Source organism: Microbacterium testaceum (assembly GCF_020781835.1).
GTDB classification, from domain to species: domain Bacteria; phylum Actinomycetota; class Actinomycetes; order Actinomycetales; family Microbacteriaceae; genus Microbacterium; species Microbacterium testaceum_H.
On record NZ_JAJGNJ010000002.1, the window covers coordinates 56,669 to 114,339 of the forward strand.

Consider the following 57,671-nt stretch of genomic DNA (forward strand, 5'->3'; position numbering starts at 1 on the left):
GCGCCGCGGCGACCCTGTTCGACGGGTTCCGGCGGGTCGCGCGGATGCCGGACGTCGGGCTCGACCGCGCGCTCGAGGCGGCGGCAGCGACTCCCGCGCGTCTCACCCCGGCGGCGCGGCCGGGGTTGGCCTCCCTGTCGCCCGGATCCCCGGCAGATCTCCTCCTGGTGGAACCCGCCGAGCTCACCATTCAGCAGGTCATCGTCGGCGGCGAGCGCGCGTAGCTCCCGCATCTCCGATCCCGCGACGCGTCGGTGACGGAGGTGCGTCCAGTGTAGGTCGGGTGGGGCCGGCGCGGGAGGTTCCGCTTCACCGGGCGCGATCGGTGCACCGGGGCGGTCATCGATCGCCCCGGTGCACAAAAAGCGCCCCGCTATGGCGCGACCTCCCACGAGACGACGTGGGCGTGCTCCAGAGGGACCGGATCCGGCGCCAGAACATGCGGGATGCCGTGGAACCACGCTCCGCTCACCCCGCGACGCGCGCATTGCTCGAGCCAGGCACGGTTCTGGGGTGTCGTGGTCAGGGCGGCTCGGTGAGACGCTCGGTCGAACGGGGTGACCTCTCGCGGGTCGATGGGATCGCCCGTGGCGGTCAGCGTGCGGTCCAGCACGACGCTGCCCTCGGGGAGATCCGCAGCGGGGATGGCCCAGAACTCCATGGGCGGTCGCCGGCGTCCCCGGATCTCGGCCCACGCCTGCCAGATCGCGTGCGGGTGCACGGGAGAGAGGAAGACGACCTCCGTCCACCGCCGACCCATCCCCGGGATGACCGTGTCGCGCAATCGCCGCCTCTCGGGGGTGTCGTCGTATTTCTCGAGCGCGGCCCGATGAGCATCGCCGTCCACCGCCGCCAGTGCACTCACGGGCAGCAGCGACGAGGTACCGGGTGCCAGCGGCACGCAGGCGTGGAAGACGGCATCCATCCCCTCACTCTGCCCGCGCGAAACCCTCTCGATCAGCAGAAATCGCCGTCAACCCCCGCACGCGAAGCGGGAGCGTGGACGCACGGTGCACGGAACGAGAGAAAGGGATGCCATGAAGGCAGTGCAGTACCGCGAGATCGGTAAAGGACCCGAGGTCGTCGACATCGAAGACCCGCACCCGGGCCCCGGGCAGGTGCGCCTCAGGGTGACGGCGGCGGGACTCTGCCACTCGGACTGGTTCGTGATGGACCTGCCGGAGGAGCAGTACACGTACGGTCTTCCGCTGACCCTGGGCCACGAGGGCGCCGGTGTGGTGGATGAGCTCGGTGAGGGCGTCGAGGGCGTCGAGATCGGTGCCGCTTACGCCATCTACGGCCCGTGGGGCTGTGGCCGCTGCCACGCGTGCGCGAAGGGCGCCGAGAACTACTGCCCGCACGCCGCTGAGTTGGGCATCACCCCGCCCGGACTCGGCAGCCCCGGCGCGATGGCCGAGTACGTCATCGTCGACGATCCGCGGCACCTCGTTCCGCTCGGGGACCTCGACCCCGTCGAGACCGTGTCGCTGACCGACGCCGGCTTGACGCCGTACCACGCGATCGTCTCGGCGAAGGAGAAGCTGTATCCCGGTGCCACCGCCGTCGTGATCGGCGTCGGCGGGCTCGGGCACGTCGGCGTGCAGATCCTCCGGGCCATCTCGGAAGTCACCGTCATCGCGGTCGACCTCGGCGAGGACAAGCTCGCCCTCGCCCGCGAGGTCGGCGCGCACCACACGGTGACCTCCGACGAGCACGCCGCCGAGCGCATCCGCGAGCTGACCGGCGGCCTCGGCGCGGCGGCGGTGTTCGACTTCGTCGGCGTGCAGCCCACGATCGACCTGGCGCGAAAGGTCGCGGCGATCGACAGCTTCATCCACATCGTCGGTATCGGCGGCGGCATCCTCCCCACCGGCTTCTTCTCGACGCCGATGGGCGCCGCGGTGCGTGCGCCGTACTGGGGCACGCGCAGCGAGCTCATCGAGGTGCTCGACCTCGCCCGCACCGGCGCCGTCGGAGTGCACGTCGAGCGCTACGGCTTCGAGTCCGCGGTCGAGGCGTACCAGCGCCTCCACCACGGCGAGGTGCGCGGGCGCGCGGTCGTCGTCCCGTAAGCACGGCGCCGCGGCCGGGCGTTCGGAGCGTGATCGGTGCAGTGGGGCGCGCAATCACCGCCCCACTGCACGTTTCGCGCCCCTGACCGACCAGGGAGGCATACGCACCGCGCACTACCGCGCATCGCGTGGTACTGTCCCTCACAGACAAGCGAAAGGGGGCGCGCGTGGATACGACGCAGCTACTGAAGGGAGTGCTGGATGCCGCTGTGCTCGCGGTCGTCCAGCACGATGACGGGTACGGGTACGACATCGTGCGGCGACTCCGCGATGCGGGGCTCGGTGAGGTGGGGGATGCCTCGGTGTACGGGACGCTGCGACGGCTGTACTCCGCCGGGGCGCTGTCGAGCTACGTCGTCCCCTCGGACGGCGGACCGCACCGCAAGTACTACGCGATCAACGCCCAGGGCCGCGAGCTGCTCGATGCGCAGCGCGCGAGCTGGGCACACTTCTCCACGGCCATGACGAACCTGCTCGACGACACCGCCCGCCCCACGGTCCTGCGCACGATCGGAGACGCCCGATGATCACCACGCCCGTTCGCGACGACATCCAGGCCTTCGCCGCCGCCGTCCGCGCGCACCTCGACGACCTCCCGACCGACGACGTCGACGATCTGCTCGACGGCCTCGAGGCTGATCTGTCCGACCAGGCGGCCGAGGCCGGCGATGACTTCACCCTCCCGGATGCCACGACGTACGCCGCCGAACTGCGCGCCGCCGCGGGACTCCCGGACCGCAGCGACAGCGCACCCGTCGACAAGCGCCCCACGATCCGTAAGCGCCTCGCGGACTTCCGGGCGTCGGCCGACACCCAGATCCGACGGAACCCGGGCGCCGCCTGGCTGCTCGACCTGTTGGCATCCCTTCGTCCGATCTGGTGGGTCCTCCGCGCGGTGGTGCTGTACCTCATGATCGGGCCGTTCTTCTGGTCGGGCTACCGCTCGATGTCGGGCATGGTCGCTCACCTGATCGGGGCGCTCCAATTCCCCGGAATCGTGCTCCTGGCAGCCCTGCTGGTGCTGAGCGTGCAATGGGGTCGCGGACGATGGGCGCCCAATGCGGTCGTGCGCGGCATCCGCACCGCGGTGACTGTCGTCACCGTTCTGGCGACGCCCTTCACGCTCGCGGCGATCGGCGGCGATCTACGGTCCCTGGTGTGGGATGTGCCGAGTGACGGCATGGCCGCGCCGTACACGTCGGGGCTCTCCCTCGACGGCCAACGCGTCCGCAACATCTACGCGTTCGACGCCGACGGCAACCCGATCCCGACGGTGCAGCTGTTCGACCAGAACGGCACTGCGCTCACGACCGTGGGCAACGCGAACGGCGAGGCTCCCTTCGACAGCTACTTCTACGGCGGAGGCGGTCCTGTGCCCGTTCCCTACACGGCCCCCGGTGCCGCCGATGCGTGGAACATCTACCCGCTGCGCGAGATCCCGGCGGGAGTGATGAGCTGGGACCCGGCGGAGGACGTCGAGCGGGCCACGGAGCCGACGTTCCCCTTCCTCCGCGTCCAGCCGGTCCCGACGGGCGTGGCCCCCACCACCGGAGCAGAGGCCGACGTCACACCGCAGCCGACGCCGACCCCGGCAGCGCCGACGCCATGAGCGACCAGCCCAGGATCGTGAGCATCGACCTCACGCACCTCGTGGTCGCGGCCCTGGAGCAGGAAGGCGACGAGGACGACGAGGCATCCGGAACTTCGGGGCGTGATTCGGCGGATTGGGGGGCCGGATCACGCCCCGTTGTGCGTGTGGTTGGGCATGGGGCGCGATCCGTGCAGCGGGGCGGACAGTGACCGCCCCGCTGCACGATCCACGCCCCAAACCCGTCACGGCCCGAAACGTGCGGACCAACCTCAGGCCCGCGCGGCCCACCACTCGCGGAGGCGCTTCTCGGCCTCGGCCTCGCCGAGCACGCCCTCGTCGAGGCGCAGGTCGAGCAGGAAGCGATAGGCCTCGCCGACCTCGCGACCGGGCTTGAGTCCCAGGATCTCCTGGATGCGGTTGCCGTCGATCTCGGGGCGGATCGCGTCGATCTCCTCCTGCTCGCGCAGCGCGACGATGCGGGCCTCGATGTCGTCGTAGGCGGATGCCAGGCGCTGAGCCTTCCGCTTGTTGCGCGTGGTCACGTCGGCCCGCGTGAGGATGTGGAGGCGTTCGAGCTCGTCGCCGGCGTCGCGGACGTACCGGCGGACGGCGGCATCCGTCCACGCCCCCTCGGCGTAACCGAAGAACCGCAGGTGCAGCTCGACCAGGCGCGACACGACCGTCGTCGTCGCGGCGTCGAACCGCAGCGCCTGCAGGCGCTTGCGCGCCATGCGCGCACCCTTGATGTCGTGGTGGTGGAAGGTCACGCCCCCGCCCGGCTCCAGACGACGCGTGGCCGGCTTGCCGATGTCGTGCAGCAGCGCGGCCAAGCGCAGCGGCACGTCGGGACCGGCACCGGGATGCCGCTGCTTCTCGAGCGCGATCGCCTGACGCAGCACGGTGAGCGAATGCTCGTAGACGTCCTTGTGGTGGTGGTGCTCGTCGACCTCGAGCCGCAGCGCCGGGATCTCGGGCAGGAACTCCTCCATCAGGCCCGTCTCGACGAGGACCCGGATGCCACGCACCGGGTCGTCGGTCTGGAGCAGCCGCACGAGCTCGGCCTGCACGCGTTCGGGGCTCACGATCCCGAGGGTGCCGCGCAGCTCGGTGATGGCATCCAGGGTCTCGGGGTCGACGGCGAAGTCGAGCTGCGACGAGAACCGGGCGGCGCGCAGCATGCGCAGCGGGTCGTCGCCGAAGCTGACCGCGGGGTCGATGGGGGTGCGCAAGCGTTGGGCCAGCAGGTCTTCGACTCCGCCGGTGGGGTCGACGAGCGTGCGCGCGGGAACGCGCAGGGCCATCGCGTTGACGGTGAAGTCGCGGCGACTGAGGTCGGCCTCGAGCGTTTCGCCGAACTCCACGGTCGGCTTGCGGGTCACTCCGTCGTAGCTGTCGGCGCGGTACGTCGTGATCTCGACCTGCTCGCCCCGCACCTTGGCGCCGATGGTGCCGAAGGCACGGCCGACGTCCCACTGCACCGACGACACGGGCTTCACGAGCGCAAGGATCTCGTCGGGGCGCGCGTCGGTCGTGAAGTCGAAGTCGTGGGTCGTGCGTCCGAGCAGCGCGTCGCGCACCGGACCGCCGACCAGCGCGAGGTCCCGACCGGCGTCGGCGAACACGCGTGCCAGGGTCGCCACCACGGGATGCTCGGCGAGCTCACCCAGGCGCGCGACACCGTCGGCCATGTTCAGCATGCCTTCGAGCCTAACCGGGACGTTCGCCGCCGCCGGGCCGCGCTGCGCTCGTGCCCCGCCCCGCACCGCCCCGCGCCGCCCCGCACGCCCCGAGCCGCCGCGCCCCGGCCGCCGCGCCCGGGCCGACGGCACACGGGGGACGGCGCGCCTCAGGCGTCGGCGAACGTCAGGAAGCCGGTGACGATGAGCTCGCGCACCCGCGGCAGGACGTCGGCGCGGAGCTCGGCGGCATCCACCTCCAGGAGTTGCGCGATCGCGTCGACGAGCGCGCCCACCGGCAGGTCGCCGTCGCACGCCCCGACGAGGGCGGCGAGCGCCGAGTCGACCTCGATCGTGCGGGCGAATCCGCCGCCCTGGCGCAGCTCGATCACCGACGGCGACTCCTCGCCCGGACGGTGATGACGCGCCTCGGTCACGTCGGGTGCGAAACGGAGGACGGCGGATGCCAGTCCCTCGTCGTCGAGCAGGGCGGCCCGGTCGTGGTTCTCGAGGCACGCCGCGAGGTGCGGCCCGAACACCGACTCGCCGCCGCCCGCGACGCGTTCGTAGCGCGCGAGGGTCGGGGCCCCGGCGAGCGGGCGCCGCAGCAGGACGTACCCGAAGCCGACGCCCGTGACCCCGCGGGCCGCGAAATCGTCGAGCCACGCGTCGATGAGCCGCGCGTACGCGGGCGTCCCCGGGACCGTCCCCCCGTCGCGCACCCACAGTTCCGCGTAGGCGAGCGGATCGAGCACCTCGCGCTCGATCACCCAGGCGTCCAGCGACGGTCCGACCCATTCGCGCACCCGATCGAGGCCCGACTCGCCGTCGCGGTATTCCCAGTTGCCGAGGGACTGCACGACGCCGCCCGGCGCGAGGTGCGCGGCGACGCCCGTGATCACCGAGGCGACGAGCGCGTCGCCCTCCAGCCCGCCGTCACGGTACTCGTACGCGGGGACGCCGGCGACACGCGGCGTGATGACGAACGGGGGATTGGATGCCACCCGGTCGAACACCTGGTCCGCGACGGGCTCGAACAGCGAGCCGAGCCTCGTCTCGATGCCGTCGACGTCGTTGAGGAGCGCGTTCAGCCGTGTGAAGCGCAGCGCACGCTCGGAGATGTCGGTCGCGACGACCCGGGGGACCAGCCGTCGCAGTCGAAGGGCCTGGATGCCGCAGCCCGTGCCCAGATCGAGCGCCGTTCCGCCGCGCCAGGTGAGCTGGAGCCGCGCGAGGGTCTGCGAGGCCCCGCCGACACCCAGCACATGGTCCTCGGGGAGCGGGCCGCCCAACGCCGCCTCGTCGAGGTCGCTCGCGATCCACCACTCGACCTCGCCGTCGGCATCGGCGAAGGGCTGGGGTCGCACGAGCACCGCGGGCACGACACGGTCTCCGTCGACGGAGAGGAGCCCGAGGGCCGCTGCACCGTCGAGGCTCAGAGCAGGCATCGCCGCCTCCGCGTCCTCACGGGAGACCTCGAGGCCCAGACCCCACAGCCGTCCCAGGACGGCGAGGGCGTCGCGGCGGTCGCCGAGGGCTCGCTCCGCCGGTCCGCGCAGACCTCGGGCGACGGCGTCGTCGGCCTGGGCCCCCCAGGCGTCGCGCAACGCGGCGCCGGCATATCCCGCGGAGCGCAGGTCGTCGGCGAGGGCACGGCACAGGGTCGGGTCGGGTTCGGGGAGCACCGGTCCATTCAACCGTCTGCGCGAGGCTATCGGGGGGCTCCGAGGTGGGCGGGCCTAGACTCGTCGCGGTGCGAGGCCGCCTCGCCCGCCGACGCTCGTATGACCGTGACCTCCCTGCCCTCGGGCTCACCCGTGCCACGGCGCTCTCTCACGCGCCGGTTGCTGGCGACCCTCGCCGCGGCCGCCCTCGCGATCGGACTCGCCGCCCCCGCCGCGGCCACCGCCGCGACACAGACGCCGGCTCCCTCCGCCGAGGCCACGACGCCGACCCTGGCCGCCTCCCCCGCCGGCAACGGCATCCTGCGCCCGGGCGACGCCCTCGCGGTCCTGGCCACCCTCGCCAACCCCGGCGAGGTGACCATCCCGTCGAGCTCGGCGACACTGTCGATCGGCACCGCCCCCTTGGCCGACGACGCCGCCCTCACGCGGTGGCTCGGCGGCGACGCGACGGGCGTCACGCTGCAGCAGATCGCCACGGGCACCCTGGATGCCGTAGCCCCGGCCGCGCAGACCTCGGTGTCGTTCACGGTGGCGGGCACCGACCCCGCCCTCGCCGGTCGCGGCGCCGGGGTGTACCCGGTGCTGGCCCAGACGAGCGGGGGAGCGTCGGTCCAGGCGCCCACCGTCGTCGTCATCCCCGCCGACGGCGCGGCCACGCCTCTCGCCGTCGTCGTGCCGATCACCGCGGCGCCCCGCACCCGAGGCCTGCTGACCGCGAGCGAGCTCGCCGACCTCACGGCGGTGGACGGTCCGCTCTCGGCGCAGCTCGACGCCGTCGACGGCTCCCTCGCGACCCTCGCCGTCGATCCGGCGATCCCCGCGGCCATCCGCGTGCTCGGCTCGTCGGCACCGCCCACCGCCGTCGCCTGGCTGCAGCGACTGCTCGCCCTCCCCAACGACCGGTTCGCCCTCCAGTTCGGCGACGCCGACCTCTCCGCGCAGATCCATGCGGGGCTGCCGGCTCCGCTGGCGCCGACGTCGCTGCAGTCGTACATGGCGGCCGCCGACTTCCTGCAGGCGGAGTCGTCGGTGACGACACCGAGCCCCGCCGCGTCGCCGGACCCCGGTCAGCCGGCGTTCCCCGACCTCGCTGCCCTGCTCGACATCGGGGACGCCGACCAGGCCGTCTTCTGGCCCGCGACGGGCTCCGTCGACTCTTCCGTCGTGACGGCCCTGGGGGCGCTGGGCACCGACACCGCCGCCGCGCGCGTCCTCGTCGCCTCGAGCAACCTCACGGGCGATCCCCCGACGGCGAACGCGACGGTCGGCGGGGTCGCGACCCCCGTGTACGACGCGCAGGTGTCCGCCGCCCTCACCACCGCCGCGGGCGAGAACGACACCGCCCGCCGGGGAGCGGCCCTGGCCGCCGCGTCGGGCCACCTGGCTTTCGCCCGCACGGGAGCGGCCGACCGACCCGTGCTCGCCGTCCTGGACCGCGGGACGGACCGGTCGCGCGTGAGCCTGCGCGCCACCCTGGGCGCGGTGGCATCCGCCCCCGGATACATCCCGTCGACGTTGGCGGGGATCGCCGGCGCCGCCCGCGCGGAGGTCGCTCTCGGAGAAGGGTCCTCCAACGCCGCTCGAGCCGCTGAGCTCAGTGGCCTCCTCTCCGACGAGGCCACGATCGACCGTTTCGCGACGATCCTCGATCAGCCCGAACTGCTCACGGGGCGTGAACGCGCCGAGGTGCTCCAGGTGTTGAGCGTCGCCTGGACGGGGGATGCCGCCCGCCAGGCCGTCGCCGATCACCGCGCCGCCACGCAGACCACGCTCGACTCCGTCGGCATCCTCTCATCCGATTTCCGTCTCGTCAGCTCGAGCGCGCCCCTACGTCCCTGGGTGCGCAACGATCTGCCCTGGCCCGTCTCCGTCGTACTGCGATCCCAGCCCGACGACGCCCGCCTTCGCGTTCAGGCGAGCACCCCGATCGACGCCCAGGCTGCCGCGAACACGCGCGTCGAGGTTCCGGTCGAGGCCCGCATCGCCAACGGCGAGGTCGACGTCGCGATGCAGCTGTACAGCCCCACCGGCGAGCCCATCGGCGCACGGCAGAGTGTGCAGGTCGAGGTGCGCGCCGAGTGGGAGAGCATCGGCCTGATCATCATCATCGTGCTCGTCGTGATCTTCCTCGGCATCGGCGTGCTGCGGACGATCGGCCGCCGCCGGCGGGCTCGCGCGGCCGAGGCACAGCCGGAACTGGGGGCTTCGGCATCCGGGTCATCGGCATCCGGGGCTTCGGCATCCGGGGCTTCGGCCGCCGAGGCGAACGCGCCCCAGGATCCCGCCCTTCCCGAACCCGAGCAGGAGAACCCCGCGTGAGCAGCATCGGCAGGGCGAGCGTCCTGATCGGAGCGGGGACGATCGTCTCCCGCGTGAGCGGTCTCGTGCGCACGATCGTGCTGGTCGCGGCGATCGGGTCGATCAGCGGTGCGGGTGACGCGTTCGCGGTCGCCAACCAGCTGCCGAACAACATCTACGCCATCATCTCCACGGGCCTGCTGACCGCGGTGGTCGTCCCGCAGATCGTGAAGGCGGCCGCGCACGCCGACGGCGGTCAGGCCTTCATCTCGAAGCTGTTCACGCTCGGGACCGTGGGACTGCTCGCGGCGACCGCGCTGGCGATGATCGCCGCACCGTTGCTCGTGCAGGTGTACGCCAGCAGGTTCAGCCCCGACCAGCTCGCCCTGTCGACGGCGTTCGCGTACTGGTGCCTGCCGCAGGTGTTCTTCTACGGCCTCTACGCGCTTCTCGGCGAGATCCTCAACGCCCGCCGCGTCTTCGGCCCGTACACGTGGGCACCGATCGTCAACAACATCGTCTCGATCCTCGGCTTCGGCGCATTCATCCTGGTGTTCGGGGGTCCCCAGACCCGGGTGGATGCCTGGACCCCGGGCATGATCGCCGTGCTCGGCGGCACCGCCACCCTGGGCATCGTCGTGCAGACCCTGGTGCTGCTGTTCTTCTGGCGCCGCGCCGGTCTCGCCCTGCGGCCGGACTTCCAGTGGAAGGGCGTGGGACTGCGCCACATCGGACGCCTCGCGGGGTGGACGTTCCTGATGGTGGTCGCGGGGCAGCTCGCCGGCATCGTGCAGTCGAACGTGCTCTCAGGCGCCTCCGGCGACGACCCCGCGATCTTCGCCTCTCAGAACGCCTGGCTGCTGTTCATGCTGCCCTACTCGATCATCGTGCTCTCGATCGGAACGCCCTACTTCACGCAGCTCAGCGAACACGCCGCCGCCGGCCGTGACGACGAGGTGCGCGCCGACATCTCGCGCAGCATTCGTACCCTCGGGTTCTTCGTCGTCGCGGCCACCGCGGCCCTCGCCGTCGCCGCTGTGCCCGCCAGCCGCATCTTCACCAACGGTCCCGAGCAGGCGGCGGCCGCAGCGCCCGTACTGCTGTGCTTCCTGGTCTGCCTCGTCCCGCTCGCCGTCCTCTTCGTCGTGCAGCGAACGTTCTACGCCTACAACGACACGCGCACGCCCTTCTTCTTCACCCTCCTGCAGTGCGCACTCGTCGCCGGGGGCGCCTTGGCCGCCGGCGCGATCCTCGATCGTGGCGAGCTGGCGGCGGGCGTCGCCCTCACGCAGTCGATCGCGAGCATCGTCCAGGTCGTCGTGGCCACGGCCCTCCTCCACCGAAGGCTGTCCGGCATCGGCACCGGCGCCTGGCTCCTCGCCCTGCTGAAGTTCACCCTCGCCGCCCTCCCGGCAGCGGCGGCCGGTGTCGGCGTCCTGCTGCTCCTCGGCGGACCCCGGGGCTGGACCACCAGCAGCGCCCTGGCCGGAGCCGCCGGAGCCGCCGTGATCGGCTCCGTGGTGCTCGTGGTGTATCTCGGCATCCTGGCGCTCCTGCGCACTCCCGAACTCGCCCCGGCGCTGGCCCTCGGTCGGCGCTTCCTGCCCCGACGCTAGCCCCGGTCCCGAGGAATACCTCGGGGCTAGCATGGGTTTCATCCGACGGAATCAACGAAGGGAACGCGCTACCGTGCGTCACGTCATCATCATCGGATCGGGCCCGGCCGGCTACACGGCCGCGATCTACGCCGCCCGAGCCAACCTCGAACCCCTCGTCGTGGCGAGTTCCGTCGAAGCCGGTGGCGACCTCATGACCACGACAGACGTCGAGAACTTCCCCGGCTTCCCCGATGGCATCCTCGGACCCGACCTCATGGCCAAGATGCAGGCGCAGGCCGAGCGCTTCGGTGCCGAGGTCCTCTACGACGACGTCGTCTCGCTCGAGCTCGACGGCCCCGTCAAGAAGGTCACCCTCGGCAGCGGCAAGGTGCACGAGGCCGCGTCGATCATCTACGCGACCGGCTCCGCCTACCGCAAGCTCGGTCTCGAGGGCGAGGAGCGCCTCTCCGGCCGCGGAGTCTCGTGGTGCGCCACGTGCGACGGGTTCTTCTTCCGCGAGCGCACCATCGCGGTCGTCGGCGGCGGCGACTCGGCGATGGAGGAGGCGAACTTCCTCACCAAGTTCGCGTCGAAGGTCTACATCATCCACCGCAAGGACACGCTGCGCGCCTCGAAGATCATGCAGGAGCGCGCTTTCGCGAACCCCAAGATCGAGTTCGTCTGGAACAGCGAGGTCGCCGAGATCCTCGGCGAGGAGGCGGTCAACGGTGTGCGTCTGCGCTCCACCGTCGACGGGACCGAGCGCGACCTGGCCATCGACGGCCTGTTCGTCGCGATCGGCAACGACCCGCGCACGCACCTCGTGCACGACAAGCTGCAGCTCACCGAGCAGGGGACCATCTGGGTCGACGGTCGTTCGTCGCGCACGTCGGTCGAAGGCGTCTTCGCCGCCGGCGACGTGATCGACCCGACGTACCGCCAGGCCATCACGGCAGCCGGCAGCGGCACCGTGGCCGCTCTCGACGTGGAGCACTTCCTCGCCGCGCGCGGTGAAGCGGGCGAGCCCGCCGTCGCCGAGAGCCCCATCGAAGGCCTCCCCGACGCCGCTGTCGTTTGAGGAATAAACCCGCGCTCACCGGGGTTTCCCTCGGTAACGCTTCCATCTAAGGAGATATGCACATGACCGCCAAGGCGACGACCAGCGCGACCTTCGAGCAGGACGTCCTGCAGGCCGAGGGCCCCGTTCTCGTGGACTTCTGGGCCGAGTGGTGCGGACCGTGTCGTATGGTCAGCCCGGTTCTCGACGAGATCCAGTCCGAGAACGCCGACAAGATCACCATCCTGAAGCTCAACGTCGACGAGAACCCCGATCTCGCGATGAAGTACCAGATCACCTCCATCCCCGCGATGAAGGTCTTCCAGGGCGGTGAGGTCAAGACGACCATCATCGGCGCGAAGCCCAAGTACGCCCTCGAGCAGGACCTTCAGGCCTTCATCGGCTGACCCCCGCTCGCACTGAAAGCCCCCGGCATCCCTGAGATGTCGGGGGCTTTCTTCGTTCCAGGATGCCGACAGCCCGGCGTCACCAAGGAAGACAGGGTCACAGGTGGAGCGGTGTGGACCAGAGGCGGCATCCGGCGAAGGCGTGCCAGCAGTACGCGCGGTCCAGTAGCGGCTCAGGGAACGTCGAGACGGACGGAGGCATCCCAGCGTCGGTACGGCTCGTCTTCACCCAGGATGCGCCACACCGCCCGCGTCAGCGGGGGATAGTCCAGGGCGATCTGACGCAGCACCCGGTAGTTGCGGGAGCGATTCGAGCGTACGCCACCGTTCTCGGCGATGTTCTCGGCCCGCAACGTCAGGACGACGAGCTCGTCGACGCTGGGCAGGTCTTCCATGAACTCCCACGGGTCTTCACCCCCGCGCAGACGCTCGTGAATGAGGACAGCGAGCTCGTCCGAGGCTTCGGCTCGCAGCAGCTCGAGGCTGGCGCGGCGGCGAGGGCTCTGGTCTTTCGCGGTCACCCATCAAGCCTACGTCGACCCCCTGACAGAGGGCCCGCCGAGCCGCCTCTCCCAGCGTATGCCGAGAGGGGAATGCTCTACGGCTCAGCCCGTGTAGCCGTCCTCACCGAGGACAGCGAGGATCCGGTTGAGATCCTGGATCGTGGCGAAATCTATGCTGATCTGGCCTTTTCTCGCCGTGAGGGAGACTCGGACCTTCGTGTCGAACCGGTCGCCGAGGCGTTCGGCGATGTCATCCAGACCAGAGCGGCGCGATCCCGCCTTCGGCTTCTGACGAACAGGTGCCACACCGGGCATCTTCGCGGCAGCCTCCGCAGCACGCACCGACAGGTCTTCATTCACGATCTTGTCGGCGAGCTTCTGCATCTCGCGGGGGTCGTCGAGCGACAGGATCGCCCGAGCGTGGCCGGCACTGAGGACGCCTGCGGCGACGCGCTGCTGCACGAGGACGGGCAGCCTCAACAGTCGGATCGTGTTACTGATCTGCGGGCGCGAGCGACCGATACGCGTCGCGAGCTCCTCCTGCGTGATGCCGAAGTCCTCGAGGAGCTGCTGGTAAGCGGATGCCTCTTCGAGCGGGTTCAGTTGCGAGCGGTGCAGGTTCTCGAGCAGCGCATCGCGGAGAAGGTATTCATCCTCGGTCTCGCGGACCACCGCGGGAATCGACGTCAGTCCCGCCTCACGCGATGCCCGCGTGCGGCGCTCTCCCATGATGAGTTCGTACGTTCCGTCGCCCTTGTCGCGAACGACCACCGGCTGCAGCACGCCGAACTCGCGGACCGAGTGCACCAGCTCGGCGAGGTCTTCCGGGTCGAAGTGCGTTCGGGGCTGACGTGGATTCGGAACGATCGACTGCGGGTCGATGTGCACGAGACGCGCGCCGGGAACGCTGACGAGCTCGGCATCCGAGGTGGCGCCGTCGTCCGTCTCTTCCGCCTTCGACGTCTTCTGAGACTTTTCGGGTGCTGCTGCTCCGGGGAAGAACACGTCGACCGGGCGAGACTCCGACGATTCCGCCGTGGGGATGAGGGCACCGATACCGCGGCCCAGTCCGGTTCTCTTGGCCATCAGTCTTCCTTCGTGGTGGTGTCGCGTCCGACGATCTCGACCGCAGCTTCGCGGTAGGCGATCGCGCCCGCTGAGTGGCCATCGTACGCGATGACGGTCTGACCGAAACTCGGCGCTTCCGACACTCGGACAGAGCGAGGGATCACCGTGCGAAGAACCTCGTCGGCGAAATGCTCTCGTACTTCATCCGCGACTTGCTGAGCGAGACGCGTCCGTCCGTCGTACATCGTCAGCAGGATCGTCGACACGTGGAGCGCCGGGTTCAGGTGCTTCTGGATCATCTGCACACTTCCGAGCAGTTGGCTCAGTCCCTCGAGGGCGTAGTACTCGCACTGAATGGGGATGAGAACTTCGTCGGCCGCAGTGAAGGCGTTGATCGTCAGGAGACCGAGAGACGGAGGGCAGTCGATGATGACGAAGTCGAGGTGGTGAGCGTCGTCCGCGAGGTAGTCGCGGAGAGCGCCCCGCAAGCGGTGCTCGCGCGCGACCTGCGAAACGAGCTCGATCTCTGCACCAGCGAGATGGATGGTGCTCGGCGCGCAGAGCAGATTCGGAGACTCCGGACTCGTCTGAATGATGTCAGCGAGAGGGAACTCATCGATCAGCACGTCGTAGATGCTCGCGGTGTCCGCGTTATGCGGTACACCGAGAGCGGTCGACGCGTTGCCCTGCGGGTCGAGATCGATCACGAGTACTTTCGCGCCGAGCGCCGCGAGGGCGGCAGAGATGTTGACCGCGGTGGTTGTCTTGCCGACTCCGCCCTTCTGGTTCGACACCGTGAAGACGCGGGTGCGACCCGACAAGCTCACTTCGACAGCCTCCAGCGCTCGACGCCGAGCCGACAGGTCAGCGAGCTCACGTGCGATAGGGGAGTCCTCGAAGGAGGTGGAGCCGGACGACTCACCGGACTGTTTCACGTGAAACGCGCTCCTTCATCTCCGGGGACAACGTTCCCAGTCTACGCGTCGCGGTACTGCCTTCGCGGGGGAGTTCGGGCGTGGCTGAAGACGTCCGGCCCGACTCAAGTTTGCGGCACTCTCGCGTCGGGCCGTGAGCCGTCGGCCGACCTGCGGTGCGGCTGCGCCACAGAGGGCAGGATCGCCAGGGCGGTGGGGAGATTGCGTGGGGCGCCCGATGGCGGCGTGGATCTGGCACGTTGCGTGGCCCGTTGTGGAGACACTGCGGGGCCGCTGTCGCGGACAGGTGTGATCGTTTCGGATGCGATGCACGGGCTCTAGCGAGGCGTTCTCGCCCGAGTGCACGGGTTGTGCCGGGGCGTGTTTCACGTGAAACATTTGGTCGTGGGGGTCGGCAGCGCAGCTGCATGGTGGTCACGCGGTCCTCGCGCGGCGGGGTGGGCACGGCCCACCCGATCAGCGGAGCAACGAGGGCGTCGCTCATGGCGGCAGAGCAACGGCCGTCGACGCAGAAGACAGCGAGGATGCGCCTGTTACAGAGGACGCGGTGACGACTTCGCGCGACCTCAAAGCCTGGACGCGATCACGTCGGATTCGTCCGCACTTCCGTCGCCCACAGGCAGACGCCGCGTGGCTGCTGTGCGGTGCATCGGCGGGCGACATGGGTAGACCGCGTCCGCCATTGCCGACGAACGCGCGTTGCTCATCAGGCGCTCTGAACCACCGGCGACAACGACCGACCGCAGCACCTCCACTGCCCCGTGCGTCGAAGGCCCACCGTGCAGCGCCGTGCGAAACACCGCCGCCCGGTGCGCGCCCCCCATCGTGCGTTCTTGACCGATGCCGCGATCGATTGATCGTTGCCCGCGCCGCAGGCTCCGTCATTCGGCCGCCAGAGCAGGCCGTGCGCGCGACACGGCCACTCGGCACACGCTCCCGCCCTGCGCCGTCGCTGAGCGCTGACATCGACTGATCGCTCTAGCCGCACGGAATCCGTCCTCGGACCGCGCAGAGGACCGCACGCGCGACACTCCCGCACATCGCCCGTTCCGATCACGCCCTCCCGATCACGCCCTCCCGGTCACGCCCTCGCGATCACCGTCGACGTCGGCCGATCGCTGCACGGCTGCTGCGGAGGTGGTCGCCATGCGGCCATCGCAGACTGCGCGGCGGGAGTGCTGCAGACCGCCGGTTCCGAGCCGTCACGGTGTGGGTCCGAGCGCGCACGGTGCGGGGTCCGCCCCAGCACGGCCTGGGTCCGAGCGGGCACGACGTGGGTCCGACCGAGCACGGGGTTGGCGCCGTGGCCGCAATGAGCGGCAAGCATGGCGGGAACGTGATCGCGCACCTGAGACCCAACGGGCCCCCAGGGAACGGGGGACTCGTCCACGCCGCCCGCGTTCAGCGGGCATTACCAGACTGGCCGATCAAGCTCGCCTGCCGCGTTTTGGGGGTCGTCCACAGATGGTGGCGGTGCCTGGCGGATCGTTCCAGCTGGACGGAGGAACTGCCGTGATTGACAGCCGCAGCCGCAGCCGCGCAGCTGCACGCTCGCGAGCGAGTCACATGGGGTGGAAGCGGCGTGCGGACCGCGCCGTACAGCCTGACGCCTTCTCTGGGCGTTTCACGTGAAACATCGCCATAGCCTCCGTCGCGAGAGTCCGCCCGCCGACTGCACAGCGAGACCGGTCGACTCGAGCAGGGATCACCTTCTGTGCGCGTCACCCTGCTCTAAGGGCACGCCTCAGCGGGCCGCTCCTGGGGTGATCACCCTGGTCGCCGCCTTCGAGGCATCCGGTCACAGTGTGCGCCCGCAGCATCGATGCAGCGTCTTGTTATCGCACACCCCGCCCAAGAGAGCGAGGGGCGCGACACGCTGCTCGCGCCTGGCGCGAATGCACCGATGAAATCGGTGACAACGCCGGGAGACGCCGCACCTCCTCGCGACGGACACCCGGATGGGAGCACTGGCCATCACTCGCACCCGGCGGTATGCATCGTTTCCGCCGCCTCACCCCCATCACTGCGCCCTGGCGACCTCAAATGGTGGCCGTCGTACAGACACGCCGGCCGCGGGCACCGACGAGCATGATCATCCACTTTCCCCGTACGACCCTCTAGGTACCCCGCCAGCCCACACGTGGGGGAGTGGTCGCGAATGGGGCCTACACACTGTGCCGCTCTGACCACGCGCACATGCGCTCTCGGGTCCACACCCCGGGCGAGCGCTACAGCCGGGGCCGCGAACTCACGAACATCTTTGTCGCACGGCACACCCAAACCAGGAACTCAAAAGCGTCATCTTCCAACACCGCCGGCGGCCTCAGCCTCTCCCTGGTCGGCATTCCCAGCGCCCTCGACGTCTACCGACCCTTGCATCGATAACCTTCGTCGAGTGTCGGAACTGGTCGGCCGCCGTTGCCGCGACTCCGCGGAGTGCAGCAATGACGTCGAACCCCCGGCACACCCCTCCTCGAGAGGTTGCGATGTTCTGACGTCGCCAAGGCCCCCCGGGCCGCTCACCGCGAGGGGCGAATAGGCACTCTGGCGGCAGCAGCCATCCGGCACGCCCGCGTCCGGACACCGCATCAGATGAACATCGCCCCACCACGCCCGCATGCAACTGCCTCCCTAGTGCAAGACATGTTTCACGTGAAACGGACACAGGGGGAGGGGCCAGCACTGACGCGGCGATCGAAATGCCATGGCCCAAAGCCGTGGGTCCGGGCGTGCCGCTGAACTCCACCACGCGCGTACGTCGGGCCGCGCGCCCCGGAACGCCCCCCAACGCCATGTACACCGCAAATGCTCGCCCGTCGCTTCTCCGCAGGGCGTGAGGCGGCATCCGCGCGCAGCGTTATCGATCATGTGTCCTGGAGCCCGAAGAAGGCCCCTGCCCACGGACGGCCCGGTCGGACTTTGGTACCGCTCGACGTCACCGGAACCAACAGCTGCGAGACCCTTGCCGCGATCGCCAGACCTCAACTTCTCGGTCCTCGTCGTCCGCTGCTCCGCCGCGATGGGGTCCCAACGTCACACACCGCCGCCGGCGATGTGCCTTTCCGGACCCCTCTGCGGCCACCGTACACTCCCGACGGCGTCCGTACCGCGTGCACCACACACCCGACGCCGCCGCGCCGCGCGCTCGCGGGGGATCGTCGTAGGCCGGCGGGCGCCCGCGTCAGAGGACGGTGGAACCGACGCAGTTCGATCACCTGCAGCGCAAAGTCGCCCCTCTCGCCTTCCTCACCGCTCGGCGCCGCCCGTGCGGATTCACCACGTTTCACGTGAAACAGGGCCAGGGGAGCGCGCCGACTGAATGTCGGAGCCTCACGGCACACTGAGGTCCATGACTCCCTGCTGCGGCGACGCGTTCCCCTCTGCACCCGCACGCCCGGCCGATATCGACGATGACTTCTCTGGTGGCATCCTGAACGATGTATGGGTGCCGCACTACCTGCCGCACTGGACCACACCCGACCGCTCACGAGCGCGGACGAGGTTCACCCCCGCCGGTCTCGACCTCTTGATCGAGAAGGGTCAACCCGACTGGCGCGAGGAGGACGCCCCGCTTCGGGTGTCCAATCTGCAGACCGCGACATTCTCCGGACCCGTGGGGTCGCGCCGAGGCATCCACCGCCACCGTCCCGACGGGCTGCGCGTGCGTACCGTGACACCCTCCCGCTTAGCGTTCGCTCCGACCGCCGGACGGGTGGAGGTCACGCTCCGCGCGAGTAGGGATCCCGATTGCATGACCGCGATATGGCTGGTCGGAACCGAACACGAGGATCCGCGCGACGCGGGGGAGATCTGCGTCGCCGAGATCGATGCGGATGCCATCGGCCCGCGCACACGCGTGCGGTGCGGGATCAAGGCTCATCACGACGACAGACTGACCAACGACATGGTCACAGCCTCGGTCGATCACGACGCCGGGACCTTTCTCACCTGGGCTGTGGAGTGGGCCGAGGGAGTCGTCACCATCGGATGCGAAGGTCGGGTCGTCGCCCGCTTCTCACAAGCCCCGTCGTACCCGATGATGCTGCTCATCGACATCTTCGAGTTGTCCGCCGACCGCGGCACGTACCCGAAAGCCACGACGGTCCGCCATGTACGCGCCTGGGATCTGAATCCCATTCAATGAGAATTGATCTATTTCGCGACGGTGGCAGTCAGAACCCGCGTCGGTTCGTCGATCACGCCGTCACCAACGACATGGACCTGGACATCCGTGACGCCGAAGCGACGAATCTGCTTCTCAGCCGCGTCGACTTCGGCGGCGACGTTCGCCCCCTTCAGGTAAGCGAGCCGGCCGCCCACACGGGCGAGCGGTGCCGTCCAGGGGATCAGTGTGCGCAGCGCGCTGACCGCACGTGCGGTCACGACGTCAAAGACGCGACCTTTCGACCACTCCTCGGCGCGCAAGCGCTCCACGGTGACGTTGTCGAGCCTCAGGGCGTCGACCTGCTCAGTGAGCCAGACGGTCCGCCGCTCCATCGGCTCGATGAGCGTGAACTCGACGTCCGGCCGCGCGATCGCCAGCACGAGCCCTGGGAGCCCGGCACCGGAGCCGACGTCCGCCACCCGCCCGGTGAAGAACGGAGCCGCGACGGCGCTGTTGAGAATGTGCCGTGTCCACAGGCGCGGAACCTCGAGCGGACCGATCAGCCCACGCTGCTCGCCGTGTTCGGCCAGTGCCGCGGTGAAGCGGCGCGCGAGGTCGATTCGTTCGCCGAACACCGTCGCCGCGGCATCCGGTTCCGCTTCGAGTTCGCTCTCCATGTCGAACGGCTCAGCCGCGGCGCAGCACGGTGTGGCGGTCGGCACCCTCACCGAACGACTCGGAGGCGTACCCACGGTCGGCGGCGATGTCGTGCACGAGCTTCCGCTCATAGCTCGACATGGCCGGCAGCGACGCCTGCGAAGCCCCTTCGTCGAGACGCTGGATGGCGCGGTCGACGAGCGTCTCCAGCTGACGCTGACGCGCGTCACGCGACCCGCCGATGTCGAGGATCAACCGCGAGAAACGACCGGTCGAGTTCTGCACCGCCAGTCGCGTGAGCTCCTGCAGCGCCTGAACGGTGTCGGGGTGCGAGAGTGTCGACAGCGCAGCGGCATCGTCGGCCTCCACCGAAACGTAGGCACGGCCGGCACGCACATCCAGGGCGAGGTCGCCATCGATGTCGGCGATGTCGAGGAGCCCCTCGAGGAAGTCGGCGGCGATGTCGCCTTCCTGCTCGAGCTGCTCGTCAGTGGCGGCGGTGTGGTCGGGCGCGATCTGCTCGGACGTCGTCATCATGGTCTCCGGGTATTCAGGAGGGGGATTCCGTGCCGGGTTTCGCGGGCGTCCGCGGCGCGGCTCCCGAACCCTTCGCGGACTGCTGCTGCTTCTTGGCGCGCTGCTTGCCGACGGGCTGCTGGCGCTTGGGCTGAGCGGCGCGGGCGCGCTCGGCCTCTTCGAACAGGCGACGCTGCTCGGCCTCGTACTTCTCGATCGGAACGACCTTGCCACTGGAATCGATCGCCTTGCCCTTGCGAGCCAGACGCTCCTCGCGGGCCTTGGCGGCGTCCGAGCCGGGGGTCGGCATCTCACGGATGACGACGAACTGCTGCACCATCGTCCACAGGTTGCTGACGAACCAGTAGATGACGACACCGAGCGGGAAGAAGACACCCGAGAAGATGAAGGCCAGCGGCAGGATGTACAGCATGATCTTCTGCATCTGGTACGCCTGACCGGTCTTGGCCTCGGGCGACAGGTTCTTCGAGATGATCTGCAGCTGAGTGAAGAACTGCGACGCGATCATCAGCACGACCAGGGTCAGCAGGATCGCAACGGTGACCTGACCATCGGGCTGGCCCCACGCGGTCACGAGGTTCACATGCATGGATGCCACGTCGAACAGACGGGCATCGTAGAACTCGCGCGTGAGTTCGGGGGTGAGCAGACCCACGCCGCCCTGCCCGCTGTTGGCGTGCTTGGACACGTCGTTCAGCACGCTGAAGAGCGCGAAGAAGATCGGCATCTGCACAAGGAGGGGCAGGCAGCTGGAGACGGGTGTGGTGCCGTGCTTCTTGTACAGCGCCATCGTCTCGCGGCTCATGGCCTCGCGCGAGAGCTGGTCCTTCTTACCCCGGTACTTCTCCTGCACCTTGCGGAGTTCGGGGGCGATCTCCATCATCTTGCGCTGGCTCTTGATCTGGCGCACGAAGAGCGGGATGAGGGCGGCACGAACGACCAGGACGAGGCCGATGATCGACAGCACCCAGGTCAGGCCGGCGGCGGGGGCCATACCGAAGGCCGTGAAGAGCGCGTGCCAGCCGACCAGCACGAGCTCGACGGCCCATTTCAAGGGCCAGAGGACGATTCCAATTAGATCCGGCACGGATCAGTCCTTTCGGGAGGGCACGACGAAGCCGTGCGGAGTGAGTTCGTGGCGGAAGGAGCGGTGCGGACGGACATCGTCGATGCCTCCCTGGGCCCAGGGGTGGCAGCGGGCGAGGCGGGCCGCGGTCAGCGCGGCACCTTTGACGAGTCCGTGCTGCTGCACGGCGCCCACCGAATAGGCGGAGCAGGACGGGTAGTACTTGCAGACGTCGCCGTAGACGTGCGAGATCGTGGCGCGGTACGCGTGCAGGAGGGCGAGACCGGCGTTCCGGGGGAGGAGGGGAATGGATGCCACGATCGTGTCCCACTCGAGGTGACCGGCACCGGTGGAAGACGTGGGCAGGGTGGAGGCGCTCACGCGGCGGCCTTGCGTTGCAGGCACCGAACGACGTCGGCGCGCAGATCGGCGTAGTCGATCGTCGCGGCTGAGGGAAGCGCCCGGATCACGACCGAGGCGCCCCCGCGAACGAACGGGAGCGCCTCGGCGCACACCGCCTTCAAGCGGCGGCGAACAGTGTTGCGTGTGACGGCCGATCCGACCTGGCGGCTCACGATGAAACCGAAGCGAGCGGGACCTTCGTCCGGCACGCCGCCGACATAGGTGACGGTGTGCGCCCCGGCACACCGAGAACCCCGACGGACGGTGGCTTTGTAGTCCGATCCGCGGGTGAGTCGGTTCGGCTTCGCGAGCACTAGGTGGGTCAGGCCGAGAGCTCGGTGCGGCCCTTGGCGCGACGCGCCGACAGGATCGCGCGGCCCGCGCGGGTGCGCATGCGGGCACGGAAGCCGTGCTTCTTGGCACGACGGCGGTTGTTGGGCTGGAAGGTGCGCTTGCTCATGGGTCACTCCGGAGGTGATGTCACCCGATGCTCTTCTGCCGGGGACGTGGTCGGGACTGCCGTGTAGGCATAAGTCAACCGACTAAGGCTACGTCGCGCGCGACGTTAACTCAAACCGGGAGGCCGACCGCTCATTATCCCCAAGCGTCGTCCACACCCATGGCAAAGACACGCGAGCGCGTTCTACAGTTGATTTTGCTCCGTGCGGACCGCGAACTAGCGTGGCCCCGGAAGTTATCCACAGGTTCGGCGCGATGTACGTCGACAGTAGCGCGCCGAGATCCCGGAGGGGATATGTCATTGCACCAAGTACCGGATGTCCCCGTCTGGTCCGCCGTGCTCGACCACCTCCTCACCGACGATCGGGTGACCCCGCAGTTGCACGGCTTCCTCAACCTCGCTGTTCCGCAGGGCGTCATGGGAGGGACCCTCTACCTCGACGTCCCCAACGACCTGACCGCCGCGCAGATGAACAAGCGCATGCGCGCACCCATCCTCGAAGCGCTCACCCAGGTGCAGGGCGTCGATCCCGAGGTCAGCAACTTCCGCGTGGTGGTGAACCCCGACCTCGGCGAATCGCACCGGTCCGCGCCGGTTGCCGAGGACCGATCGGCATCGGCGGCTTCGGCTCCCGCGAGCACGCACTCACCGATGCCCGAGCAGGCCCCCGACCCGATCGTCCCGGCATCCCGGAACGACACCCGACTGAATCCGAAGTACACGTTCGACAACTTCGTGATCGGCCAATCCAACCGCTTCGCGCACGCGGCGGCGGTCGCCGTGGCCGAGGCGCCGGCCAAGGCCTACAACCCGTTGTTCATCTACGGCGACTCGGGGCTCGGGAAGACGCACCTCCTCCACGCGATCGGCGACTACGCCGCGAGCATGTACGCCGGCATCCGCGTCCGGTACGTCTCCAGCGAGGAGTTCACGAACGACTTCATCAACTCCATCGCGAACAACCGAGGCTCGGCATTCCAGGCCCGGTATCGCGACGTCGACATCCTCCTGATCGACGACATCCAGTTCCTGCAGGGACGCGCCGAGACGCAGGAAGCCTTCTTCCACACCTTCAACACGCTGCACGATCACGACAAGCAGGTCGTGATCACCAGCGATCTGCCGCCCAAGCAGCTCACCGGTTTCGAAGACCGCATGCGCAGCCGCTTCGAGTGGGGCCTCATCACCGATGTGCAGGCGCCCGACCTCGAGACGCGTATCGCGATCCTCCGGAAGAAGGCGCAGAGCGAACGACTCCTCATCCCGGACGACGTGCTCGAGTACATCGCGACCGTGGTCTCGTCGAACATCCGCGAACTCGAGGGCGCGCTCATCCGCGTATCGGCCTTCGCGAGCCTGAACCGCTCGACCCTCGACATGTCGCTCGCCCAGACCGTTCTGCGCGACATCATCGACCAGGACGACGCCAACGTCGTCTCCCCGACCGACATCATCACGGCGACCGCACAGTACTTCAAGCTGTCGGTCGATGACCTGTACGGCTCCAGCAGGTCACAGGCTGTCGCCACCGCGCGACAGATCGCGATGTACCTGTGCCGCGAGCGTACGAGCCTGTCGCTGCCGAAGATCGGGCAGCTGTTCGGCAACAGGGACCACACCACCGTGATGTACGCCTACAAGAAGATCAGCGACCTCATGAAGGAGCGTCGGTCGATCTACAACCAGGTCTCCGAGATCACCACGCAGCTCGGCCGCATGCGCTGAGCGACCGTCTGAGCCGAGGGGTTCGTCCGCATCTGCGGGCGAACCCCTTCGTCGTTTCCGGGCCGTCACGGCGCCGAGACAGGCTCTCGCGGCGATGTTTCAGCCGGTTCTACACAGTGTGGAAAACCTGTGGATAACTCGAAATCTCTGCGGAAGAACTGTGAACGACACGCACCGGCCTGTGGAGGACGAGGAGCGGAGTGGTGCGGGCGATCGTGTTAACTGCCCAGGCTCTCCGCAACGCGTCCACAGGTGACAAGCGTGTAGTTCCCTGCTGTTAACACGGGTCGGAGGAGTTATCCACACTCTCCACAGCTGTTAACAAGATGAAGAATCCACTTATGAGTTAACAGAGATCCGATGACCTTGCGGTGCGAACGCGGCGCGACATGTGCCGACACGGTCGGGCACTAGCATGGGTAAGCCATACCGCCGTCAAGGGAGCGCCCGTGAAGTTTCACGTCAATCGCGATGTCTTCAGCGAAGCCGTTTCGTTCGTGGTCAAGCTCCTGCCGCAGCGCAACCCGCAGCCGATCCTGGCCGGTGTGCTGATCGAAGCGGGCGAGTCGGGCCTCACCCTGGCCGCGTTCGACTACGAAGCGTCCGCACGCACGACCATCGAGGCCACCGTCGACGAGCCGGGGACGATCCTCGTCCACGGCCGCCTGCTGTCCGACATCGCCAGCCGACTCCCCAACGCCCCGATCCAGATCGCGGTCGACGATGACGGCGGCATCCTCCTCACCTGCGGGTCCGCGCGGTTCACGCTGGCATCCATGCCGGTGCAGGAGTACCCGGCGATTCCCGAGGTCACCGGCGAGTCGGGCCTCGTGCCGGCCGACGACTTCGCCACCGCCATCGCGCAGGTCGCCTTCGCCGCCTCGCGCGACGACGTCACGCCGGTGCTGACGGGTGTGCAGCTCGAGGTCACAGGGACCCAGCTGAGCCTCGTGGCGACCGACCGCTACCGCGTCGCGCTGCGCGAGATCCCGTGGGACGGCGGGGCCGCGGCATCCGACGAACCCACCTCCGCTCTCGTGCCGGCCCGGACCCTGCAGGAGGTCGGCAAGACCTTCGCCCACGGCGGCGACATCTCCATCGCGTTCTCCGGCTCGGGTGACCGGGAGATCATCGCGTTCACGGCGGGCAACAAGACCGTGACCTCGCTGCTGATCAAGGGAAACTTCCCGCCCGTGCGCCGTCTGTTCCCAGCGCAGACCGAGCACCACAGCGTCGTGAACACCGCCGAACTCGCCGAGGCCGTCCGCCGCGTCGCTCTCGTGCTCGACCGGTCGGCCCCGCTGCGATTCACCTTCGGTCCCGACGGTGTGTCCATGGACGCCTCGGGGACCGAACAGGCCCGCGCCACAGAATCGGTCGATGCGACGCTCGTCGGCGACGAGGTGACCCTGGGTCTGAACCCCCAGTATCTGCTCGAGTCGCTCGGGGCCGTCCGCAGCGAATTCACGCGCATCACGTTCACGTCGAGCGACAACGCGAACAAACTGAGCCCCGTGCTCATCACCCCGCAGACCTCGGTCGACAAGGGCGGCGAGGGCTCGTTCAAGTACCTGCTGCAGCCCAACCTGCTGCTGCGCTGAGCGGGCACCCACCCGGCGGATGTCGGAACCGGCGGGTAGTCTGACCCGGTGATCGTGGAGCAGCTCGGACTGACGGACTTCCGCAATTACGCGGCCGCCGACGTCTCGCTCTCCGCGGGGGCCAACCTTTTCGTCGGGCGGAACGGCCAGGGCAAGACCAATCTCGTCGAGGCCGTGGCCTACCTCGCCACGCTCGGGTCGCACCGCGTCTCGAGCGACGCCCCGATGGTGCGCGACGGGGCGGATGCCGCGATCGTCCGCGCCCGTCTCGCCCACGGCGACCGCAGCGTCCTGCTCGAGCTGCAGCTGAACCGGCAGGGATCCAACAAGGCGCGCGTCAATGGCGTCAACGTCCGCACCGCCGAGCTGCCGCGGTACGCGCAGGTCGTGCTGTTCGCGCCCGAAGACCTGCAGATCGTCCGCGGCGATCCGTCGGCGCGGCGACGCTTCGCCGATCAGCTCATCCTTCAGCGCTCCCCGCGCCTGGCAGGGGTGCTCGCCGACTACGACCGCGTCCTGCGTCAGCGCACGGCCCTGCTGAAGTCGGCTCGCGCGCGAGGCGTGCGCGGCGATGCGCTCGGCACCCTCGATGTGTGGGACGACAAGCTCGTCGCGCTCGGCACCGAGGTCATCGAGGCGCGTCTGGCGTTGGCATCCGATCTGTCCGCTCCGGTCTCCGCGGCATACACCGCGATCGCGGGCGCCGACCACGATCCGCGCCTGCGGTGGGCGCTGTCGGTGGTCGGCGGCGACCCTGAGGAGGGCGACGCGGCAGCCGAATCGGGAACGACGGACTCGCTCGCCGAGCAGTTCCGCGCGGCGCTCGCGGCTCGACGATCGATGGAGCTCGAACGCGGACTGACGCTGGTGGGTCCGCACCGTGACGACCTCGTCCTCGAGGTCCGCGGGCTGCCGGTCAAGGGGTACGCCTCGCACGGCGAGTCCTGGTCGGTCGCCCTCGCGTTGCGGCTGGCATCCGCCGAGCTCCTCCGCGCCGAGTCGCGGCTGGGTGACCCTGTGCTGATCCTCGACGACGTGTTCGCCGAGCTCGACGCCGGTCGCCGCACGCGACTGGCCGAGCTTGCCGCCGGGTACGAGCAGGTCATCGTGACATCGGCCGTAGAAGAAGATGTCCCCGACGGGCTACGCGCCCATGTCGTCCGGGTCGAGGCGGGTCGCATCAAGGATCCCGATGAGTGACGAGCCCGAACTCCCCGAGACGATCGCCACCTACCTGCGGCTGCGCGGGCTCGAGGCGTCGCCGTACCGCAAGCGGAAGCGCCGGCGCCGCACCGATGACGGGGAGAACGCCCCGTTCACTCCCGGCCGCGACCCGCGGGGGCTCGGTGACGTCCTGTCCGCACTGACGCATTCCGCGGGATGGGAGCCGCAGCTCGCGCGCGAAGACCTCGTCCGCACGTGGCACGACGTCGCCGGCGCCGACACCGCCGCGCACACCCGTCCGGTGGCTCTGGATGCCGGGATGCTCACGGTCCAGGCCGACTCCACGGCGTGGGCCAAACAACTGCAGCTGATGCGCGCCCACATCCTCTCGGAGATCATCCGACGCTTCCCCGAGGCAGGGGTCGAGTCCATCCGCTTCATCGGGCCGGACGTCCCCTCCTGGAAATGGGGGACGAGAGCCGTTCCAGGCCGCGGCCCGCGCGATACCTACGGCTAGGCCATGGTCGGGGTCGGAACGCTCCGATTTATCCCCTCCTAGGGGCGTACACACCGCTTTACGATGCCCCGCGCGGTAAGATGGAGGTTCCGACGAATCGATCTGGAGCTCGCGAAGTCATGACGTCCGAAAACCCCGACAGCGTTTCCGAGGAACCCGAAACCACCAGCGCGAAGGTTCCCAACGAGTACGGGGCAGACGCCATCCAGGTGCTCGAGGGTCTGGAGGCCGTCCGCAAGCGTCCTGGCATGTACATCGGCTCGACCGGCGAACGCGGCCTGCACCACCTCGTGCAGGAGATCGTCGACAACTCCGTCGACGAGGCTCTCGCCGGCTACTGCGACACCATCGACGTCACGATCCTCTCCGACGGTGCGGTCCGCGTGATCGACAACGGCCGTGGCATCCCGGTCGACATGCACCGCACCGAGGGCAAGTCGACAGTCGAGGTCGTCCTGACCGTGCTCCACGCGGGCGGCAAGTTCGGCGGCGGCGGATACGCGGTGTCAGGCGGTCTGCACGGCGTCGGCTCCTCGGTCGTCAACGCGCTGTCCACGCGCCTCGAGGTCGAGGTGAAGCGCCAGGGGCACGTGTGGCGTCAGTCCTTCCGTAACGGCGGCGTGCCCCTGGCCCCGCTCGAGAAGGGCGAGGAGAGCGACGAGACCGGGACGTCGATCACGTTCTGGCCGGATGCCACGATCTTCGACACGATCGACTTCGACTACGACACGCTCCGCACCCGGTTCCAGCAGATGGCGTTCCTGAACAAGGGCCTGCGCATCAGCCTCCGCGACGAGCGCCCGCAGTCGGTCATGACCGAGGGCGAGCCCGGCGAAGAGGTGACCGAGGGGCGCCACGACACGTTCCTCTACGAGCGCGGGCTCGTCGACTACGTCGAGCACCTCAACCGCGTCCGCAAGGCCGACGTCGTCAACGACGAGGTCATCGAAGTCGAGTCCGAGGACACCGACCGGAAGATCGCGCTCGAGCTGGCGATGCAGTGGACCACCGCGTACACCGAGAACGTCTTCACCTACGCCAACACCATCAACACCCACGAGGGCGGGACGCACGAGGAGGGGTTCCGCGCGGCGCTGACGACACTCGTCAACCGCTACGCGCGCGCGAACAACCTGCTGAAGGAGAAGGACGACAACCTCACGGGTGAGGACATCCGCGAGGGTCTCACCGCTGTCATCTCCGTCAAGCTCTCCGAGCCGCAGTTCGAGGGCCAGACCAAGACCAAGCTCGGCAACACCGAGGCCCGCGCCTTCGTCCAGAAGGTCGTCGGCGACAAGCTGGGAGACTGGTTCGACCGGAACCCCGCGCAGGCCAAGAACATCATCCGCAAGGCGATCGATGCCGCCACCGCGCGCCTGGCCGCGCGCAAGGCCCGTGAGACCGCTCGCCGCAAGAGCGTCTTCGAATCGGCCGCGATGCCCGACAAGCTCAAGGACTGCACGTCGAAGGACCCGTCGATCAGCGAGATCTTCCTCGTCGAGGGTGACTCCGCCGGCGGCTCGGCCGTGCAGGGTCGCGATCCGCACACCCAGGCGATCCTGGCGCTGCGCGGCAAGATCCTCAACGTCGAGCGGGCCCGCCTCGACCGCGCGCTCGGCAACAAAGAGGTCCAGGCGATGATCCAGGCCTTCGGCACGGGCATCGGCGAGGACTTCGACATGGCCAAGGCGCGGTACCACAAGATCGTGCTGATGGCGGATGCCGACGTCGACGGTCAGCACATCACCACGCTGCTGCTCACGCTGCTCTTCCGCTACATGCGGGGCCTCATCGAGGCCGGGTTCGTCTACCTCGCGCAGCCGCCGCTGTACCGCCTCAAGTGGTCGAACCACCCCCACGAGTACGCCTACAGCGACCGTGAACGGGACGCCCTCCTCGTCGAAGGACAGGCCGCCGGCCGCCGTATCCCCAAAGACAACGGCATCCAGCGCTACAAGGGTCTGGGCGAGATGAACGACCACGAGCTCTGGGAGACCACGATGGACCCTCAGACCCGCACGCTCCGGCAGGTCACGATCGACGACGCCGCCTCGGCCGACGAGATCTTCTCGGTGCTCATGGGAGAAGACGTCGAGTCGCGCCGCAGCTTCATCCAGCGCAACGCCAAAGACGTCCGCTTCCTCGACATCTGACCCGGTCGACTCGATACGAAACTGAGACTCCATGGCTGACGACATCACTCCCGAGCCCACCGACGCGCGCGAGGAAGCCGCCCACAACCACGGCAAGATCGACCAGGTCGATCTGCAGCTGGAGATGCAGCGGAGCTATCTCGACTACGCGATGAGCGTCATCGTCGGGCGTGCTCTGCCCGACGTGCGCGACGGCCTCAAGCCCGTGCACCGCCGTGTGATCTACGGCATGTACGACGGCGGCTTCCGTCCGGACAAGTCGTTCTCGAAGTGCGCGCGTGTCGTCGGCGAGGTCATGGGGCACTACCACCCCCATGGCGATGCACCGATCTACGACGCCCTCGTGCGCCTGGTGCAGCCGTGGTCGCTGCGCTACCCCCTCGCGCTCGGCCAGGGGAACTTCGGTTCGCCCGGAAACCAGGGCGCGGCCGCGCCGCGGTACACCGAGACCAAGATGGCTCCCCTCGCGCTCGAGATGGTGCGCGACATCGAGGAAGAGACCGTCGACTTCGAGGACAACTACGACGGTCAGACGCAGGAGCCGACGGTCCTGCCGGCGCGTTTCCCGAACCTGCTCGTCAACGGTTCGGTCGGCATCGCGGTCGGTATGGCCACCAACATCCCCCCGCACAACCTGCGCGAGGTCTCGGCCGGTGCCCTGTGGGCCCTGGAGAACCCGGATGCCACTCGCGAGGAGCTGCTCGAAGCGCTCATGGAGCGCATCCCCGGGCCGGACTTCCCCACAGCGGCGCAGATCCTGGGGACCCGCGGCATCAAGGACGCCTACCGCACCGGCCGTGGCTCGATCACGATGCGCGCGGTCGTCAACATCGAGGAGATCCAGGGCCGCACGTGCCTCGTGATCACCGAGCTGCCGTACCAGGTCAATCCCGACAACGTCGCGGTGAAGATCGGAGACCTCGCGCGCGAGGGCAAGATCACCGGTATCGCCGACATCCGCGACGAGACCTCGGGTCGTACCGGTCAGCGTCTCGTCATCGTGCTCAAGCGTGACGCCGTCGCCAAGGTCGTGCTCAACAACCTCTACAAGCACACGCAGCTGCAGGAGAACTTCGGCGCGAACATGCTGGCCATCGTCGACGGCGTGCCGCGCACGCTGTCGCTCGACGGCTTCATCAGCCTGTGGATCGACCACCAGGTCGAGGTCATCGTCCGTCGCACGCGTTACCGCCTGCGCAAGGCGGAAGAGCGCATGCACATCCTGCGCGGCTATCTGAAGGCGCTCGACGCGCTGGACGAGGTCATCGCGCTCATCCGTCGGTCGCCGACGGCTCAGGATGCCAACGAGGGTCTGCAGAAGCTCCTCGACATCGACGACATCCAGGCGCAGGCGATCCTCGACATGCAGCTGCGTCGCCTCGCGGCCCTCGAGCGGCAGAAGATCGTCGACGAGGCGACCGAGCTCGAGGCGCGCATCGCCGATTACAACGACATCCTCGCCACCCCCGCCCGTCAGCGCACGATCATCCGCGACGAGCTCACGGCGATCGTCGACCGTTTCGGCGACGACCGTCGCACCGAGATCCTCCACGGGTTCGACGGAGACGTCTCGGTCGAAGACCTCATCGCCGAAGAAGAGATGGTCGTCACCGTCACGCGCGACGGCTACATCAAGCGCACGCGCAGCGACAACTACCGCTCACAGCACCGCGGCGGCAAGGGAGTGAAGGGCGCGCAGCTGCGTGCCGACGACGTCGTCGAGCACTTCTTCGTCACGACGACCCACCACTGGCTCCTGTTCTTCACGAACAAGGGCCGCGTGTACCGCTCGAAGGCCTACGAGGTCCCCGAGGCGGGACGGGATGCCAAGGGCCAGCACGTCGCGAACCTGCTCGCGCTGCAGCCCGACGAGGAGATCGCGCAGATCCTCGACATCCGCGACTACAACGTCGCGACGTATCTCGTGCTGGCCACCCGCGCGGGTCTGGTGAAGAAGACGCGTCTGACCGAGTACGACACCAACCGTCAGGGCGGCGTCATCGCGATCAAGCTGCGCGGCCAGGCCTCGGACGACGGGGACGAGGCCGAGCAGGGCGCTGCGGACGAGCTCGTCAGCGCGTTGCTCGTCGACGAGGGCGATGACATCCTCCTCATCAGTCGCCTGGGGATGTCGTTGCGTTTCTCCGCCACCGACAGCGCGCTGCGCCCGATGGGCCGGTCTACGTCGGGCGTGAAGGGCATGGACTTCCGCGCCGGCGACAGCCTCCTCTCGGCATCCGTGGCCAAGGACGACGAGTACGTCTTCATCGTCACCGAGGGCGGTTATGCCAAGCGCACGTCCGTCACCGAGTACCGCATGCAGAACCGCGGCGGTCTGGGCATCAAGGTGGCCCGCTTGACCGAGGATCGCGGCATTCTGGCGGGCGGTCTGATGGTCTCCGAGGGAGACGAGGTCCTTGTGGTTCTTGCCAGCGGCAAGGTGGTACGCTCCTCCGTGGCCGAGGTGCCTGCCAAGGGTCGCGACACGATGGGTGTCGTTTTCGCCCGCGCCGGCGGCGATGATCGGATCATCGCCATCGCGAGAAACACCGAGCGGAACCTGGCCGAGACGACGGAGACGACCACCGATCCGGCAGCGCCTGATGCAGCCGCGACCGCCTCCTCTTCCGAGACCCCCGAGGAAAGTACTGACGCATGAGCACGGTAGCCGACAAGCTCGCAAAGAAGTCGACTCATAAGACCCCTGCCAAGCAGGTGCGCCTGCGCCTGGTCTACATCGACTTCTGGTCGGCCGTGAAGCTCTCGTTCCTAGCCGCCGTGGCGATCGCCATCGTCACCGTGGTGTCGTACTTCCTCATCTACCTCGTCGTCACCGCCACAGGCCTCATCGGCCAGGCGGACGAGTTCTTCGCGAGCTTCACCGACGGCAGCGCCACGCTGTCGCAGTACGTGGGCCTGCCGCAGGTGATGGCCTTCGCCGCGATCGTGGCGATCCTGAACCTCGTCGTCGTGACGGTGATGGGTGCCGTCGTGGCCGGCATCTACAACCTCGCGGTCAAGGTCACGGGCGGTCTGCTCGTGGGCTTCACCTCGAACTGACGCCGATTCGGAAAAACCTCGGGATTCAGGTAAAGTCTTCGAGGTTGACCACGATGCGTCAGCAAGACGGGGCTATAGCTCAGGTGGTTAGAGCGCTTCACTGATAATGAAGAGGTCCCAGGTTCAAGTCCTGGTAGCCCCACCCGTTCCCTTTCCGGGGCCTTAGCTCAGCTGGTAGAGCGCCTGCTTTGCAAGCAGGATGTCAGGAGTTCGAATCTCCTAGGCTCCACAACTCACCGAAACCCCGCGATTCGATCTGTCGCCGTGATTCGCGGGGAATCTTCATCGCCTCGTCCAACATCGAGCACTCCAGTGTTGCCGTAGCTCTGCAGAGAGAGCGTCGGCGCTCGCGGGCACGTGCGTGTGCAAGTGCAGTGACGCCAGTGCGATCTGCGCTATCGCCGGCTTTTGCTGTCGAGACCAGCGATGAAGCAGTCGAGCAGGAACTCGAACCCGTTGTCGAGGGGTGCGGTTTCACCGGACTCCCATCGCAGCATGAATGCCCGATTCAGGAGCAGCGGAAGAAGACGCGCCAGGTTCGGATTGCGGATCGTCCCCGCGGAGACGATTGAGTGTTCGACTCCCTGGCGCCAACGGTCGGCATCATCCCCTTCCCCGGGGTCTCCCGACAACTCCACCGTCACCCAGCCGATGATGAGGCCGAGATACGCGTTGTAGGCCGCGACGATGTTCTCGTCGGAAAGTCCAGTACGGCTCAAGACACCGAGGAGCCCCTCAATGAACGGGATGGCGGGTGTGCTGTCCGCCGCGAGTGTGAGCCCGAACACGGGAGCGAAGTTCGGATGATTGAACATGATGCGCCGGATGCTGTGCGCGATGCTGGCAAGCGCGGTTTGCCACCCGGTGTCGCTCGCGACAACTGGTAGGTCGCCGAAGAGCCTTGATGAGGCGAGGCCGACGAGCTTCGCCTTCGAATCGACGTGGTAGTACAGCGCGGCTGGATAGACCCCGATCTGCGTAGCCAGAGCGCGCATGGTGAACGCATCGAGCCCATTCGTGTCGATGTACTCGATCGTGGCCTCGATGATCGCGTCGATACTGAGGGAGACATCACTGCTCGGTCTGCGTGCCATGGGCTTCCCGTCCTGGAGATCGATCCGCGCTGCGTCATCCGCGATCGTACTGATTGTACGCTGATCAATTAGTCGCTCGGATCCTCCGAACGATCGAGTGCGGAGAAGGGGACTGCGACAGTGGAGATTGCTCGTCCGTTGGTGGAAATCGATTCAGGGCCCGTGCGCGGAGTGACCGAACGCGGGTGCTCGATCTGGCGCGGAATACCTTACGGTGGAGCGATCTCCGGCGGACGAAGCTGGCGGATCGCGCAGCTCCCTGACCCGTGGAGTGAGCCGTTGGACGCGGCCCGATTCGGTCCGCGCTTCCCTCAGCCGACGCGGGGCGTGCGGGACTTCGACGACGAGCAATGGCAGAGCGAGAACGCGCTCGTGCTCAACGTCACCGCGCCGGCTCACGCAGCTACCCGGCCGTTGCCGGTGCTCGTTTGGATTCATGGCGGTGGATTCCGCATTGGCAGCGGGCCGGGCATCGGTACGGGGGACGGGAGGGCGCTCGCCCAGGAAGGAATGGTGGTCGTCACCTTCAACTATCGACTCGGCGTGTTCGGCTTCTTGTCGATCGCAGATGTCCTCGGCGACGATTGGGCGGACTCGGGGAATGCGGGCCTCCTGGACCAGATCGAACTGCTCCGATGGGTGCGTCGCAACATCCACGCCTTCGGAGGAGATCCTCAGCGCGTGACGATCGCCGGTGTCTCTGCCGGCGCGAAGAGTGTCATTGATCTGATGGCTGCGCCCGACGCTGCGGGCTTGTTCCATCGCGCGATCTCGATGTCGGGAGGCGATCATGTCGCGACGCCGGCGCAGGCCGATTCCATCCGCGGGCACTTCCTCGCGGCGCTGCGGGCCGAAGGATTCGGTGCGGATGAGTTGCTGAGCGCGCCGACCGGGGCGCTGTTGGCTGCCCAGCTCAGACTCGGCAGCGGTGCGCGCGATACCTGGATATGGCGCCCGATGATCGACGGGCGAACGTTGTCCTGTGCCCCGACCGTTGCGTTCGAAGGGGGCGATGCTGCCCGCGTGCCGCTGATTGCGGGGACGACCCGAAGGGAGGGTGCGTACTACCAAGCCCGTGACGCGTCCTTTGCTGCTCACGCGGATGCCGTTCTCGGTGAGGTGTTCGGCGCAGGCGCGACGCGTGCGCTCGAGGCCTATCGCGCGTGCGCGACTTCGCTCTTCGATGCCGACGGGGAGATCGACGCTCGTGTGCAGATCGGCACCGACGAACGGTACGGCTTCCCCACTCGAAGGCTGCTCGACGCGCACTCGCGGCACGCGCCGGTGTGGCGGTACCGCTTCGACGCCGCGACGCCGGGCCTCAGCCCGAGGCTCCGGGCCGGTCACGGTGCGGACGTGCCCTACCTTCTGAGCCAATTCGCCGAGGAGCCCGACGACGCTGCCCTCTCGCTCGCGACCCGGGTGCAGGAGTTCGTGGCGAACTTCGTTCGCTCTGGTTCTCCTGCTGGTGCGGGGGGTCTGGCGTGGGACTCCTACGACGAGAGGCATCGGGCGACCTTGATGGTCGACGAGCCCATGACAATCGCGACCGATCCGGATGCTGACCTCTTCGCTCTATGGGAGGGCAAGACCTGGGTGCCAGGGGAGTGGTGGGATCTGCCCGCGGGCGCGTCGCCCGGAGGGGCATGAGCTCATTGCCGCCTCGGCAAGCCGAAATGCACTTGTAACGCGGGAGAAATCGAATTAAACATCGGACAACGGATTATTGATCGAAGAACAATAATCCGCGTTCACCCGTCCGAAGGCTTCTATGACCATCTCCCCAGCACCAGACACGCGGCCATCGGCGCTCACGACTCTGCACGACGAACTGACCACGAGCTACGCCGCGCCGAGGCGGACCTCCGCACGGCTCTTCGAGCGCGCGGCGCTGTCTTACCCGGGAGCCGAAACCCGGTCCGTCACGCACTACTGGCCCTTCCCCAGCATGATTGCGCGCGGGAGTGGAGCGACCGTCGTCGACGTCGATGGCATCGAATATCTCGATCTCGTCAACAACTACACCTCGCTCGTTCACGGCAATGCCTTTCCACCGATCGCCGAGGCAATCTCCACTGCAGCGCAACGAGGCACAGTGTTTCCGTCGCTGCACATCGCGCAGGTCGAACTCGCCGAAGAGATCATCTCGCGTGTGCCCGCGATCGAGCGCCTTCGGCTGACGAACTCGGGAAGCGAAGCTGCTGCGCTCGCCCTTCGAATCGCACGACGGGCCACAGGGCGGCGCAACCTCGTCGTGATTGAGGGCGCGTACCACGGGTCGGTACCGCCGTTCACCGGTGATGAACCCGAGGTGCGCACTCTCCCGTTCGGTGATATCGCGGCCATTGACCAGCTGATCGATTCCGAGACCGCTGCGGTCTTCGCCGAGCCCTTCCTGGGAGCCGGAGGGGTCATTCCGCATGAAGTCGAGTATCTGCGGGCGCTTCAGGGTCGAACGCGTGCGGTCGGCGCCGTCTTTGTCTTCGACGAGGTTCAGGCCCTACGCAACGCACCCAATGGAGCGGCCGCAGCGCTCGGAATCGAGCCCGACCTCGTTCTCATCGCGAAGATCATCGGCGGCGGGCTCCCGATCGGCGGCGTCGGGGGGCGGGCGGATCTTCTCGACCTCACGTCGGCGTTCATCCCGGGTCGGCTGAGTCACGCCGGCACCTTCAACGGTCATGTCGCCGCCGCCGCGGCGGGGACAGTTTCACTTCGAAGGCTGGATGCTTCGGCGATCGACGGGTTGAACTCCGGCGCCGAGCGACTCGCCGCATCGATCTTGGCAGCGGCAGAAGCCGAACAGGTGCCGATGACGGTCACGCGGGTCGGATCGATCCTCAACCTGCATCCCGGATCGGCGCCCGTCACCACCCCCGAGGATGCTCGCCGCAACTCGACGGGACGGGCCGCGCTCCATCTTGCACTCATGATCGAGGGGATCTATACGACTCCTCGCGGCATGATCAACCTCTCGACTGCGCTCGACGATCGGATGCTCGATGACGCTGCCGCCGGCTACGCGCGCGCCTTCGCGCGACTGCGACCGGTGGCCGCGGAGCTTGCGGGGCAGTCATGAGGGAGCTCAGTGTGCGGCGTGCGGCTTTGGGAAGCCGTGTCGTCGAGAGCGTGCTCGGGGAGGTTTCTGCCGACTCGCTGGGGCACACTCAACTGCACGAGCACCTGTTCTGCGACCTGAACGCATACGGCCTCGCGTCTCAACCCGCGGACCCCCTGTCGCTTCGCACGGTTTATGCAGCGCGCGTGGACAACTCGCATCCCGACGACCTTCGGCTGGATGACCTCGAAACCGCCATCGACGAGGTCAACTCCTACCGCAGTGCAGGCGGCCAGACGATCGTCGATGCGACATCGCGCGGTCTCGGGCGCGAACCGGCCCGTCTCCGTGAGGTCGCCAGAGCGACCGGCGTCAACGTTGTGATGGGCGGCGGCTGGTACATCGACCCGTTCCAGAAAGGGCGCCTGCACGCGCTCTCCGTCGAAGAGATTGCGGCGGACATCGTCCGCGACGCGGAAGTCGGCGTGGACGATGTGAGACTCGGCATCATCGGTGAGATCGGCGTCTCGTGGCCGCCGTCGGTCGACGAGCAGAAGTCTCTGCGCGCGGCGGCGATGGCACAGCAGGAAACGGGCCTCGCCATCTTGCTGCACCCGGGGCGCCACGAACTCGCCCCCCGCGTACACCTTGACACCCTGGTCGCGGCCGGTGCAGATCCAACCCGGGTCATCGTCAGCCACATCGATCACACAATCTTCGACGTCGACGACATGCAGCGGCTGGCCGAAGAGACCGGTGCCGTATTGGAGTTCGATCTCTTCGGTGACGAGTCCTCGTACTATCCGCCGAACCCGACCATCGACCGTCCCAATGACGGCATACGTGTGCAATGGGTCGTCGAGCTCGTTCGACGCGGACTCGTCGACCACATCGCGATTTCGCAGGACATCTGCCGCAAGACCCGTCTGACCGCTTGGGGTGGGGAGGGCTACGGACACATCATCCGTCGCGTTCTTCCGCTCATGGCGGCCCGTGGCCTGGCGGCCGATGCGATCGAGGTCATCACTCAGATCCGTCCCGCCGAACTGCTGTCCCGACCCGTGACGGAGACGTCGTGAATCCGATTCTGCTGCTCGATTCCTTCACCGTCAGCGTCGAGACCGATCATGGTCTCAACGTGCTCGCTGATGCAGTCGACCTCGAGGTGGCGAGGGGAGAGACGCTCGTCATCGTTGGAGAGTCTGGCTCCGGAAAGTCCGTCACGATGCTCTCGGTCGCGCGATTGCTGGAGCACACCGCGCCGATGGTGCTGAGCGGGCGTGCGCTCGTCGACGGGACCGACATCGTCACTGCATCCCGCCGCGACATGAACCGAATTCGCGCGCGGAAGATCGGGGTGATCTTTCAGGAGGCCATGGAGGCGCTGAATCCGACGAGGCGGATCGGTGATCAGCTCGAAGAGGCATACCGTGCCGCGCAAAGAGGAGCAGTGCAACGTGGCCGCGCAATGCGGATCGCGGCTCGCGAAAAGGCGATCGCGTTGCTGGATGAGGTCGGTATGACCGATCCCGCCGGCATCCTTCTGCGATATCCACATCAGCTTTCTGGCGGAATGCAGCAGCGCGTCATGATCGCGATGGCGCTGATGGGTGATCCCGATCTCCTGATCGCAGACGAGCCGACGACGGCGCTGGATGTCACCGTGCAGGCCGAGATCCTGCGGCTTCTCCGCCGCCTCCAGATCGAACACGGGATGGCCTGCGTCCTCATCACACACGACATGGGAATCGCCGCTGAGATCGCCGACCGCATTGCCGTGTTCTACGCGGGCCAAGTCGTTGAGGTCGGCGATGCCGCGCAGATGCTGGGCAAGCCTCAGCATCCATATACCAAAGCTCTGCTCGAGTGCGTCCCACGCGCGGGGGAGCGTTTGGCGGGTCGCATGCGGACGATCCCCGGGAGCGTACCTCCGCCGGCCACATCGTTCGTCGGCGACCGCTTCGCGCCCCGGAATGCGCTGGCGACGCCGATCGAGCGAGAGCAGACGCCGCCTGTGACTGTGTCGCCGGACGGCAGACATATGGTGCGGAGTTGGAACCCGATCGCCCAGTGGACGCCCGAGCTGATCGAGCGGCTCACTGGGGCCCCCACACCGAACGGCGCGGGCCCGGCCACGCGCCCTTCGAGTGGACCGTCGCTTGTGCTGAAGAACGTCTCGAAGACGTACGCGCAAAGTGCGCGCGGCCAGGCAGTCGGCAGCGGACAAGGGAACACCGTTAGAGCCGTCAACAACGTGTCGTTCGAGGTGCGGCCTGGCGAGCTCCTCGGCATCGTGGGTGAGACTGGATCGGGCAAGTCGACGCTCGGGCGGCTCATGCTCGACCTCGAACGTCCGGATCCGGGAAGCCGGATCGAGCTTGACGGGGTTGCCTACGAAGCACGCAAGGGGCGCGCGGCCGAACTTGCGCTGCGTCAGCGTGTGCAGGCGATCTTCCAAGACCCACAGGCATCCATCGATCCACGGCAGACCATCGGCGATGCGATCGCCGAGCCGATGCGAGAGCTCACTAGCCTCAGCCGTCGTGAGATCGACGCCCGCGTGCGGTGGCTATTGGACGCCGTCGGCCTGCCCGCAGCGTCCGCGAACAAGCACGCAATGCAGCTCTCCGGCGGTCAGCGACAGCGAGTTGCGATTGCACGCGCGATCGCCCCGAAACCGTCGCTGATCGTGGCGGACGAACCGACGAGCGCGCTCGATGTCTCGGTGCAGGGTCAGATCGTCAATCTTCTGATCGACCTCCAGCGAGAACTCGGGCTGAGCTACGTATTCATCACCCACAACCTCAGCCTCGTCACCTCCATCGCGGATCGCGTCGCGGTGATGTATCGCGGCGACCTCGTCGAACTCGCAGATGCGGAGCAGATCGTTCGCTCTCCCGGTCACGAATACACCGCACGACTGCTCGCATCCAACCCAGACCCGTTCCGGGAGCGGTCGTTCGCGGCAACGAACCCCCATTGAACGCACCACCTATACGAGTCCATGACATCGGAAGGAATCACATGCACGCTCTCCCTCGTCCCTTGAAGATCGCAGTGCCGATGACCGCGCTCGCGCTCACGCTCGCCGGCTGCTCCGGAGGCGCCGCCCCCACCTCCACCGACGGGACGGATGCGGCAAGCGAGCCGGTCGTCGGCGGCACGATCACCGTGACGCTTCCGTCAGATCCGGGCACCCTCGACTCCGCCGTGAGCACGCTCCAGGTCACGCAATACATGAACTCGCATGTGCTCGAAGGGCTTCTGGCGCTGGACTCCAGCTACTCGCCGAAGCCGATGCTCGCCGACACATACGAGGTCAGCGCTGACGGGCTCCGATACACCTTCGATCTGCGAGACGGCGTGCTCTTCCACGACGGTTCTGCGCTCGACGCGGAGGATGTCGTGGCCTCCCTGACGCGCTTTTTCGACGTCAGCAGCGTCGGAAAGCAGGCAAAGCCATCGATCAGCACGATCGAGGCTACGGACGACGACACGGTGCTTCTTACTCTGAGCTCGCCGCGTTACCCGCTCCTGAGTGAACTGGCGAGTTCGGGCGCTGCGATCCTCCCCGCCGAGATCGCATCCGCCGCGGGGGCGGTTGCTCTCAGCGCCGAGCAGGCGATTGGAACCGGCCCCTATCAGCTGGACGCGTACGACACGGGTGTCGGTGTCGACCTCATCCGGTTCGACGACTACGCCTCGCGGAGCGAAGAGGACTGGGGGGGCTATGCGGGAGCGAAGCACGCGTATCTCGACGAGATCGACTTCAAGTTCGTCGCCGAGGATGCCACCGTCGTGAACGGGCTCACGGCCGGGCAATGGCAGGTTTCCACACCGGGCAACGACCAGTACGACGTGCTCAAGGCAAACCCGAATCTCGTCGTGGAGCCGTCGGCCGGTGGCGTTGTGAACACGATCGTGCTCAACCACAACGAGGCCTCCGTGTTCTCCGACCCGAAGGCGAGGGAGGCGCTGAACCTTCTCCTCGACAAGACGGCGCTTGCCGCTGCGTCCGGTACGTCGGGCGATCTGCTGGTTCCGACCGGCGCGTTCGCCTCTCCTGAGAACGAGCCGATGTACAGCGAAGAGGGCGAGGACGTCTACTCTGACCATGACCCCGAGCGCGCTGCCGAGCTCTTCGCCGAGGCCGGTGTGACGAGAGTCCGGATGCTAGTTCCCACCACCTACCCGCAGATGGTGGCCTGGGGCACGGTGGTTCAGAATGCCTTGAGCGAGATCGGCATCGATGCGGCCATCGAGTCGTACGACAATACGACCGTGCGCGCCGTCGCAACCGACGAGCCGGAGAGCTGGGACCTCACCTTCACCTTCATCAACGGTGTGCTCACCTCGCCGTCACAGGTCAACTGGCTGCAGCCGACCTATATCAGCAGCTACATGAACGCCGACCTCGATTCGCTCCTGGCCGACTATTCCGACGCTGCGGATGCCGACGCGGCCAAGGCTGTCGTGGATGACATCCAGGCGCTCGTTTGGGACGACATCCCGTCGGTCGTGATCTACGGCAGCAAGCAGTATGCGGCGTGGACGAGTGACCTGCAGGGCTTCGACAACTTCGCCCTCATCCTCTACAACAGCTGGCTCGCCGAATAGCGAGCCCGCCTTCGGGGCCGGACGAGACCTCGTCACCGGCCCCGAAGGCCGACCCGGAGACTTCAGTGACCCGACTCATCCTCCGCCGAGCGCGCGACCTTGTCATCGTGCTCTTTCTTGTGGCAACCGCGATCTTCTTCATCGTGAGAGTCATCCCCGGCGACTCCGCGATGGCGATTGCTGGCGACAACGCGACAGCCGAGCAGATCGCCCAGTTACGGACAGAACTCGGCCTCGATGCGCCGCTCTGGCAGCAGTACCTGTCTTTTCTCGGGGGCTTGTTCGTCGGTGATCTCGGCACATCGACGACGTTCCATCAGGCGGTGCTGCCCACCATCACCGAACATCTGGCGCCGACACTGACGCTTGCGATCTCGGCGACGCTGCTCTCGGTGATCGTGGCCGTCCCCGTGACGATCATGATGTCGCTGAAGCCCGGCGGCTTGGTCGCCCGCGGCAGCACCTGGCTGGCGTCGGTGGCTGTCGCAGTTCCGGAGTTCTGGCTCGCACTCATCCTCATACTCGTCGTCGCTGTGCAGATGCGGCTTCTTCCGGTGTCGGGGTATGTCGACCTCTTCTCGGACCCGGCTGCTGCCATCGGCTATCTGGCGCTGCCGGTCATCGTGCTCATGGTCAACCAGGTGGCCGTCTTCGCGCTGAACCTGAAGGAGAGCGTGTTCGGCGAGATGCTGCACCTTTATCTGCGCACCGCACGCTCGAAAGGCGTCGGCGAAGGAGCGGTCTTTCTTCGGCATGTGTTGCCCAACGCCGCCCTTCCCGCACTGACGGTCGTCGGGAACAGTCTCGGCACCCTTCTCGGGGGAGTCGTCGTCCTCGAGACGATCTTCGTCATCCCGGGTCTCGGGTCGCTTCTGAGCCAATCCGTTACGACTCGCGACTACGCGCTCATTCAGGGTGTCACCATCGCGATCGCGGGCATGTTCGTCCTTCTGAATTTCGTCATCGACCTGCTGTATGTCGTCATCGACCCGAGAGTGAGGGTGTCGTGAGCCACTTGATGAGGTTCTGGCGGAGAAACACCGAGCTCACGGTCTGGCTGATCGTGCTCCTGATGATTGCGACCATCGCGGTGATTGGCCCGCTGGTGCTGGCAGACCCCACGAGTCAGTCACCCGCCGACCGTCTTCAAGGCCCTTCCGCGGAGCACCTGCTCGGCACCGACGCATACGGCCGCGACATCCTGTCCCGGGTCGTGAATGCTGCGCGGGTCTCCTTCGGTATCGCGGCCGCCATCGCCTTCGGCGCGACAGTCTTCGGTGCTGTCATCGGTCTTGCGAGCGGTTATTGGCAGGGCACGGGCAACGTGCTGATGCGGGCGATGGATGCACTCATGGCGTTCCCCGGCATCGTGCTGTCGATCGCGCTCGTCACCGCCATTGGTGCGGGCGCATTCAGCGAGATCGTCGCGCTCACCGTCGTGTTCACGCCACTCATCGCCCGGGTGGTGCGGAGTCGGACGCTCGCTCTCTCCGGCCGATTGTTCGTCACTGCGGCGCGCGCGTCGGGCATGCGCGGGCCGAAGATCCTGTTCGTGCATGTGCTTCCCAACGCACTGCCCACGGTGCTCGTGCAGGGCATCCTCGTCTTCGCCGCAGCGCTGCTGCTCGACGGAACGCTGAGCTTCCTCGGGATGGGGGTGCAACCACCCACGCCGACCTGGGGAAACATGATCGCGGAAGCACGCCCTTTCCTGAGCATCGCCCCGATGTACGTCATCGCTCCAGGTCTGGCGATCATCGTCGTCGTCGTCACCGTGAACGCGATTGGGTCAGGGCTGCGCACTGTCGTCGACCCCCGCGCACGTTCGCTGATGAGGCTTGGCCGACGCTCAGCACAGCGGCGGGTGCGTGATGAGCCGGCGGTCGTCGCCCGCTGACGTAGGGCGGCTCGTAGAGCACGCGGCGCGAGCGCATGATGCGTCGTGCCGTCGCGCGGGCGTTGACGGACTCGATCGCGTCGATCGTGCAGATCCCCCGCCTCATCTCGACGTGATACTCGAGGAGAGGCATGAACTCACCACCGAGTCGGCTATCGCTGACTCTTTCCCTTTCCGGCCCACGGTGTCGCGTCGTGCCCGGCTAGGGTGATCGCAATGGACATGCGAGTCGCCGCGTACGCCGTCGTCACCGACGTCGATGACCGTGTCCTGCTCGCCCACTGGATCGAAGGCAGACGCGCCGCGTGGACACTTCCCGGCGGTGGTCTGGAGGAGGGGGAGGAGCCGGAGCACGCCGTGCGCCGCGAGGTCCGCGAGGAGACCGGCTTCCGGGTCGTGGTCGACGAGCTCCTCGGCATCCATTCCCGGGTCATCCCGGCGGAGTCGCGGCTCTCGCATGACGCGCAGGGGCCGCTGCACGCGTTGCGCATCGTGTACCGGGCGCATGTCGTCGGTGGGCGGTTGCGGAACGAGGTCGATGGGTCGACCGACCGCGCCGAGTGGTTCTCTCTGCACGCGGCACGGCGGCTGCGGCGCGTGCAGCTCGTCGACATCGCGTTCCGGATGGCGCGGCTGTAGCCCTCAGTCCCGGGGAGCGGTGATGTCGGCCACGGTCGCGTCGTACGCGCGGATGAGGTCGTCGGCGTCCACGAAGAGGCTGTAGCCGTGGGCACCGGCACCCATCGCGATGCGGCGCCCGACGATGCTCTCGTCGGCGTACACGGGCCAGTCGTTCGTGCTGCCGATGGGGACGATCGTGCCCCGCTCGTACCCCGTGGCGGCGAGAGCCAGCTCAGGCTCGGGCAGACGCAGCTTGTTGACGCCGACCAGGGCGCGGAGCTTCGGCCACGAGATGACCCTGTCGCCGGGGACGAGGGCGAACAGGAACGTGTCGTCCGATCGCTTCACGACAAGCGTCTTGACGATGTCGTCGGGGAGGATGCCGAGCAACTCGGCCGCCTCCTCGAGCGAAGAAGCCGCCGGACGTTCCCGTACATCCACAGAGAGGCCGCGCTGCTGCGCGGCCTCTCGAACTCGGCTGGTGGGGTCGCTCACGCGTCCGGGGCGCGCAGCGGGTCGTCGGCCACCCACAGCTCATCGTCGGCGCGGAGCGTCTGCCACGCGGCGTATGCGACGCCCGCGGCGGCGACGACGCCCAGGAGGATGGCGATGACGCCACCGGCGCCCATGCTGCTCTTCTGCTTCGGCAGCTTCGCGGCGAGGTGCTTGCTGGCCTTCTTGCCGTACTTCTCGGCGCGCTTGGCGTACTTGTGGGTGTCGAGCTCGAACCCGCGGCCCTTGGCAAGGCGGTCGCGCGTGTCGCCGGCGGCATCCCACACCGACATCGCGCCACCCACGACGGCACCGGCCGCAGGGATGACCTTGCTGCTGAGGAAGCGGTTGGCGTAGGTGACGCTCTTGCCGACGTACGGCGCGGCGTACTTGTCGTATCCATCGTGCACGGCGGGCACGAGGTCTTCGCGGCTGAAGCGACCGAGCTGGCGACCGGCTTCGCGGGCCACCTTTCCGCTCTCGCCCAGCAGAACCTGCTGGGACTCCCACACCTTCGCGGCGTGCTTCTGGAGCTTGCGCAGTTCCTTCTTGCTCTTGCGGCTGAGGCCCACGGCTTCATCCTCCCTGTCGATGGGATGTACGCGTTTCATCTTGCCAGAACGGGGGTGCTGGTCCGCGGACCCTTGCAGATAACTCTGAGAGAATGTACCCATGGCTTCCCACACCGCCGTTGCGACTCTGCACACCAACCACGGCGACATCGTCGTCAACCTGTTCGGCGACCACGCGCCCCGGACCGTTCGGAACTTCGTCGGCCTCGCCGACGGAACCCAGGAATGGACCAACCCGGCCACGGGTGCCAAGGGCGAGGGTCCCCTGTACTCGAACGTGGTCTTCCACCGCATCATCCCGGGCTTCATGATCCAGGGCGGCGACCCGCTCGGCCAGGGCATCGGCGGTCCCGGCTACACGTTCAACGACGAGATCCACCCCGAGCTCGACTTCTCGGCGCCCTACAAGCTCGCGATGGCGAACGCCGGTCTCCGCCGCAACGCCATCACCGGTCAGCCCGAGGGCACCAACGGCTCGCAGTTCTTCATCACCACCGACCCCACCCCGTGGCTGCAGGGCAAGCACACGATCTTCGGCGAGGTTGCCGACGACGCCTCGAAGAAGGTCGTCGACGCGATCAGCAAGGTTCCCACCGCCGCCGGTGACCGCCCCGTCGAGCCCGTCGTGCTCGAGTCGGTCGACGTCGTCGCCGTCTGACCCTCGGCGGCGGCGGGTGTCTACGACCGAGGAGTTCCGTCGCAACAGCGACAACTTCTGCTACCGGCATCCCGACCGGCAGAGCTTCGTTCTCTGCCAGCGGTGTCTGCGCACGGTATGTCCCGAGTGTCGCACGCCCGCCGCCGTCGGCGTCATCTGCCCCGAGTGCATGGCGCGGCAGCAGGCCGCCGAGACACCGGCGCAGAAGAAGGCGCAGCGGCGCTGGGTCCGTTCCGCCCCCGCCGCCGTCGTCGCGGGTGGCCGACCGACGGCCACCCTCACCATCATCGCCATCACCGGTCTCGCCTACGTCATCGGGCTCATCCCCGGTGTGGGGGGCATCGTCGGCAACGCCCTCGCGTTCTACCCGCCCTACCTCGTCCCGCAGTTCGGACCGATCGAGCCCTGGCGGGTCCTCACCACCGCTCTCGTCCACTCCGGGTTCTTCCACGTGGGCCTGAACATGCTGGCGCTGTGGTTCATCGGCCGGAACCTCGAGCCACTGCTCGGACGCGGGCGGTTCGTCGTCCTCTACCTGCTCGGTACGCTGGGGGGCTCGGTCGCGGTCGCCCTGTTGGCGCCGACGACCGTCGTGGTCGGCGCATCGGGTGCGATCTTCGCCCTCTTCGGCGCGCTGCTCGTGATCGGCCGGCACATTGGCGCCGACATCCGCGTCATCGGCGTGCTCATCGGCATCAACTTCGTCTGGCCGTTCATCGTCGCCTTGATCGATTCGCTCCGCACGGGCGACTACGCGGCGGCGCTCGCGAACGTGGGCGTCTCGTGGCAGGCCCACTTGGGCGGGCTCGTCGTCGGCGCGCTGGTCGGGCTCATCTACGCGCGCACGCGACTGCGACGACAGCGGTCGATGCAGATCGGTCTGCTCGTCGTTCTCGCCGTGGGTCTATGCGCCCTGCTCGCCATCCCGGCCGTGGTCTACTTCTGAAAGTTATCCACAGGCTCATCCACAGGTGGGGATGAATTACACGTGTGTAAGTCGGGTGGTCTCAGCGCCAGCGCGTGGTCATCAGGAAGCCGATGAAGGCGATCCCGAAACCGATGACGAGATTCCAGGCGCCGATGCCGGGCACCGGGAACTGGGAGTTGCTCAGGTAGAAGACGAGCACCCAGACCAAGCCGACGAGCATGAGGCCGATCATGATCGGCAGGAACCACACCGGGTTGGGCGTGGAGCCGTTCTCGTTGCGTTCAGCGATCGGGTCCTCGCCGTTGCCAGTACGTGCCATGCGGGTCAGTCTAACTGCCAGGTCGTGCTGGACCCACGGAACTAGACTCGCCTCGTGGTTACGGTCGAGCAGCCTCCGACACGCCGCGCCTCCCGTCGGCGTCCGACGGCTCGGCGTCGGGTCACCGTGCTCGGGGTCCTGGGCGATCTGCTGCTCACGGCGGGGGTCGTCGTGCTCCTGTTCGTGGGATGGCAGCTGTGGATCGGCGACGCCATCATCGGCGCTCAGTTCAAGAGCGAAGCCGGCGCGCTCACCGAGGAATGGGCGGCCGCTCCCACGGCTCCCGCGCCCTCTCCTGACACCGAGGCGGCGAGCCCCACCGAGCCGCCCGCCCTTGCGCAGCCCGGGAACGGCGAGGTGTTCGGGGTCCTTCGCATCCCTCGTCTCGGACCCGACTACCAGTTCAAACTCGCCGGTGGGGTGAGTGCCTCCGTGACGCTCGACCCCATCGGGATCGGCCACTACCCCGACACGGCCATGCCCGGCCAGCAGGGCAACTTCGCCATCGCGGGTCACCGCGGCAGCCACGGTGCTCCGTTCGCCGATCTGCCGTCGCTGCGCATCGGCGACGCGGTCGTCGTCGAGACCGAGGGAGGCTGGTACACCTACCGGTTCCGCAATCTCGAATACGTCCGACCCGACGGCGTGGGGGTGCTGCTCCCGGTCCCGCAAGCGGCGGATGTGCAGGCGACCGACAGGCTCATCACCATGACCACGTGCAGCCCGCGCTTCGGATCCACCGAGCGTGCGATCGCGTACGGGGTCTTCGAGTCGTACACCCCGCGCGCGGACGGACCACCCGCCGCACTGACCTCCGGAGCCGCCTGATGTACGGAGCCCTGTGGCGCGTGCTGCCCGGACCCTGGTGGGTCCGCCTGCTCATCGTCCTCGTCCTGGTCGCCGCCGTGCTGTACGGCCTGTTCTTCTACGTGTTCCCGTGGGTGAGCGACATCCTTTATCCACAGGAGGTCACGGTCGAGTGAGCTTCCGCGTGGTCGTCGTCGACAACCGCGACAGCTTCGTGCACACCCTCGCCGGATACGTGGCCGATCTGGGGGCGGACGTCTCCGTCCGACCGGCACACGACCCTGACGTCCTGTCCGCCGTCGCCGAGGCCGACGCGGTCGTCGTCTCTCCCGGTCCCGGGCATCCGGCCGACGCCGGCGCATCGATCGATGCGGTGCGGGTCGCCCACGCGGGTGGCATCCCTCTGCTCGGGGTGTGCCTCGGACACCAAGCCCTCGCGGTCGCCTTCGGCGGTCGGGTCGCTCGGGCCCCGGAACTGCTGCACGGTATCACCAGCCGGATCCACCACGACGGCCGCGGTGTCTTCGCCGGCTTGCCGGACGGCTTCGAGGCGACGCGGTACCACTCCCTCGCCGTCGACCCCGACACGCTGCCGGACGACCTCGTCGTGACCGCGCGCAGCACGTCCGGGGTCATCATGGGTCTCGCACACCGTACGGCGCCGTTGACGGGCGTGCAGTTCCACCCCGAGAGCGTCCTCACCGAGGGGGGCCACGCACTGCTCGGAACCTGGCTGGAGGATGCCGGGCTGCGCGGCGCCGCGAAGACGGGACGCCGTCTGCACCCTCGCCGGACTCAGGAGCCGCTGCAGTAGGTCAGGGTGATCTCGCTGTGCACCGGCACCTCGCCGGGAGCCAGCGACTGCGTCTTGACGAGAGCAGGAGTCGTGGCGGGGCATCCGGGGTCTTCCTGGGTGCGCACGGTCAACTGCTTGTCATCGGACTCGAGTTCGCGCTGAGCCACGTCCACGGGGTAGTTCTGCGTGTAGTCGTTGATGACGACCGTCCCGCTGGCGACCACGAGGTTCACCGTCGTTCCCTTGGCGACCTCGATGCCGGAGGCGACGCTCGCCGAGATGACGACGCCCGCGGTCAGTGCGGGATCGGGCTGCCGTTGGACGAGGCCGAGCGAGAGACCCGCGGCCTCCAGCGCGGACCGGGCCTCGGACTCGGTGATGCCCTCGAGCGTGGGGACGGTGGCGGTATCGGCACCGGTGGAGACGTACACGGTCACCTCCTGCCCCACGGCCACCGACGTATCGGCGCCGGGCGTCGTGCGTACGACATTGCCCGCCGCGATCGATTCGTCGGCCACGTCGACGCGCTTGGCGGACAGGTCCTCCTCCTCGAGCGCCGCCACGGCCTGGTCGTACGACATGTCCACGACGTCCGGGATCGTGCGCCCTGCCGTGGGCACGTCGTTCGACGGCTGGATCTGCACCACCCACAGCAGGACCGAGACGAGGAGCACAGCCAGGATGGCGACCCCCGCCCAGATCCACGCCACCGGCGGTCCGGGCTGCGTGCGACGCATGGTGGTGTCGGTGCTGAGCTGTCGCAGGGAGCGCGCCGTCTCGGCAGCCTGTCGGGGGTTCGGCCCGTACAGCTCGTTCGACAGCGCCGACATCTGACGCTTCGTCGGTTCTTTGCCTTCGACCGTGGCATCCAGGTCTTCCCGGAAGCCGGCGGCGTCCTGAGGGCGCTGGAACGGGTCTTTCGCGAGGGCCCGGAGCACGACGGCATCCAGTGCCCGGGGCACGTCGTCGTTGAGCTCGCTCGGCGGCACGGGCGCCTCGCTGACGTGCTGGTACGCCACGGCGACCGGAGTGTCTCCCCGGAACGGTGGACGACCCGTGAGCAGCTCGTAGAGCACTACCCCCGTGGAGTAGAGGTCGGCGCGCGCGTCGACCGACTCGCCCTTCGCCTGCTCCGGTGAGAAGTACGCGGCGGTTCCGACGATCGCGGTCGTCTCCGCCACGGTGGAGGAGGAATCGGACACCGCGCGGGCGATACCGAAGTCCATCACCTTGATGCGACCGGAGTCCGTGATCATCACGTTGCCGGGCTTGATGTCGCGGTGCACGACACCGGCGCGGTGGGAGTACTCCAACGCCTCCAGGATGCCGTCGACATATCGGAGCGCGTCGTCGATGGGCACGGGTCCCCCGGCGATGACGTCCTTCAACAGTCGGCCGTGGACGAGCTCCATCACGATGTACGGCACCGGCCGCTCGTTCCCGTCGACGCCGACCTCGACGTCCTCGCCCGCGTCGAACACCCGCACGATCGTGGGGTGGGCCATGCGCGAGGCCGCCTGCGCCTCCAGACGGAACCGCGTGCGGAACGCGGCGTCGCCGGCGAGATCGGCCCGGAGGATCTTGATCGCCACCGTACGACCGAGGGTCTGGTCGTAGCCGCGATAGACGCTGGCCATTCCGCCGCGACCGATGAGGTCGTCGACGCGGTAGCGCCCGGAAAGGACACGCGTCTCAGTGGTCACGGGGGAACTCCTGGCGGGGTGGGGGATCGGGGTCAGCGGGTGGCGCTGGGGCTCGGCGACGGCGAGTTTCCTCCGGTGATCGATGCGGATGCCTCGCCCGAGGGGCCCGCCGTGCGGTCGGTGCCCGAGCAGCTGACGGTGTAGGTCACGCGGAGACTCTGGCCGACGGAGTTGTTCACCTGCAGCTCGGCGTTGCGAGCCTCGGGGGAGAACGACGCCGTCGACTGGCCGTTCTCGGTGAACGTGCCGTTGGTCGCCGTGAAGTTGTACGACGACACGTTGCCCGTTCCGGAGGGGCACGTGTACTGCTGCCACGACACCTGAACGGTGTCGCCCGCCGTCACGGACGAGTCGGGCAGGGTGGGCGTGCCGGGTGCGGGGAGCGGGGTCTCCTCACCGAAGACACGGAGCGTGATGATCGTGCCCGCGGGGACACGACCGGTGGGGTTGACCGTGTCGACGAGGCCCACCTGATCGGGGCTGGTCGCGGCGTTGCCCGTCTCGCACTGCGCGCCGAGATCGTTGTCGCTGAGGATCGCGCTCGCCTCTTCGCATGACTTGCCCGGTAGGCCGAGCGAGTTGACGTCGACGAGCTGCGAGGTCTGCGTCGGCGACGACGAGGGGGATGACGAGGGGGACGGCGCGGACGAGGTGGGTGCGGAACTGGTGGGACCCGCGTCGGGGTCGTTCTGATTGCTCAGAACGGCGAAGAGCGTGCCGCCGAGCACGAGCAGCAGCAGCGCGATGAGCGCCACGAGCGGCCACGTCCACGGGCTGCGCTTCTTCTTCTGCGGCCGCGGATCTTCCTCGGTGTGCTCCTCGGTCAGCAGCGAGGACGCCGGAGCGGGCAGCAGGCGCGTCGCCGCGGACGTCTGCCCCGCGGTGAGCAGCTGAGTGACCTCATCGGCGACGGCGACACCCGCGGCGATCGCGGGGACGGCAGCGGCGGCGGCGGTGAGGTCGCCGCGCCGCAGCGCCGTCGCGGCGCGCGAGACCGCGGCGGCCGAGGCCGGGCGGTCGTCGGGCTTCTTCGCGATCATCGCCATGACGAGGTTCTGCACCGGGACCGCCACCGTCGGCGGCAGCGGTGCCGGCTGCTCGTTGATCTGCGCCATGGCGATCGCAACCTGCGACTCGCCCGTGAAGGGGCGCTTCCCCGCGAGGCACTCGTACGCGACGATGCCGAGGGAGTAGATGTCGGTGGCCGGTGAGGCCGGGTGGCCGGACGCCTGCTCGGGCGACAAGTACTGGACCGTCCCCATGACCTGGCCGGTCGCGGTCAGCGGCACCTGGTCGGCGATGCGTGCGATGCCGAAGTCGGTGATCTTCACGCGTCCATCGGGCGTGATGAGCAGGTTGCCCGGCTTGATGTCGCGGTGGACGAGGCCCGCGGCGTGCGCGGCCTGCAGGGCCGCGGCCGTCTGCGCGACGATGTCGAGGGTCTTGTCGGTCGAGAGCGACCCCTCGCGCTCGAGGATCGTCGAGAGGGCCTCGCCGGGCACGAGTTCCATGACGAGGAAGGCGCTGCCGTCCTCCTCGCCGTAATCGAACACGCTCGCGATGCCCTCGTGGTTGACGAGCGCGGCGTGGCGGGCCTCGGCGCGGAAGCGCTCGAGGAACCCGGGGTCGCCCATGTACTCGTCTTTGAGGATCTTGATCGCGACGGTACGCCCGATGACGTGGTCGGTCGCTTCCCAGACCTCGCCCATCCCGCCGATCGCGATCCGCGAATCCAGCTCGTAGCGTCCTCCGAAGGTCACTCCTTGCGTCGGTCTCATTTGCCCAGCACCGCCTCCATGACCTTCTTCGCTATCGGGGCGGCGATCTCGTTGCCGCTCCCGTTCTGCCCCTGGCCCCCGCCGTTCTCCACCACGACAGCGACGGCGACCTTCGGGTCGTCCGCCGGGGCGAATCCGGTGAACCAGAGAGTGTAGGGACGTGCGTCGTTCTCTGCGGTGCCGGTCTTACCCGCCACCTGGACCCCGTCTATTCTTGCATTCGACGCCGCGCCGTCCTGGACGTTCGCCGTCATCATCGTGACCATCTGCGCCGCGGTGTTCGACTCGAGAGCGCGGCCGAACTCGCTGCTCGAGCCCTCTTCCGCGACCGAGAGATTGGGTTCGATCACCCGGTCGATCATGCGCGGGTTCATCACGACGCCGTCGTTCGCGATCCCCGCCGAGACCATCGCCATCTGCAGGGGGGTCGCGCGGACCTGGCCCTGCCCGAAACCGCTCAGCGCGGTCTGCGGCGCATCGAGGTTCGAGGGGTACGTCGAGGGCGTGGAGGTCAGGGGCATCGAGAACGACGAGTTGAAGCCGTACTTCTCCGCCTCCGCCCGGATCGCGTCGTCGCCCAGTTCGACGGCGAGTTCGGCGAAGGGGATGTTGCAGCTGAGTCGCAGCGCGGTCGCGATCGTCACGGTGTCGCCGCCGCCGCAGGTGCCGCCGCCAGCGTTGCTCACGACGCTCGAGGACTGCGGGAGCGTGTAGGAGGCGACGTTCGGGAACGTCGAGTCGGGCGTGTATCGACCGGATGCCAGCGCGGCCGAGGCCACGACGAGCTTGAAGGTCGAGCCCGGGGGGTTCAGGTCGCCCTCGATCGCTCGATTGACCAGCGGCTGCGAGGGATCCGCGGCGAGCTGGTCGTAGGCGGCGTTGACGGCGTCCGGGTCGTGCGCGGCGAGCGTGTTGGTGTCGAAGCTGGGCTTGGACACCATGGCGAGGATCCGGCCCGTGGACGGCTCGATCGCGACGACCGCGCCCTGCTGGTCGCCGAGGGCGTCCCATGCGGCGCGCTGGACGTCGGCATCCACGGAGAGCTCGACATTCGAACCGCGCGGAACCTGGCCGGTCAGGGCACGGTCGATCCGCGAGAAGAACTGATTCTCGTCGGAGCCGCTGAGCACGCTGTTCTCGGACAGTTCGATCCGCGTCTTGGCGTCGAGAACGGGGTTCATGTATCCGGTCACGGGCGCCCACATGGCGGCATCCACGTACTCGCGCTGCCAGCTGTAGACGTCGTCGGAGGGGACGGACTGCGCGATCGGGGTGCCGCTGACGATGATCGATCCGCGCTGGATCTCGTACGAGTCGTAGAGGGCGCGCCGGTTGCCCGGGGTGTCGGCGAGATTGGCCGCCTGGCCCACCTGGATGATGCTCGTCGAGACGAACAGCGCGAGGAACATCGCCAGCATGACGATGCTGAGGCGTCGGAGCTCTTTGGTCACGGTGCCTCCTCCGGGGTACGGGTGCGGGCGGGCGTGGGCGTGGGCATCAGCCGATCACCACCCGCGGACGGCTGCGCACGGCGTCCGAGATGCGCAGGAGGAAGGCCACGATGATCCAGTTCGCCACGAGTGAGGAGCCGCCGGCCGCGAGGAACGGCGTGGTGAGACCGGTGAGCGGGATGACCCGGGTCACGCCGCCGACCATGATGAACACCTGCAGCGCGATCGTGAACGAGAATCCGGTCGCGAGGAGCTTGCCGAAGTCGTCCTGGCCGGCGAGCCCGACCCGGATGCCACGGCTGGTGAACACCATGTACAGAGCGAGGATCGCGAACAGGCCGACCAGCCCCAGCTCCTCGCCGAGGCTCGGCACGATGTAGTCGCTCTGCGACAGCGGCGTGATGTAGGGACGGCCCTGGCCGAGGCCCGTGCCGAAGAGTCCGCCGTGGGCGAGACCGAAGATGCCCTGCGTCAACTGATAGCTGCCGCCGTCGGCGTCGATGACGGCCGGGTTGAACGCGTCGAGCCAGTTCGTGAAGCGGCCGTTGACGTACGGCAGGACGCGGGATGCCAGGAACGCTCCGGTCGCGACGAGAACCACGCCGATGAGCACCCAGCTCGTCTTGCCCGTGGCGACGTAGAGCATCGCGACGAACATGCCGAAGATCAGCAGACCCGTGCCGAGGTCGCGCTGCAGCACGATGATGCCGAGCGAGACGAGCCAGATGATCAGGACCGGACCGAGTTCGCGGGCGCGCGGCCACGTCATGAAGAGGAAGCGCGTACCCGTGGACGTCAGGCTCTCTCGGGTGCGGACGAGGTAGCCGGCGAAGAAGATCGCGAGGCAGATCTTGGCGAGCTCGCCCGGCTGGAACGATACGAAACCGAGCGAGACCCAGACGTCGGCGTTCTGCTCGGTGCCCAGGCCGGGCACGAAGGGCAACAGCAGAAGCAGGATGCCGACGAGACCCGAGAGGTACGTGTACCGGAACAGCACGCGGTAGTTGCGCACGAAGATCACCACGGCCAGTGCCGCGACCAGTGCGATCGCCGCCCAGGCGATCTGGCGGATGGACGTGGCATCCCATCCCTGCAGACCCACGGCGAGGTCGATCCGGTAGATCATCGCGATGCCGAGGCCGGTGAGCACGGTCGCGATCGGCAACACGAACGGGTCGGCGTCACGGGCGCGCAGGCGCAGGACGATGTGCATGGCGAGCGCGAGCACCGCGGGGATGGCCGCGAGCACGAGGTAGCCCGACTCCACGGTCCCGTTGACCCCCAGCTGGACGAGCACGATCGCGGAGCCGTAGACGGCGATCGCGAACAGCAGCAGGCCGAGCTCGCGGTTGCGCTGCGTGGCGGGGACGCGGATCTTCTTCAGCGCACGCATGACGGCGGTGTCGGTGGACACCGCGTCGGAACGCGTCACGTTCTGGTCGGTCATCCGGTGGCCTCCGGTTGCGGACGCAGACGATCCACGATGAGTTCGGCATCCGTCAGCGAACGGGCGGTGATGGTCGCCTCGACGGTCTGTCGATCGAAGTCGGACAGGTCGGCGAGCACGATGTCGGTGTCCTCGTACACGGACGACAGCGTCAGTGGGCCGAGGGATTGCTGGATGCCGCGGTAGATGACGACCGAGTCGTCGTCGGCGCCGACGTAGTAGCGGGTCTGCGTCCAGGTGTAGCCGGCGAACAGGCCGGCACCGATGGCGGCGAGCACGAGGATGAGCGCGGCGAGCCAGCCCAGGCGGCGACGGCGGGCGCGCCGACGGTCTTCTTCGATGAGCTCCTCGAGGAACTCCGCGGCGGGCTCGAAGTGCGTCGGCTCGTTGGCGGCCTGCCGGGCGGAGTGCAGCCACGGCGCCCGCGCGGGGCGGACGGGCGGCACCACGACGCCGCTGGGGTTCGACGCCGAGCCGACGATGGTCGGGGGGCCGATGAACACGGGATGCTGACCGCCGACGTCGACGATCACGACCGTGACATTGTCGGGCGCGCCGCCGTCGAGCGCCTGCTTGAGCAGCGCGTCCGCGGTGCGGGCGGGCGGCATCCCTTGCGCGAGGGCGCGCGTGGTGTGCGCGTCGTCCACGACGCCGGACAGGCCGTCGGAGCACAGCAGCCACCGGTCGCCGTCCTGTGTCGGCATGATGAACGTGTCGACCTCGGGATCGGGGTCCATGTCGCCGAGCACCCGCATGAGCACCGAGCGCCGCGGGTGATACCGCGCCTCCTCGGGCGTGATCCGGCCCGAGTCGACCAGGCGCTGCACGAAAGTGTGGTCGGTGGTGATCTGGGTCAGCGTGTCGTCGCGGTACAGGTACACGCGCGAGTCGCCGATGTGGCCGATGACGGCGTAGTCGTCGACCATGATCACGGCGCTGACCGTGGTGCCCATGCCCGCCAGCTCCGGGCGCCGGGCGACGGTGTCGATGAGCTCGGTCGCGGTGTCGGCGAGGGCGTCCCGCAGGGCGTGCTCGGCCGCGGTGGTGCTGGGGAACGGCTGATCCAGCTCGGTGAGTCGCGCGATCGCCAGGCTCGAGGCGACATCGCCCCCCGCGTGACCGCCCATGCCGTCGGCGACCACGAAGAGGTTGGATCCGGCGTAGCCCGAATCCTGATTGTTGGAGCGCACCTTTCCCGTGTGGGAGATGGCCGCGCTCGAGCCCTGGAAGACCATGGAGGTGGGTTACTTCCGCAGCTCGAAGGTCGTCGCGCCCACCTTGATCGGCGCCCCCACCTTCACCTGGACGGGGGATGCCACGCGCACGCCGTCGTGCGAGGTCCCGTTGGTGGAGTCGAGGTCCTGCAGCATCCACTGGTCGCCCCACAGCACCAGACGTGCATGGTGGCTGGAGGTGTAGTCGTCGCGGATGACCAGGCCCGACTCGCTCGAGCGGCCGATCGTGAGGGGCTCGGTGCCGAGGGGGAGTTCGAGTCCCGCCTTGGGCCCGCTGGTGATGACGATGCGCGAGACGGACGACGTCGTGGCCAGTCCGCCCGCCGGGGCCGCCGCCGGCGGTGCGGGCCGCTTGACCTGCGTCGTCACGGCGTTCGGCGAGGCGGTCGGGGCGGGCGCGGCCGGAGCGGGAGCGGATGCCGACGGCTCGGGGAGCTTGCGCACCTTGACACCGAACAGGTCGGCGCGCAGCGAGTAGACGACACCGAAGACGAAGAACCACAGCAGGACGAGGAACCCGCCCTGCAGAAGGAGAAGAGTCAACGGACTCATGACAGGGGCCCCCGCTCCCGAGCGTCGAAAAGCTGTGTCGCATCGGACGGTGCCGACCGTCGCGCGGGCTGCGCCTGAGCGACCACGCGGAAGACGATATCGGTGCGTCCGATGGAGATGGTGGAATCCGGTGGCAGCGCGGCCTCGGAGACCTTGTGCCCGTTCAGCGTGGTGCCGTTCGTCGAGCCGAGGTCGCGGACCATCGCGCGCTCGCCGTCCCACAGGATCTCGACGTGCTTGCGGCTCGTGCCGGCGTCGGGGATCGTGATGTCGGCGTCGCTGCCGCGACCGATGACCGTGCGGGCCTTCGTGAGCGGGTGACGCGTGCCGTTGATGTCGACGACGCCCCGCCACGACACCTTTCCTTCGCTGGTCCGCGAATCCACTCGGAGGGTGCCGGTCGACAGCGAGCCATCGCGTTCGATCGAGATCGTGACCGGCCCCGCGAACGAATACCCCTGCGTGCGCGCGTGCTTCTTCACCAGGGTGTCGAGCTCGGACACGAGCGTCGAGCCCAGGGCGCTCATCTTCTCGTCATCGGCGGGCGAGAGGCGCACCGAGAACGCGTTCGGCGCGAGAATGCGCTCACGCGTGACCACCACGGCCTTCTTGTCGAGCTCGCTGCGCAGGGCCGCGGCGATCTCCACCGGCTGGATGCCACTGCGGAAGGTCTTCGCGAACGCACCGTTGACGGCGCGTTCGAGACCCTTCTCGAAACTGTCGAGTAGTCCCACGAGACTCCTTCAGGCAGGCAGACCAGTAGCCACATCGTAGTCAGCACGCCTGGACAGGTCATGGAAGCGGGGCCCGAACACGGTTCGTCGGGGGCGCGAGGCCGTGATATTCTCGGGAAGTTGAGTGCGCGGCATCCATGGATGCCATGACTCGCGCGAGTGGCGGAATAGGTAGACGCGCTGGCTTCAGGTGCCAGTGCCCGCAAGGGCGTGGGGGTTCAAGTCCCCCCTCGCGCACAGACGACAGAGGCCCCGGATTCATCCGGGGCCTTCGTCGCGTTCGCGGGAGGTCTCAGAACTCTTCTAGGCCCTTTCTGCGCGTTTCCCGCCCTCCGTGACGGGGTGCGGGTAGGAAGGTCAGATGGACAAGGTCGCCCGCCCGAGCGTCGTCACGATCATGCGCTCGCCGCTGTTCGCCGTGGTCGTCTTCTTCGCCACCGTGGTTCAGGTGTGCAGCGACCCCGTGCTCGCCATCTCCAGCGGCACAGGAGAATGGGCCCACAGCCTGTCGCCGCAGGTGGTCATCACGCTCGTGGCCGTGGCCTGTCTGGCTCAGGCGTCGTCCGTCTCCGCCC

53 protein-coding genes and 3 tRNA genes (2 of these 56 running past the window's edge) are annotated in these 57,671 nt (G+C 68.0%); 33 read left to right on the forward strand and 23 right to left on the reverse strand.

Translation table 11 applies throughout. The features are described from left to right. Positions 1-224, forward strand: the end of a protein-coding gene (locus tag LL239_RS02840) for an N-acetylglucosamine-6-phosphate deacetylase (RefSeq protein ID WP_228161942.1). It extends 913 nt beyond the left edge of the window; 224 of the gene's 1,137 nt are visible here — the last part of the coding sequence; its start codon lies beyond the left edge, outside the window; its stop codon occupies positions 222-224. A 149-nt stretch (positions 225-373) separates the two neighbouring features. On the opposite strand, the gene LL239_RS02845 is transcribed toward LL239_RS02840, so the two are convergent. Beyond that, entirely contained in the window at positions 374-925 is a 552-nt protein-coding gene (locus LL239_RS02845; RefSeq protein ID WP_228161943.1) for a hypothetical protein, read from the reverse strand. A 112-nt stretch (positions 926-1,037) separates the two neighbouring features. Here LL239_RS02845 and LL239_RS02850 point away from each other — a divergent pair, with 112 nt between their 5' ends. From LL239_RS02850 to LL239_RS02860, 3 genes are all read left to right on the forward strand, one after another. Continuing rightward, a complete protein-coding gene (locus LL239_RS02850; RefSeq protein ID WP_228161944.1) occupies positions 1,038-2,072 on the forward strand; it encodes an NAD(P)-dependent alcohol dehydrogenase in 1,035 nt (344 codons plus the stop codon). A gap of 167 nt (positions 2,073-2,239) precedes the next feature. Beyond that, entirely contained in the window at positions 2,240-2,599 is a 360-nt protein-coding gene (locus tag LL239_RS02855) for a PadR family transcriptional regulator (protein WP_228161945.1), read from the forward strand. After that, positions 2,596-3,681, forward strand: a complete 1,086-nt coding sequence (locus LL239_RS02860; RefSeq protein ID WP_228161946.1) for a hypothetical protein — start codon at positions 2,596-2,598, stop codon at positions 3,679-3,681. Before LL239_RS02855 ends, LL239_RS02860 begins: the two co-directional genes overlap by 4 nt. Before the next feature lie 251 nt (positions 3,682-3,932). On the opposite strand, the gene LL239_RS02865 is transcribed toward LL239_RS02860, so the two are convergent. Both LL239_RS02865 and LL239_RS02870 read right to left on the reverse strand, forming a co-directional pair. Next, positions 3,933-5,360 carry a CCA tRNA nucleotidyltransferase gene (locus LL239_RS02865; RefSeq protein WP_228161947.1) on the reverse strand — a complete coding sequence of 476 codons (1,428 nt, stop codon included), beginning with the start codon at positions 5,358-5,360 and terminating at the stop codon, positions 3,933-3,935. Positions 5,361-5,509: 149 nt separating this feature from the next. Then, complete coding sequence (locus tag LL239_RS02870; protein ID WP_228161948.1) at positions 5,510-7,024, reverse strand: DUF7059 domain-containing protein; 1,515 nt, start codon at positions 7,022-7,024, stop codon at positions 5,510-5,512. A 99-nt stretch (positions 7,025-7,123) separates the two neighbouring features. On the opposite strand from LL239_RS02870, the gene LL239_RS02875 reads away from it, so the two are divergent. The 4 genes from LL239_RS02875 to trxA all read left to right on the forward strand — a co-directional run bounded on the left by LL239_RS02875 (position 7,124) and on the right by trxA (position 12,384). Then, entirely contained in the window at positions 7,124-9,343 is a 2,220-nt protein-coding gene (locus LL239_RS02875) for a DUF6049 family protein (RefSeq protein ID WP_228161949.1), read from the forward strand. Then, positions 9,340-10,938: a murein biosynthesis integral membrane protein MurJ gene (murJ, locus tag LL239_RS02880; RefSeq protein ID WP_228161950.1), complete on the forward strand. Its 1,599-nt coding sequence runs from the start codon at positions 9,340-9,342 to the stop codon at positions 10,936-10,938. The genes LL239_RS02875 and murJ overlap by 4 nt, the downstream gene beginning before the upstream one ends. A gap of 73 nt (positions 10,939-11,011) precedes the next feature. After that, the gene (gene trxB, locus LL239_RS02885; protein ID WP_228161951.1) at positions 11,012-11,998 is read left to right on the forward strand and encodes a thioredoxin-disulfide reductase; all 987 of its coding nucleotides are present in this window, start codon (positions 11,012-11,014) and stop codon (positions 11,996-11,998) included. A gap of 62 nt (positions 11,999-12,060) precedes the next feature. Beyond that, positions 12,061-12,384: a thioredoxin gene (trxA, locus tag LL239_RS02890; RefSeq protein WP_228161952.1), complete on the forward strand. Its 324-nt coding sequence runs from the start codon at positions 12,061-12,063 to the stop codon at positions 12,382-12,384. 173 nt (positions 12,385-12,557) lie between these two features. Here the strand turns inward: trxA and LL239_RS02895 are convergent, their stop codons facing one another. The 3 genes from LL239_RS02895 to LL239_RS02905 all read right to left on the reverse strand — a co-directional run bounded on the left by LL239_RS02895 (position 12,558) and on the right by LL239_RS02905 (position 14,890). Beyond that, entirely contained in the window at positions 12,558-12,905 is a 348-nt protein-coding gene (locus LL239_RS02895; RefSeq protein ID WP_228161953.1) for a tryptophan synthase subunit alpha, read from the reverse strand. Positions 12,906-12,989: 84 nt separating this feature from the next. Next, a complete protein-coding gene (locus LL239_RS02900) occupies positions 12,990-13,973 on the reverse strand; it encodes a ParB/RepB/Spo0J family partition protein (RefSeq protein WP_228161954.1) in 984 nt (327 codons plus the stop codon). Beyond that, entirely contained in the window at positions 13,973-14,890 is a 918-nt protein-coding gene (locus tag LL239_RS02905; RefSeq protein WP_308218555.1) for a ParA family protein, read from the reverse strand. Before LL239_RS02905 ends, LL239_RS02900 begins: the two co-directional genes overlap by 1 nt. Before the next feature lie 3,349 nt (positions 14,891-18,239). On the opposite strand from LL239_RS02905, the gene LL239_RS02910 reads away from it, so the two are divergent. Beyond that, complete coding sequence (locus tag LL239_RS02910; RefSeq protein WP_228161955.1) at positions 18,240-19,034, forward strand: hypothetical protein; 795 nt, start codon at positions 18,240-18,242, stop codon at positions 19,032-19,034. Between the two features lie 8 nt (positions 19,035-19,042). Here LL239_RS02910 and rsmG read toward each other — a convergent pair whose 3' ends face one another. The 6 genes from rsmG to rpmH are packed head-to-tail and all read right to left on the reverse strand — an operon-like array spanning position 19,043 to position 22,117. After that, on the reverse strand, positions 19,043-19,672 hold the full coding sequence (rsmG, locus tag LL239_RS02915; protein WP_228161956.1) for a 16S rRNA (guanine(527)-N(7))-methyltransferase RsmG: 630 nt from the start codon (positions 19,670-19,672) through the stop codon (positions 19,043-19,045). A 10-nt stretch (positions 19,673-19,682) separates the two neighbouring features. Continuing rightward, the gene (locus LL239_RS02920; RefSeq protein WP_374197606.1) at positions 19,683-20,189 is read right to left on the reverse strand and encodes a Jag family protein; all 507 of its coding nucleotides are present in this window, start codon (positions 20,187-20,189) and stop codon (positions 19,683-19,685) included. Positions 20,190-20,202: 13 nt separating this feature from the next. Continuing rightward, positions 20,203-21,276: a membrane protein insertase YidC gene (gene yidC / locus LL239_RS02925; protein WP_228161957.1), complete on the reverse strand. Its 1,074-nt coding sequence runs from the start codon at positions 21,274-21,276 to the stop codon at positions 20,203-20,205. A gap of 3 nt (positions 21,277-21,279) precedes the next feature. Beyond that, positions 21,280-21,636, reverse strand: coding sequence for a membrane protein insertion efficiency factor YidD (gene yidD / locus LL239_RS02930; protein WP_228161958.1), 357 nt, complete (start codon positions 21,634-21,636; stop codon positions 21,280-21,282). After that, positions 21,633-21,971 carry a ribonuclease P protein component gene (rnpA, locus tag LL239_RS02935; RefSeq protein WP_228161959.1) on the reverse strand — a complete coding sequence of 113 codons (339 nt, stop codon included), beginning with the start codon at positions 21,969-21,971 and terminating at the stop codon, positions 21,633-21,635. The genes yidD and rnpA overlap by 4 nt, the downstream gene beginning before the upstream one ends. 8 nt (positions 21,972-21,979) lie before the next feature. Next, positions 21,980-22,117 carry a 50S ribosomal protein L34 gene (gene rpmH, locus LL239_RS02940; RefSeq protein WP_022879826.1) on the reverse strand — a complete coding sequence of 46 codons (138 nt, stop codon included), beginning with the start codon at positions 22,115-22,117 and terminating at the stop codon, positions 21,980-21,982. A gap of 294 nt (positions 22,118-22,411) precedes the next feature. On the opposite strand from rpmH, the gene dnaA reads away from it, so the two are divergent. The 9 genes from dnaA (at position 22,412) to LL239_RS02985 (ending at position 32,566) form a co-directional block, all read left to right on the forward strand. Further along, entirely contained in the window at positions 22,412-23,842 is a 1,431-nt protein-coding gene (dnaA, locus tag LL239_RS02945; protein ID WP_228161960.1) for a chromosomal replication initiator protein DnaA, read from the forward strand. A 449-nt stretch (positions 23,843-24,291) separates the two neighbouring features. Next, positions 24,292-25,443, forward strand: coding sequence for a DNA polymerase III subunit beta (dnaN, locus tag LL239_RS02950; RefSeq protein WP_228161961.1), 1,152 nt, complete (start codon positions 24,292-24,294; stop codon positions 25,441-25,443). 48 nt (positions 25,444-25,491) lie between these two features. Next, on the forward strand, positions 25,492-26,643 hold the full coding sequence (recF, locus tag LL239_RS02955) for a DNA replication/repair protein RecF (RefSeq protein ID WP_228161962.1): 1,152 nt from the start codon (positions 25,492-25,494) through the stop codon (positions 26,641-26,643). Further along, positions 26,636-27,124, forward strand: a complete 489-nt coding sequence (locus LL239_RS02960; protein WP_228161963.1) for a DUF721 domain-containing protein — start codon at positions 26,636-26,638, stop codon at positions 27,122-27,124. Before recF ends, LL239_RS02960 begins: the two co-directional genes overlap by 8 nt. 119 nt (positions 27,125-27,243) lie before the next feature. Beyond that, positions 27,244-29,277 carry a DNA topoisomerase (ATP-hydrolyzing) subunit B gene (gene gyrB, locus LL239_RS02965; RefSeq protein ID WP_228161964.1) on the forward strand — a complete coding sequence of 678 codons (2,034 nt, stop codon included), beginning with the start codon at positions 27,244-27,246 and terminating at the stop codon, positions 29,275-29,277. A gap of 31 nt (positions 29,278-29,308) precedes the next feature. Continuing rightward, on the forward strand, positions 29,309-31,936 hold the full coding sequence (gyrA, locus tag LL239_RS02970; protein WP_228161965.1) for a DNA gyrase subunit A: 2,628 nt from the start codon (positions 29,309-29,311) through the stop codon (positions 31,934-31,936). Next, positions 31,933-32,337, forward strand: coding sequence for a DUF3566 domain-containing protein (locus LL239_RS02975; protein WP_228161966.1), 405 nt, complete (start codon positions 31,933-31,935; stop codon positions 32,335-32,337). The genes gyrA and LL239_RS02975 overlap by 4 nt, the downstream gene beginning before the upstream one ends. A 68-nt stretch (positions 32,338-32,405) precedes the next feature. Further along, a tRNA-Ile gene (locus LL239_RS02980) sits at positions 32,406-32,479 on the forward strand. 14 nt (positions 32,480-32,493) lie between these two features. Then, positions 32,494-32,566, forward strand: a tRNA-Ala gene (locus tag LL239_RS02985). A 166-nt stretch (positions 32,567-32,732) separates the two neighbouring features. Here the strand turns inward: LL239_RS02985 and LL239_RS02990 are convergent. Further along, entirely contained in the window at positions 32,733-33,431 is a 699-nt protein-coding gene (locus LL239_RS02990; protein WP_228161967.1) for a TetR/AcrR family transcriptional regulator, read from the reverse strand. Positions 33,432-33,572: 141 nt separating this feature from the next. Here LL239_RS02990 and LL239_RS02995 point away from each other — a divergent pair, with 141 nt between their 5' ends. The 8 genes from LL239_RS02995 (at position 33,573) to LL239_RS03030 (ending at position 43,642) form a co-directional block, all read left to right on the forward strand. Then, positions 33,573-35,081, forward strand: coding sequence for a carboxylesterase/lipase family protein (locus LL239_RS02995; RefSeq protein WP_228161968.1), 1,509 nt, complete (start codon positions 33,573-33,575; stop codon positions 35,079-35,081). A gap of 298 nt (positions 35,082-35,379) precedes the next feature. Further along, positions 35,380-36,510 (forward strand): aminotransferase class III-fold pyridoxal phosphate-dependent enzyme, encoded by a 1,131-nt coding sequence (locus tag LL239_RS03000; protein WP_228161969.1) that lies wholly within the window; start codon positions 35,380-35,382, stop codon positions 36,508-36,510. Positions 36,511-36,521: 11 nt separating this feature from the next. Continuing rightward, positions 36,522-37,568 carry a phosphotriesterase family protein gene (locus LL239_RS03005; RefSeq protein WP_228161970.1) on the forward strand — a complete coding sequence of 349 codons (1,047 nt, stop codon included), beginning with the start codon at positions 36,522-36,524 and terminating at the stop codon, positions 37,566-37,568. Beyond that, positions 37,565-39,472, forward strand: a complete 1,908-nt coding sequence (locus LL239_RS03010; RefSeq protein ID WP_228161971.1) for a dipeptide ABC transporter ATP-binding protein — start codon at positions 37,565-37,567, stop codon at positions 39,470-39,472. Before LL239_RS03005 ends, LL239_RS03010 begins: the two co-directional genes overlap by 4 nt. A 41-nt stretch (positions 39,473-39,513) precedes the next feature. Next, positions 39,514-41,106 carry an ABC transporter substrate-binding protein gene (locus tag LL239_RS03015; protein WP_228161972.1) on the forward strand — a complete coding sequence of 531 codons (1,593 nt, stop codon included), beginning with the start codon at positions 39,514-39,516 and terminating at the stop codon, positions 41,104-41,106. A 65-nt stretch (positions 41,107-41,171) separates the two neighbouring features. Beyond that, positions 41,172-42,116, forward strand: a complete 945-nt coding sequence (locus LL239_RS03020; RefSeq protein ID WP_228161973.1) for an ABC transporter permease — start codon at positions 41,172-41,174, stop codon at positions 42,114-42,116. Beyond that, positions 42,113-43,003, forward strand: coding sequence for an ABC transporter permease (locus tag LL239_RS03025; protein ID WP_228161974.1), 891 nt, complete (start codon positions 42,113-42,115; stop codon positions 43,001-43,003). The genes LL239_RS03020 and LL239_RS03025 overlap by 4 nt, the downstream gene beginning before the upstream one ends. A gap of 216 nt (positions 43,004-43,219) precedes the next feature. Beyond that, positions 43,220-43,642 (forward strand): NUDIX hydrolase, encoded by a 423-nt coding sequence (locus LL239_RS03030; protein ID WP_228161975.1) that lies wholly within the window; start codon positions 43,220-43,222, stop codon positions 43,640-43,642. A 3-nt stretch (positions 43,643-43,645) separates the two neighbouring features. Here the strand turns inward: LL239_RS03030 and LL239_RS03035 are convergent, their stop codons facing one another. Both LL239_RS03035 and LL239_RS03040 read right to left on the reverse strand, forming a co-directional pair. Further along, positions 43,646-44,119, reverse strand: a complete 474-nt coding sequence (locus LL239_RS03035; protein ID WP_228161976.1) for an aminoacyl-tRNA deacylase — start codon at positions 44,117-44,119, stop codon at positions 43,646-43,648. Beyond that, positions 44,116-44,688, reverse strand: coding sequence for a DNA helicase (locus LL239_RS03040; RefSeq protein WP_228161977.1), 573 nt, complete (start codon positions 44,686-44,688; stop codon positions 44,116-44,118). Before LL239_RS03040 ends, LL239_RS03035 begins: the two co-directional genes overlap by 4 nt. A gap of 100 nt (positions 44,689-44,788) precedes the next feature. Here LL239_RS03040 and LL239_RS03045 point away from each other — a divergent pair, with 100 nt between their 5' ends. Continuing rightward, complete coding sequence (locus tag LL239_RS03045; protein WP_228161978.1) at positions 44,789-45,346, forward strand: peptidylprolyl isomerase; 558 nt, start codon at positions 44,789-44,791, stop codon at positions 45,344-45,346. Positions 45,347-45,362: 16 nt separating this feature from the next. Next, complete coding sequence (locus tag LL239_RS03050) at positions 45,363-46,292, forward strand: rhomboid family intramembrane serine protease (RefSeq protein ID WP_228161979.1); 930 nt, start codon at positions 45,363-45,365, stop codon at positions 46,290-46,292. Positions 46,293-46,353: 61 nt separating this feature from the next. On the opposite strand, the gene LL239_RS03055 is transcribed toward LL239_RS03050, so the two are convergent. Next, complete coding sequence (locus tag LL239_RS03055) at positions 46,354-46,593, reverse strand: cell division protein CrgA (protein WP_228161980.1); 240 nt, start codon at positions 46,591-46,593, stop codon at positions 46,354-46,356. 54 nt (positions 46,594-46,647) lie between these two features. On the opposite strand from LL239_RS03055, the gene LL239_RS03060 reads away from it, so the two are divergent. The 3 genes from LL239_RS03060 to LL239_RS03070 are packed head-to-tail and all read left to right on the forward strand — an operon-like array spanning position 46,648 to position 48,214. Further along, positions 46,648-47,421 carry a class E sortase gene (locus tag LL239_RS03060; RefSeq protein WP_228161981.1) on the forward strand — a complete coding sequence of 258 codons (774 nt, stop codon included), beginning with the start codon at positions 46,648-46,650 and terminating at the stop codon, positions 47,419-47,421. Further along, positions 47,421-47,576, forward strand: coding sequence for a hypothetical protein (locus tag LL239_RS03065; RefSeq protein WP_228161982.1), 156 nt, complete (start codon positions 47,421-47,423; stop codon positions 47,574-47,576). Before LL239_RS03060 ends, LL239_RS03065 begins: the two co-directional genes overlap by 1 nt. Then, positions 47,573-48,214, forward strand: a complete 642-nt coding sequence (locus tag LL239_RS03070) for an anthranilate synthase component II (protein WP_228161983.1) — start codon at positions 47,573-47,575, stop codon at positions 48,212-48,214. Before LL239_RS03065 ends, LL239_RS03070 begins: the two co-directional genes overlap by 4 nt. Here LL239_RS03070 and pknB read toward each other — a convergent pair. The 7 genes from pknB to LL239_RS17970 are packed head-to-tail and all read right to left on the reverse strand — an operon-like array spanning position 48,196 to position 57,096. Then, complete coding sequence (gene pknB, locus LL239_RS03075; protein ID WP_228161984.1) at positions 48,196-49,899, reverse strand: Stk1 family PASTA domain-containing Ser/Thr kinase; 1,704 nt, start codon at positions 49,897-49,899, stop codon at positions 48,196-48,198. The genes LL239_RS03070 and pknB overlap by 19 nt on opposite strands. A 32-nt stretch (positions 49,900-49,931) precedes the next feature. Continuing rightward, positions 49,932-51,677: a serine/threonine-protein kinase gene (locus tag LL239_RS03080; RefSeq protein ID WP_228161985.1), complete on the reverse strand. Its 1,746-nt coding sequence runs from the start codon at positions 51,675-51,677 to the stop codon at positions 49,932-49,934. After that, positions 51,674-53,128: a peptidoglycan D,D-transpeptidase FtsI family protein gene (locus tag LL239_RS03085; protein ID WP_228161986.1), complete on the reverse strand. Its 1,455-nt coding sequence runs from the start codon at positions 53,126-53,128 to the stop codon at positions 51,674-51,676. The genes LL239_RS03080 and LL239_RS03085 overlap by 4 nt, the downstream gene beginning before the upstream one ends. Before the next feature lie 46 nt (positions 53,129-53,174). Further along, positions 53,175-54,575, reverse strand: coding sequence for an FtsW/RodA/SpoVE family cell cycle protein (locus tag LL239_RS03090; protein ID WP_228161987.1), 1,401 nt, complete (start codon positions 54,573-54,575; stop codon positions 53,175-53,177). Continuing rightward, positions 54,572-55,810, reverse strand: a complete 1,239-nt coding sequence (locus tag LL239_RS03095) for a PP2C family protein-serine/threonine phosphatase (RefSeq protein ID WP_228161988.1) — start codon at positions 55,808-55,810, stop codon at positions 54,572-54,574. The genes LL239_RS03090 and LL239_RS03095 overlap by 4 nt, the downstream gene beginning before the upstream one ends. A gap of 9 nt (positions 55,811-55,819) precedes the next feature. After that, entirely contained in the window at positions 55,820-56,362 is a 543-nt protein-coding gene (locus LL239_RS03100; RefSeq protein ID WP_228161989.1) for an FHA domain-containing protein FhaB/FipA, read from the reverse strand. Then, the gene (locus LL239_RS17970) at positions 56,359-57,096 is read right to left on the reverse strand and encodes an FhaA domain-containing protein (RefSeq protein WP_228161990.1); all 738 of its coding nucleotides are present in this window, start codon (positions 57,094-57,096) and stop codon (positions 56,359-56,361) included. The genes LL239_RS03100 and LL239_RS17970 overlap by 4 nt, the downstream gene beginning before the upstream one ends. 153 nt (positions 57,097-57,249) lie before the next feature. Between LL239_RS17970 and LL239_RS03110 the strand changes: the two genes are divergently transcribed. Both LL239_RS03110 and LL239_RS03115 read left to right on the forward strand, forming a co-directional pair. Beyond that, a tRNA-Leu gene (locus LL239_RS03110) sits at positions 57,250-57,333 on the forward strand. A gap of 124 nt (positions 57,334-57,457) precedes the next feature. Further along, a protein-coding gene (locus tag LL239_RS03115) for a sensor histidine kinase (protein ID WP_228161991.1) crosses the window boundary here: on the forward strand, positions 57,458-57,671 show its 5' end (the start). It continues 1,043 nt past the right edge of the window; 214 of the gene's 1,257 nt are visible here — the first part of the coding sequence; it begins with the start codon at positions 57,458-57,460; its stop codon lies off the right edge, out of view.

Bases quoted from the DNA above. Each gene is read 5' to 3' on its own strand.
- LL239_RS02845 (WP_228161943.1), bottom strand. From the start codon at position 925: ATGGATGCCGTCTTCCACGCCTGCGTGCCGCTGGCACCCGGTACCTCG.
- LL239_RS02850 (WP_228161944.1), top strand. From the start codon at position 1,038: ATGAAGGCAGTGCAGTACCGCGAGATCGGTAAAGGACCCGAGGTCGTC.
- LL239_RS02860 (WP_228161946.1), top strand. From the start codon at position 2,596: ATGATCACCACGCCCGTTCGCGACGACATCCAGGCCTTCGCCGCCGCC.
- LL239_RS02865 (WP_228161947.1), bottom strand. From the start codon at position 5,360: ATGCTGAACATGGCCGACGGTGTCGCGCGCCTGGGTGAGCTCGCCGAG.
- LL239_RS02875 (WP_228161949.1), top strand. From the start codon at position 7,124: ATGACCGTGACCTCCCTGCCCTCGGGCTCACCCGTGCCACGGCGCTCT.
- trxA (WP_228161952.1), top strand. From the start codon at position 12,061: ATGACCGCCAAGGCGACGACCAGCGCGACCTTCGAGCAGGACGTCCTG.
- LL239_RS02900 (WP_228161954.1), bottom strand. From the start codon at position 13,973: ATGGCCAAGAGAACCGGACTGGGCCGCGGTATCGGTGCCCTCATCCCC.
- LL239_RS02910 (WP_228161955.1), top strand. From the start codon at position 18,240: ATGACTCCCTGCTGCGGCGACGCGTTCCCCTCTGCACCCGCACGCCCG.
- rsmG (WP_228161956.1), bottom strand. From the start codon at position 19,672: ATGGAGAGCGAACTCGAAGCGGAACCGGATGCCGCGGCGACGGTGTTC.
- LL239_RS02920 (WP_374197606.1), bottom strand. From the start codon at position 20,189: ATGATGACGACGTCCGAGCAGATCGCGCCCGACCACACCGCCGCCACT.
- rpmH (WP_022879826.1), bottom strand. From the start codon at position 22,117: ATGAGCAAGCGCACCTTCCAGCCCAACAACCGCCGTCGTGCCAAGAAG.
- dnaA (WP_228161960.1), top strand. From the start codon at position 22,412: ATGTCATTGCACCAAGTACCGGATGTCCCCGTCTGGTCCGCCGTGCTC.
- LL239_RS02960 (WP_228161963.1), top strand. From the start codon at position 26,636: ATGAGTGACGAGCCCGAACTCCCCGAGACGATCGCCACCTACCTGCGG.
- gyrB (WP_228161964.1), top strand. From the start codon at position 27,244: ATGACGTCCGAAAACCCCGACAGCGTTTCCGAGGAACCCGAAACCACC.
- gyrA (WP_228161965.1), top strand. From the start codon at position 29,309: ATGGCTGACGACATCACTCCCGAGCCCACCGACGCGCGCGAGGAAGCC.
- LL239_RS02975 (WP_228161966.1), top strand. From the start codon at position 31,933: ATGAGCACGGTAGCCGACAAGCTCGCAAAGAAGTCGACTCATAAGACC.
- LL239_RS02990 (WP_228161967.1), bottom strand. From the start codon at position 33,431: ATGGCACGCAGACCGAGCAGTGATGTCTCCCTCAGTATCGACGCGATC.
- LL239_RS03000 (WP_228161969.1), top strand. From the start codon at position 35,380: ATGATTGCGCGCGGGAGTGGAGCGACCGTCGTCGACGTCGATGGCATC.
- LL239_RS03015 (WP_228161972.1), top strand. From the start codon at position 39,514: ATGCACGCTCTCCCTCGTCCCTTGAAGATCGCAGTGCCGATGACCGCG.
- LL239_RS03030 (WP_228161975.1), top strand. From the start codon at position 43,220: ATGGACATGCGAGTCGCCGCGTACGCCGTCGTCACCGACGTCGATGAC.
- LL239_RS03045 (WP_228161978.1), top strand. From the start codon at position 44,789: ATGGCTTCCCACACCGCCGTTGCGACTCTGCACACCAACCACGGCGAC.
- LL239_RS03055 (WP_228161980.1), bottom strand. From the start codon at position 46,593: ATGGCACGTACTGGCAACGGCGAGGACCCGATCGCTGAACGCAACGAG.
- LL239_RS03065 (WP_228161982.1), top strand. From the start codon at position 47,421: ATGTACGGAGCCCTGTGGCGCGTGCTGCCCGGACCCTGGTGGGTCCGC.
- LL239_RS03080 (WP_228161985.1), bottom strand. From the start codon at position 51,677: ATGAGACCGACGCAAGGAGTGACCTTCGGAGGACGCTACGAGCTGGAT.
- LL239_RS03090 (WP_228161987.1), bottom strand. From the start codon at position 54,575: ATGACCGACCAGAACGTGACGCGTTCCGACGCGGTGTCCACCGACACC.
- LL239_RS03095 (WP_228161988.1), bottom strand. From the start codon at position 55,810: ATGGTCTTCCAGGGCTCGAGCGCGGCCATCTCCCACACGGGAAAGGTG.
- LL239_RS03100 (WP_228161989.1), bottom strand. From the start codon at position 56,362: ATGAGTCCGTTGACTCTTCTCCTTCTGCAGGGCGGGTTCCTCGTCCTG.